General features: G+C 47.8%; 69 protein-coding genes, 1 pseudogene and 1 riboswitch (1 of these 71 running past the window's edge). Of the genes and pseudogenes, 51 read left to right on the top strand and 19 right to left on the bottom strand.

Annotated features, from left to right (window positions below):
- The 7 genes from nrdF to SB847_RS10900 all read left to right on the top strand — a co-directional run.
- Positions 1-766 carry the 3' portion of a class 1b ribonucleoside-diphosphate reductase subunit beta gene (gene nrdF, locus SB847_RS10930; RefSeq protein ID WP_410577771.1) on the top strand. Its footprint begins 218 nt before the window's first position, so 766 of the gene's 984 nt are visible here — the last part of the coding sequence; its start codon lies beyond the left edge, outside the window; the stop codon is at positions 764-766.
- 152 nt (positions 767-918) lie between these two features.
- Complete coding sequence (locus SB847_RS10925) at positions 919-1,077, top strand: hypothetical protein (protein ID WP_410577769.1); 159 nt, start codon at positions 919-921, stop codon at positions 1,075-1,077.
- Positions 1,074-1,580, top strand: a complete 507-nt coding sequence (locus SB847_RS10920) for a dUTP diphosphatase (RefSeq protein WP_410577767.1) — start codon at positions 1,074-1,076, stop codon at positions 1,578-1,580. The genes SB847_RS10925 and SB847_RS10920 overlap by 4 nt, the downstream gene beginning before the upstream one ends.
- 221 nt (positions 1,581-1,801) lie before the next feature.
- Positions 1,802-2,614, top strand: coding sequence for an FAD-dependent thymidylate synthase (gene thyX, locus SB847_RS10915; RefSeq protein WP_410577765.1), 813 nt, complete (start codon positions 1,802-1,804; stop codon positions 2,612-2,614).
- A gap of 137 nt (positions 2,615-2,751) precedes the next feature.
- Entirely contained in the window at positions 2,752-3,186 is a 435-nt protein-coding gene (locus tag SB847_RS10910; RefSeq protein WP_410577763.1) for a 3D domain-containing protein, read from the top strand.
- A 15-nt stretch (positions 3,187-3,201) separates the two neighbouring features.
- Entirely contained in the window at positions 3,202-3,984 is a 783-nt protein-coding gene (locus tag SB847_RS10905) for a hypothetical protein (protein WP_410577761.1), read from the top strand.
- Positions 3,981-4,556, top strand: coding sequence for a deoxynucleotide monophosphate kinase family protein (locus tag SB847_RS10900; protein ID WP_410577759.1), 576 nt, complete (start codon positions 3,981-3,983; stop codon positions 4,554-4,556). The genes SB847_RS10905 and SB847_RS10900 overlap by 4 nt, the downstream gene beginning before the upstream one ends.
- Here SB847_RS10900 and SB847_RS10895 read toward each other — a convergent pair.
- Positions 4,539-4,922 carry a hypothetical protein gene (locus SB847_RS10895; RefSeq protein ID WP_410577757.1) on the bottom strand — a complete coding sequence of 128 codons (384 nt, stop codon included), beginning with the start codon at positions 4,920-4,922 and terminating at the stop codon, positions 4,539-4,541. The two genes, SB847_RS10900 and SB847_RS10895, sit on opposite strands and share 18 nt — an antisense overlap.
- Before the next feature lie 163 nt (positions 4,923-5,085).
- Between SB847_RS10895 and SB847_RS10890 the strand changes: the two genes are divergently transcribed.
- The 3 genes from SB847_RS10890 to SB847_RS10880 all read left to right on the top strand — a co-directional run bounded on the left by SB847_RS10890 (position 5,086) and on the right by SB847_RS10880 (position 6,814).
- Positions 5,086-5,391 carry a sigma factor-like helix-turn-helix DNA-binding protein gene (locus SB847_RS10890; protein ID WP_410577755.1) on the top strand — a complete coding sequence of 102 codons (306 nt, stop codon included), beginning with the start codon at positions 5,086-5,088 and terminating at the stop codon, positions 5,389-5,391.
- Positions 5,384-5,926 carry a hypothetical protein gene (locus SB847_RS10885; RefSeq protein WP_410577753.1) on the top strand — a complete coding sequence of 181 codons (543 nt, stop codon included), beginning with the start codon at positions 5,384-5,386 and terminating at the stop codon, positions 5,924-5,926. The genes SB847_RS10890 and SB847_RS10885 overlap by 8 nt, the downstream gene beginning before the upstream one ends.
- A gap of 87 nt (positions 5,927-6,013) precedes the next feature.
- Positions 6,014-6,814 (top strand): hypothetical protein, encoded by an 801-nt coding sequence (locus tag SB847_RS10880; RefSeq protein WP_410577751.1) that lies wholly within the window; start codon positions 6,014-6,016, stop codon positions 6,812-6,814.
- A gap of 128 nt (positions 6,815-6,942) precedes the next feature.
- On the opposite strand, the gene SB847_RS10875 is transcribed toward SB847_RS10880, so the two are convergent.
- The 9 genes from SB847_RS10875 to SB847_RS10835 form a co-directional block, all read right to left on the bottom strand.
- Positions 6,943-7,104 (bottom strand): hypothetical protein, encoded by a 162-nt coding sequence (locus SB847_RS10875; RefSeq protein ID WP_163093851.1) that lies wholly within the window; start codon positions 7,102-7,104, stop codon positions 6,943-6,945.
- A 39-nt stretch (positions 7,105-7,143) separates the two neighbouring features.
- Positions 7,144-7,956: an ATP-dependent DNA ligase gene (locus SB847_RS10870; protein ID WP_410577749.1), complete on the bottom strand. Its 813-nt coding sequence runs from the start codon at positions 7,954-7,956 to the stop codon at positions 7,144-7,146.
- A 91-nt stretch (positions 7,957-8,047) separates the two neighbouring features.
- The gene (locus SB847_RS10865) at positions 8,048-8,395 is read right to left on the bottom strand and encodes a hypothetical protein (protein WP_232673918.1); all 348 of its coding nucleotides are present in this window, start codon (positions 8,393-8,395) and stop codon (positions 8,048-8,050) included.
- Positions 8,396-8,420: 25 nt separating this feature from the next.
- Positions 8,421-8,600 carry a DUF8096 family protein gene (locus SB847_RS10860; protein WP_410577747.1) on the bottom strand — a complete coding sequence of 60 codons (180 nt, stop codon included), beginning with the start codon at positions 8,598-8,600 and terminating at the stop codon, positions 8,421-8,423.
- A gap of 130 nt (positions 8,601-8,730) precedes the next feature.
- Complete coding sequence (locus SB847_RS10855; RefSeq protein ID WP_410577745.1) at positions 8,731-9,168, bottom strand: hypothetical protein; 438 nt, start codon at positions 9,166-9,168, stop codon at positions 8,731-8,733.
- Positions 9,165-9,362: a hypothetical protein gene (locus SB847_RS10850; RefSeq protein ID WP_104679179.1), complete on the bottom strand. Its 198-nt coding sequence runs from the start codon at positions 9,360-9,362 to the stop codon at positions 9,165-9,167. The genes SB847_RS10855 and SB847_RS10850 overlap by 4 nt, the downstream gene beginning before the upstream one ends.
- A gap of 105 nt (positions 9,363-9,467) precedes the next feature.
- A complete protein-coding gene (locus SB847_RS10845) occupies positions 9,468-9,671 on the bottom strand; it encodes a hypothetical protein (protein WP_101293950.1) in 204 nt (67 codons plus the stop codon).
- A 361-nt stretch (positions 9,672-10,032) separates the two neighbouring features.
- A complete protein-coding gene (locus tag SB847_RS10840; RefSeq protein ID WP_410577743.1) occupies positions 10,033-11,796 on the bottom strand; it encodes a right-handed parallel beta-helix repeat-containing protein in 1,764 nt (587 codons plus the stop codon).
- Positions 11,796-12,593: a poly-gamma-glutamate hydrolase family protein gene (locus tag SB847_RS10835; protein WP_410577741.1), complete on the bottom strand. Its 798-nt coding sequence runs from the start codon at positions 12,591-12,593 to the stop codon at positions 11,796-11,798. The genes SB847_RS10840 and SB847_RS10835 overlap by 1 nt, the downstream gene beginning before the upstream one ends.
- Before the next feature lie 130 nt (positions 12,594-12,723).
- Here SB847_RS10835 and SB847_RS10830 point away from each other — a divergent pair, with 130 nt between their 5' ends.
- The 6 genes from SB847_RS10830 (at position 12,724) to SB847_RS10805 (ending at position 16,960) form a co-directional block, all read left to right on the top strand.
- A complete protein-coding gene (locus SB847_RS10830) occupies positions 12,724-12,948 on the top strand; it encodes a helix-turn-helix domain-containing protein (protein ID WP_069013240.1) in 225 nt (74 codons plus the stop codon).
- Between the two features lie 99 nt (positions 12,949-13,047).
- Positions 13,048-14,070 (top strand): glycosyltransferase family 2 protein, encoded by a 1,023-nt coding sequence (locus SB847_RS10825; protein WP_410577739.1) that lies wholly within the window; start codon positions 13,048-13,050, stop codon positions 14,068-14,070.
- Positions 14,071-15,278: 1,208 nt separating this feature from the next.
- Entirely contained in the window at positions 15,279-15,560 is a 282-nt protein-coding gene (locus tag SB847_RS10820) for a hypothetical protein (RefSeq protein ID WP_410577737.1), read from the top strand.
- The gene (locus SB847_RS10815; RefSeq protein WP_410577735.1) at positions 15,547-15,708 is read left to right on the top strand and encodes a hypothetical protein; all 162 of its coding nucleotides are present in this window, start codon (positions 15,547-15,549) and stop codon (positions 15,706-15,708) included. Before SB847_RS10820 ends, SB847_RS10815 begins: the two co-directional genes overlap by 14 nt.
- A 479-nt stretch (positions 15,709-16,187) precedes the next feature.
- The gene (locus SB847_RS10810) at positions 16,188-16,322 is read left to right on the top strand and encodes a hypothetical protein (protein ID WP_264372512.1); all 135 of its coding nucleotides are present in this window, start codon (positions 16,188-16,190) and stop codon (positions 16,320-16,322) included.
- 20 nt (positions 16,323-16,342) lie between these two features.
- A complete protein-coding gene (locus tag SB847_RS10805) occupies positions 16,343-16,960 on the top strand; it encodes a hypothetical protein (RefSeq protein ID WP_410577733.1) in 618 nt (205 codons plus the stop codon).
- A 500-nt stretch (positions 16,961-17,460) separates the two neighbouring features.
- Here the strand turns inward: SB847_RS10805 and SB847_RS10800 are convergent, their stop codons facing one another.
- Complete coding sequence (locus SB847_RS10800; RefSeq protein ID WP_410577731.1) at positions 17,461-18,009, bottom strand: site-specific integrase; 549 nt, start codon at positions 18,007-18,009, stop codon at positions 17,461-17,463.
- Positions 18,010-18,091: 82 nt separating this feature from the next.
- Here SB847_RS10800 and terL point away from each other — a divergent pair, with 82 nt between their 5' ends.
- The 26 genes and pseudogenes from terL to SB847_RS10665 all read left to right on the top strand — a co-directional run bounded on the left by terL (position 18,092) and on the right by SB847_RS10665 (position 40,307).
- Complete coding sequence (gene terL / locus SB847_RS10795) at positions 18,092-19,846, top strand: phage terminase large subunit (RefSeq protein ID WP_029973274.1); 1,755 nt, start codon at positions 18,092-18,094, stop codon at positions 19,844-19,846.
- Between the two features lie 16 nt (positions 19,847-19,862).
- A complete protein-coding gene (locus tag SB847_RS10790) occupies positions 19,863-20,294 on the top strand; it encodes a phBC6A51 family helix-turn-helix protein (protein WP_046341194.1) in 432 nt (143 codons plus the stop codon).
- 2 nt (positions 20,295-20,296) lie between these two features.
- Positions 20,297-21,928, top strand: coding sequence for a phage portal protein (locus tag SB847_RS10785; RefSeq protein ID WP_410577729.1), 1,632 nt, complete (start codon positions 20,297-20,299; stop codon positions 21,926-21,928).
- Positions 21,928-22,752: a phage minor capsid protein gene (locus tag SB847_RS10780; protein ID WP_410577727.1), complete on the top strand. Its 825-nt coding sequence runs from the start codon at positions 21,928-21,930 to the stop codon at positions 22,750-22,752. Before SB847_RS10785 ends, SB847_RS10780 begins: the two co-directional genes overlap by 1 nt.
- 90 nt (positions 22,753-22,842) lie before the next feature.
- Positions 22,843-23,514 carry a phage scaffolding protein gene (locus SB847_RS10775; RefSeq protein WP_326253980.1) on the top strand — a complete coding sequence of 224 codons (672 nt, stop codon included), beginning with the start codon at positions 22,843-22,845 and terminating at the stop codon, positions 23,512-23,514.
- Between the two features lie 11 nt (positions 23,515-23,525).
- Positions 23,526-24,629 (top strand): SU10 major capsid protein, encoded by a 1,104-nt coding sequence (locus SB847_RS10770; RefSeq protein ID WP_410577725.1) that lies wholly within the window; start codon positions 23,526-23,528, stop codon positions 24,627-24,629.
- A 50-nt stretch (positions 24,630-24,679) separates the two neighbouring features.
- On the top strand, positions 24,680-24,916 hold the full coding sequence (locus SB847_RS10765; protein WP_410577723.1) for a hypothetical protein: 237 nt from the start codon (positions 24,680-24,682) through the stop codon (positions 24,914-24,916).
- A 2-nt stretch (positions 24,917-24,918) separates the two neighbouring features.
- Positions 24,919-25,137: a hypothetical protein gene (locus tag SB847_RS10760; protein WP_410577721.1), complete on the top strand. Its 219-nt coding sequence runs from the start codon at positions 24,919-24,921 to the stop codon at positions 25,135-25,137.
- Between the two features lie 13 nt (positions 25,138-25,150).
- Positions 25,151-25,537: a hypothetical protein gene (locus tag SB847_RS10755; RefSeq protein WP_014470943.1), complete on the top strand. Its 387-nt coding sequence runs from the start codon at positions 25,151-25,153 to the stop codon at positions 25,535-25,537.
- Positions 25,538-25,873 (top strand): hypothetical protein, encoded by a 336-nt coding sequence (locus tag SB847_RS10750; protein ID WP_164971744.1) that lies wholly within the window; start codon positions 25,538-25,540, stop codon positions 25,871-25,873. It begins immediately after the preceding gene.
- The gene (locus SB847_RS10745) at positions 25,870-26,277 is read left to right on the top strand and encodes a hypothetical protein (protein ID WP_410577718.1); all 408 of its coding nucleotides are present in this window, start codon (positions 25,870-25,872) and stop codon (positions 26,275-26,277) included. Before SB847_RS10750 ends, SB847_RS10745 begins: the two co-directional genes overlap by 4 nt.
- Positions 26,278-26,283: 6 nt before the next feature.
- Entirely contained in the window at positions 26,284-26,673 is a 390-nt protein-coding gene (locus SB847_RS10740) for a minor capsid protein (RefSeq protein ID WP_033575287.1), read from the top strand.
- A gap of 24 nt (positions 26,674-26,697) precedes the next feature.
- Complete coding sequence (locus tag SB847_RS10735; protein WP_029973260.1) at positions 26,698-27,252, top strand: hypothetical protein; 555 nt, start codon at positions 26,698-26,700, stop codon at positions 27,250-27,252.
- A gap of 58 nt (positions 27,253-27,310) precedes the next feature.
- Positions 27,311-27,682, top strand: a complete 372-nt coding sequence (locus SB847_RS10730; RefSeq protein WP_082998414.1) for a hypothetical protein — start codon at positions 27,311-27,313, stop codon at positions 27,680-27,682.
- A 95-nt stretch (positions 27,683-27,777) separates the two neighbouring features.
- Positions 27,778-28,014, top strand: coding sequence for a hypothetical protein (locus tag SB847_RS10725; protein WP_410577716.1), 237 nt, complete (start codon positions 27,778-27,780; stop codon positions 28,012-28,014).
- The gene (locus tag SB847_RS10720) at positions 28,015-30,816 is read left to right on the top strand and encodes a phage tail tape measure protein (protein WP_410577714.1); all 2,802 of its coding nucleotides are present in this window, start codon (positions 28,015-28,017) and stop codon (positions 30,814-30,816) included. It abuts the gene before it with no gap.
- A gap of 3 nt (positions 30,817-30,819) precedes the next feature.
- Positions 30,820-32,244 carry a glucosaminidase domain-containing protein gene (locus SB847_RS10715; protein WP_410577713.1) on the top strand — a complete coding sequence of 475 codons (1,425 nt, stop codon included), beginning with the start codon at positions 30,820-30,822 and terminating at the stop codon, positions 32,242-32,244.
- An 11-nt stretch (positions 32,245-32,255) separates the two neighbouring features.
- Entirely contained in the window at positions 32,256-33,656 is a 1,401-nt protein-coding gene (locus SB847_RS10710) for a phage tail protein (protein WP_410577711.1), read from the top strand.
- 14 nt (positions 33,657-33,670) lie between these two features.
- Positions 33,671-36,235, top strand: coding sequence for a peptidase G2 autoproteolytic cleavage domain-containing protein (locus tag SB847_RS10705; RefSeq protein ID WP_410577709.1), 2,565 nt, complete (start codon positions 33,671-33,673; stop codon positions 36,233-36,235).
- Positions 36,236-36,247: 12 nt separating this feature from the next.
- Positions 36,248-36,967 (top strand): annotated as a pseudogene (locus SB847_RS22560) (phage baseplate upper protein); the annotation flags it as partial.
- An 878-nt stretch (positions 36,968-37,845) separates the two neighbouring features.
- Positions 37,846-38,115, top strand: coding sequence for a hypothetical protein (locus SB847_RS10690; protein WP_014470931.1), 270 nt, complete (start codon positions 37,846-37,848; stop codon positions 38,113-38,115).
- Positions 38,116-38,304 carry an XkdX family protein gene (locus SB847_RS10685; RefSeq protein ID WP_014470930.1) on the top strand — a complete coding sequence of 63 codons (189 nt, stop codon included), beginning with the start codon at positions 38,116-38,118 and terminating at the stop codon, positions 38,302-38,304.
- Between the two features lie 3 nt (positions 38,305-38,307).
- Positions 38,308-38,517 (top strand): BhlA/UviB family holin-like peptide, encoded by a 210-nt coding sequence (locus SB847_RS10680; RefSeq protein WP_013351581.1) that lies wholly within the window; start codon positions 38,308-38,310, stop codon positions 38,515-38,517.
- A gap of 81 nt (positions 38,518-38,598) precedes the next feature.
- Positions 38,599-39,537 (top strand): N-acetylmuramoyl-L-alanine amidase, encoded by a 939-nt coding sequence (locus SB847_RS10675; protein ID WP_410577706.1) that lies wholly within the window; start codon positions 38,599-38,601, stop codon positions 39,535-39,537.
- Between the two features lie 20 nt (positions 39,538-39,557).
- Complete coding sequence (locus SB847_RS10670; protein WP_013351583.1) at positions 39,558-39,815, top strand: holin; 258 nt, start codon at positions 39,558-39,560, stop codon at positions 39,813-39,815.
- A 126-nt stretch (positions 39,816-39,941) separates the two neighbouring features.
- Entirely contained in the window at positions 39,942-40,307 is a 366-nt protein-coding gene (locus tag SB847_RS10665; RefSeq protein ID WP_285979728.1) for a hypothetical protein, read from the top strand.
- Positions 40,308-40,322: 15 nt separating this feature from the next.
- Here SB847_RS10665 and SB847_RS10660 read toward each other — a convergent pair whose 3' ends face one another.
- Both SB847_RS10660 and SB847_RS10655 read right to left on the bottom strand, forming a co-directional pair.
- On the bottom strand, positions 40,323-40,658 hold the full coding sequence (locus tag SB847_RS10660; protein WP_285979727.1) for a YolD-like family protein: 336 nt from the start codon (positions 40,656-40,658) through the stop codon (positions 40,323-40,325).
- A 45-nt stretch (positions 40,659-40,703) separates the two neighbouring features.
- Positions 40,704-40,916, bottom strand: coding sequence for a helix-turn-helix domain-containing protein (locus tag SB847_RS10655; protein ID WP_029973246.1), 213 nt, complete (start codon positions 40,914-40,916; stop codon positions 40,704-40,706).
- A 159-nt stretch (positions 40,917-41,075) separates the two neighbouring features.
- Between SB847_RS10655 and SB847_RS10650 the strand changes: the two genes are divergently transcribed.
- Both SB847_RS10650 and SB847_RS10645 read left to right on the top strand, forming a co-directional pair.
- Positions 41,076-41,867, top strand: coding sequence for a helix-turn-helix domain-containing protein (locus SB847_RS10650; protein ID WP_410577702.1), 792 nt, complete (start codon positions 41,076-41,078; stop codon positions 41,865-41,867).
- A gap of 296 nt (positions 41,868-42,163) precedes the next feature.
- Entirely contained in the window at positions 42,164-42,484 is a 321-nt protein-coding gene (locus SB847_RS10645; RefSeq protein ID WP_410577700.1) for a hypothetical protein, read from the top strand.
- Between the two features lie 66 nt (positions 42,485-42,550).
- Here the strand turns inward: SB847_RS10645 and SB847_RS10640 are convergent, their stop codons facing one another.
- Positions 42,551-43,192: a cupin domain-containing protein gene (locus tag SB847_RS10640; RefSeq protein WP_038464235.1), complete on the bottom strand. Its 642-nt coding sequence runs from the start codon at positions 43,190-43,192 to the stop codon at positions 42,551-42,553.
- Positions 43,193-43,410: 218 nt separating this feature from the next.
- On the opposite strand from SB847_RS10640, the gene hmpA reads away from it, so the two are divergent.
- Positions 43,411-44,586, top strand: coding sequence for an NO-inducible flavohemoprotein (gene hmpA, locus SB847_RS10635; protein WP_410577698.1), 1,176 nt, complete (start codon positions 43,411-43,413; stop codon positions 44,584-44,586).
- Between the two features lie 141 nt (positions 44,587-44,727).
- Positions 44,728-45,573 carry a glucosaminidase domain-containing protein gene (locus SB847_RS10630; RefSeq protein ID WP_007613332.1) on the top strand — a complete coding sequence of 282 codons (846 nt, stop codon included), beginning with the start codon at positions 44,728-44,730 and terminating at the stop codon, positions 45,571-45,573.
- A 33-nt stretch (positions 45,574-45,606) separates the two neighbouring features.
- On the opposite strand, the gene ktrA is transcribed toward SB847_RS10630, so the two are convergent.
- The 3 genes from ktrA to gbsR form a co-directional block, all read right to left on the bottom strand.
- Positions 45,607-46,275, bottom strand: a complete 669-nt coding sequence (gene ktrA, locus SB847_RS10625) for a potassium uptake protein KtrA (protein ID WP_007613331.1) — start codon at positions 46,273-46,275, stop codon at positions 45,607-45,609.
- A 163-nt stretch (positions 46,276-46,438) separates the two neighbouring features.
- Entirely contained in the window at positions 46,439-46,978 is a 540-nt protein-coding gene (gene bslA / locus SB847_RS10620; protein WP_015240450.1) for a biofilm surface layer hydrophobin BslA, read from the bottom strand.
- A 157-nt stretch (positions 46,979-47,135) separates the two neighbouring features.
- Positions 47,136-47,690, bottom strand: a complete 555-nt coding sequence (gbsR, locus tag SB847_RS10615) for a transcriptional regulator GbsR (protein ID WP_410577696.1) — start codon at positions 47,688-47,690, stop codon at positions 47,136-47,138.
- 200 nt (positions 47,691-47,890) lie between these two features.
- Here gbsR and betB point away from each other — a divergent pair, with 200 nt between their 5' ends.
- The 3 genes from betB (at position 47,891) to SB847_RS10600 (ending at position 51,242) form a co-directional block, all read left to right on the top strand.
- Complete coding sequence (betB, locus tag SB847_RS10610; protein ID WP_410577694.1) at positions 47,891-49,363, top strand: betaine-aldehyde dehydrogenase; 1,473 nt, start codon at positions 47,891-47,893, stop codon at positions 49,361-49,363.
- Positions 49,364-49,380: 17 nt separating this feature from the next.
- Positions 49,381-50,589: a choline dehydrogenase gene (gbsB, locus tag SB847_RS10605; protein ID WP_406528844.1), complete on the top strand. Its 1,209-nt coding sequence runs from the start codon at positions 49,381-49,383 to the stop codon at positions 50,587-50,589.
- A 71-nt stretch (positions 50,590-50,660) separates the two neighbouring features.
- Positions 50,661-51,242 (top strand): MOSC domain-containing protein, encoded by a 582-nt coding sequence (locus tag SB847_RS10600; RefSeq protein ID WP_003152182.1) that lies wholly within the window; start codon positions 50,661-50,663, stop codon positions 51,240-51,242.
- Between the two features lies 1 nt (position 51,243).
- Here the strand turns inward: SB847_RS10600 and SB847_RS10595 are convergent, their stop codons facing one another.
- The gene (locus SB847_RS10595; RefSeq protein ID WP_032876875.1) at positions 51,244-51,732 is read right to left on the bottom strand and encodes a DinB family protein; all 489 of its coding nucleotides are present in this window, start codon (positions 51,730-51,732) and stop codon (positions 51,244-51,246) included.
- 145 nt (positions 51,733-51,877) lie between these two features.
- On the opposite strand from SB847_RS10595, the gene SB847_RS10590 reads away from it, so the two are divergent.
- Positions 51,878-52,408, top strand: a complete 531-nt coding sequence (locus tag SB847_RS10590) for an NfeD family protein (protein WP_032876878.1) — start codon at positions 51,878-51,880, stop codon at positions 52,406-52,408.
- Between the two features lie 19 nt (positions 52,409-52,427).
- Complete coding sequence (floT, locus tag SB847_RS10585; protein ID WP_410563201.1) at positions 52,428-53,957, top strand: flotillin lipid rafts scaffold protein FloT; 1,530 nt, start codon at positions 52,428-52,430, stop codon at positions 53,955-53,957.
- Positions 53,958-53,987: 30 nt separating this feature from the next.
- On the opposite strand, the gene thiT is transcribed toward floT, so the two are convergent.
- On the bottom strand, positions 53,988-54,569 hold the full coding sequence (gene thiT, locus SB847_RS10580; RefSeq protein ID WP_007410163.1) for an energy-coupled thiamine transporter ThiT: 582 nt from the start codon (positions 54,567-54,569) through the stop codon (positions 53,988-53,990).
- Positions 54,570-54,669: 100 nt separating this feature from the next.
- Positions 54,670-54,770, bottom strand: a riboswitch (TPP riboswitch).
- Between the last annotated feature and the right edge of the window lie 354 nt (positions 54,771-55,124).

Raw genomic sequence — 55,124 nt, 5'->3', positions numbered from 1 at the left:
AAACACCGGAATGCCTGTTGTTGCGCAACATATCGCCGGCCACCAACGTAAAGCCGTCCTGAACTTTATGGCGATGATGGAGAACGCTGTCCACGCGAAGTCCTATTCGAATATATTCATGACGCTGGCACCTACCGAAACTATTAACGAAGTGTTCGAATGGGTTAAGACGAATCCGTATTTGCAACGGAAGGCGGCGCTGATAACCGGCCTATATCGCGACATAAAAGAGGGCGATGTCCTTTCGCTGTATAAGGCGCTTGTGGCTTCGGTTTACCTCGAAAGCTTCCTGTTTTATTCCGGCTTTTACTATCCGTTATATTTCGCGGGACAAGGCAAGCTGACGAGTAGTGGCGAGATCATTAACCTTATTATTCGCGATGAGGCGATCCACGGCGTGTACGTCGGCTTATTGGCGCAAGAAATCTACGGAAAGCGAGAGCCGGACGTCCAACTTGAGATGCGCGACTTTGCCGTCGAACTGCTGACGGAACTGTACGATAATGAGGTCGCATATACCGAGGACCTATATGATGTGGTCGGCTTAACACACGATGTAAAGCGATTCCTTCGGTACAACGCGAATAAGGCGCTACAAAACCTCGGCTTCGATCCGTATTTCGAAGAGGAAAGACCGAACCCTATCGTCATGAACGGCCTGAATACGAAGACGAAATCACACGACTTCTTTTCGCAAAAAGGAAACGGCTATAAGAAGGCGACGGTCGAGGCGTTAAAGGATTCGGATTTTTATTTCGGCGATTAAGCGTCCATTTTCCGGAGTAGATACGCATCTATTTATGAAGACGATGTGCCAAGCGAAAGGTAATGCGCAGTTGTATACGAAAGGAAATTATCCGGCGATGTCGCAAAACAGGCGATTACCTACCCGTTATATAAGTGAGGGGGTCATCGCCTATGAAACGATTTATCAGCGCCACGGCAACGATCATCGCCGGACTGCTTTTCGTTCTACCGTACATCCATACGATAGGATTCCGGTGGTTTTCGATAGTAGCCGCGTTCGCCTTGATTGCGATATTAACAAGCGAAAGCACGAAGGAGGAAACGAAATGAACGTAAATATTAAACGGTTATCACCGGACGCACAGATTCCGGCTTATGCACACGCAACAGACGCTGGATTCGATTTAGTGGCGTCAGAGGACGTTATTATCGAACCGGGCGAAACGGCGTGTGTGCCGACGGGCTTGGCGTTCGAGATTCCGGAAGGTTTTGAAATGCAGATCCGACCGCGATCCGGCATTACGCTGAATACGCCTTTGCGCGTTCAGTTAGGGACGGTTGACGCGGGCTATCGAGGAGAGGTCGGAGTGATCGTCGATAATATCGCATGTGATCCGTTCTGTCCATCTACGAGGTATCTACTATTTGTTGACGGGTCCCAAAAACGTAAGGATCACGAAATGCACGAGGACACTTATGCTATCCGCAAAGGTGATCGTATCGCACAAGCCGTAATCAAGCCGGTCGAACAGGCAGTGTTTGCGGAAGTTGATGCGCTCGGCGATAGCGATCGAGGTGCGGGCGGCTTCGGGAGTAGCGGGGTTACTAACTAATGCCGCAAATATATGCGTGCTTTCTAAACGGCAAGCTGTACGGATGTGGTGACATCGAGTATATGAACGATCTATTTAGAGATTACGTTGTTTATTGCGAGATGTACGGAAGAGATGACTGCACGTTCCGAATAACTACGAAAGAGAAAGCTCGCGGATTAGTGATTAACGAAACTAGTCACGAAAACGGCGAAGCATTAAAACGATTGGAGGACGAATAAATGACGGAAACCAAAATGAACGTACAGCTAATCGCACATACACAAATAAGCGAAAAATTTGCGCATGAAATTTTACGTAAACAAGACGTCAGCGGATATTACGACGATCCTCGATCATTGCTTCCAAGAGACGGCCAAGCGGTCGCCCTAACCGCAATCCGAACGTGTTATAGCGCCAACAAACCGACCGAAATCGTCGCAATGGAAGGCGCCAAGTATTTCGGCTCCAAAGCGTCAGACGGCGGCGCAGGCACGGACGCCGACCGGCTTTTCCGGCACATCTTCGCATCCAAACATACGTCGACGTTGGAGCATATCTCGTTTACCTTTGCGATTGAGGGCGTCAGCCGGGCGTTACTGGCGCAACTTACGCGGCATCGCGTCGGATTTAGCTTCAGCGTCCAGTCACAGCGTTACGTACGGATGGGAAGCGATGATAGATCGGGCGGATTCGACTACGTAACGCCTCCGACAGTGGCCGAGGATAAAAAGGTGGATCACAGTCCGTCATTGGATTTTACGCATTACATTAGCGCAGCCGACCACTTCAGCGACGCTATGGAAATGCTTCAAGATGTATATGACGAGTTGAGAAGTCTGGGAGTGCCCGCAGAAGATGCTCGCGCCGTCCTACCGAACGCAGCCGCAACCAATCTCGTAATGACTGCGAACCTAACCGCGTTGCTTTCGTTCTATTCCAAACGGAAGCCCGGAAAAGGAGCGCAAAAGGAAATTACCGAATTAGCCGAAGCGTTAAGGCGCGAAGTGGTCGACGTAGAGCCATGGACGGACCAGTTTTTCGAGGAGGTGTAAGCATCGGTATACTAACGAATCTAGCGATGTCAACGCAATTACTCACGAACCCGACCGCCAAGCCACCGGAGCCACCCCCGCCCGATCCGCCTCGCATCACCGAAGAGGAATCCGCGCTCCAAGAGGCGGACGCTGAATTGGCGTCCAAGGATGCGAAGATAAAGACGCTCCAATCCGAACTTGCTTCCGTAAAAGACGAAGTCAAGGCGCAGTCTAACGAAAAGCGCGAGAAGCCTTCGCATAAGCACGAAGAGCCTTCCGGCTGGCAAACGTTCGAGGCGACTGCGTATACGGCTTATTGCGCGGAAGGATGTACCGGAACCACGGCGACCGGCCTCGACGTCAGCCATACGATCTATCACGCAGGCAAGCGCATAATCGCGGTCGATCCGTCAGTGATTGCGTTAGGCTCGACGGTTGAGGTGAGGCAGGCAGACGGCACGACGTTCGAAGCAGTGGCGCAAGATGTTGGAGGCGCGATTAAGGGTGCCAAGATTGACGTATTAGTTGCGGATGAAGCCGACGCGGTTCAGTTCGGACGGCGGTCGGTGCAGGTTCGCGTAATAAATTAACGGGAGGGCGATCGGATGGAAGTCGAATTTAACGGTAAGAATCTCGACCATCTGTGCATCAAAACGATGAAAGGGGACGAAGGTATGACGGAAACTAACGCAAATATCCACGTACTGGCTGACGAAAAACTTGGCGGCACCAAGCGCGAATATGTAGAGGTCGATCGGAAGGCGGAGGTTGGCGAGAAGATCGTCATCGTAAACGCAGACGTTCAATGTGAAGAGCCGTATAATAACGGAGATATATTTGAGGTGGAAAGTTTACGCAGTAGGGGCATACAGACGCCGTGTCATCGAGATATCTTCGATTTTGAATACCGCGTACTCGAACCGACCGACATCGTGCACATTGACGGCGAGCGCTACGTTTTAACCGATCGCAAGGCGGAAGTGGGCGAGAAGATTATCATTGTTAGGCCTGACGGAGTAATAGGGGACGATTATGATACAGGGAGAGTTGGAACGGTAAAATCACGCCATTCTGCTGGAGACGTAAGCGTAGAAACTATTGGGTTGGTGTTTGGCGGTGAATACCGTGTCCTCGTCCCGGTCGAAGCCCCCGAAGACGAACCGAAGCCAGCCGACCCAATCGACGTTATCGCCAATTTAGCGCAAGAGGTAGCGTCTTTAAAACGGACAGTCGATCGCCATAGAGACGAAATTGACACGCTGTATAAAGACAAACGGACGCTTGGCGAAGAGTTAGCGCGATTGGCCGTAGAAGTCGGAAAGGAAACGGAATCAAGCGCGAAGGCAATGGCGGAAGCATTTGTGGCGCTAAGGAGAGCCGGCTTATGAAGCTCGCTCTGACCGCACCGTTACGCGCAGGCAAGACGCAGGCCGCCGGTTATCTATCGACGTATTACGATTTCCAAACGTTCGCCTTCAGTGACGAACTCAAAGCCGCCTTTCACCGCGCTTTCCTTTCCGTACCTGAAAAGCCGAAGCCGCGAGAGTATTATCAAGAATTCGGTCAGGCGGCGCGGAAGATACTCGGCGAAAACGTCTGGATAGACGCATGCATGGCGAAAGTTGACGCATATACGGCGCTCTTTTCTCGTAAATGTGATTGCGGCTTATCACCGTCCCTGAAGAATCGCGTACTGATCGAAGACGTTCGGCAACAGAACGAATATGACCGGCTGCGCGCCGAAGGATTTACGATCGTCCGCATTACGGCGCCGGAGGAATTACGGATCGAACGCGCACGGAAGGCCGGCGACGATTTCGATTTAGCAGCGCTCGATCATCCGACTGAAAAAGCGCTGCAAACTTTCGAAGTTGATTACGAAATCGTGAACGATGGGACGTACGAGCAGCTCTACGCGAAATTGGATGCGCTGGCTGCCGAGTTACTTGGCCGAGCTTAAATCGAAAGCATAAACGCCGGAAGGGTACGCCATATACGGCTGCTTCGCGGCTTCTCCTTCGCCAATCATCTGAAAACGTAGCGGAAGGTCCTCGTCTTTGAAGCCGGCCGCCTTAATTACTTTGCTTGCGGCTTTATTATACGAACGCTTATCGAATTTGAACGGAGTCGCATCGGCCTTTACGCTTTCAGGCTTTGCGCAAACAAGACGGTTCGCTTCGGCATCGTAGCCGATCGTCAGGTAAAACGGAGCTTTGTCGGGCAGGCCGATAATCTTACGCGCGCCGGACGAAACGTATATTCTTCGTTGTTTATCAAGCGTTATGTAAGCGTCATTACTCTGCGCTGAAATCCAATTAATAACCACGCAATTCACCTCGATTATACATTATACGGAAATTATATTCGCTTTCGGGGCGAAAGTCAAACGAAAAGGGGACGAGGGGATGGGTACAGTCAAAATCGATCTACACCGAAAGGATCGCGAGTTTAACGCCGCATACGCGCTCGACGACGCAGAGGGCGTCAAGTTGCTACTCGCCGATTATCAGAAGTTCGTCAGCCGGAAGCGCTGCGGCGACTATGCGGCAGTGGAAGTGCTGATCGACATTCACAAGGCTATTGAGCTCGCCGGCTTAACGGATCGGCAACGACAGGCGATCGAGCTCGTTTACTTCGGAGAATTAACGCAAACCGAGGCGGGCGAACGGATGGGTGTCGGGCAGGACGCCGTATCGAAACTAATTGACGGCGCAACCGAAAAACTTGCGGACATTTATTACTATTGGGCCGGTCACGGCGAAGGATACACGACAGGGGGACGGATTGATGGATAAAACGATTTTGCACGAAACGATTACGGAAATGTACGCACGAACTAAGGCCGGTAAGATGTCTCGGCGTGAACGTATTGAGGCAATCACGGCCTTAGCAGACGCTTACTACGACTCTACCGGTGAGCACCCGGAGCCGTCAGCGCTTGAACGAATGGCCAATCTTGTACTCTACGAAGAATTGTCTGACTCGCATCCGGACAAGGTGACGCGCGAAGAGTACCCGATCATGAGCGAAACCCAATTCGACGAGCGATATAAACGAGAGGCTTCGGATAAATTGGCGGAGGAGTACGACCAAACCGGCTCCTACAAAGGCCGGCCGATCCGGAGAACACGTTCTTCCTACGAAAATAAATTACTGGACAGACGCGCCAAGGCACGGAATGAAGAGCGCAGGAAAAACTACAATTCTTTTACGAAAGGGTATCTAGTCGCCGTCGGTAAAACGCCGAAAGGGGAGGTGATTACGGAGAGACGGTATACTCCCGGCCAATTCACCGTAAATATCGCAACCGGCGAAAAAGTTTATCACTAATACCCGTAATTTACCGCGTTAGTTGTCTATACGTAATGAGGGCGCCAATTCAGCGCTCTTTTATTTTTGCGAAAAGGAGACGGTATAATGAAGAGATTACGAGTTATTAATACGGAGACAGGCGAAGACTGGTCGGAAATGTACACGTTGCGGCACCGCAACCAAGACGCAGCCTTTCGTCAGCAGCAAGAAAAAACAGCCGATCGGCGCGATTTCTCAAACGCTAATATGTCTAATATTCACGAAGTCTATGACGCTCTTACGACGGCACAGTGCGGCTACCTGATGCTGATTCAATGCTACGTCGATTACAACGGTGTGCTAATCAAATCCAGCCGCAATAAAACGCCTATGACCACTACCGACATGATGGACGTTTTGCAGCTCGGTAAAAAACGGATGACCTTCTACGACTTCCTTTCCGCCTGTACCGAGCACGACATTATCCGGGAAGAGGCGGGCCGCTACGGCGTGAATGACCGCTACCACTTCAAAGGTAATTTCGGTAGTCAGCAAGTCGTTAAGCTATACAGCGCGAAGATTAAACGGGTGTACAGCGAAGTGAAGGCGACTGACATCGGTCTGATCTATCGTATGCTTCCGTTTATTCACTACGAAACAAACGCTCTGTGCGCAAATCCTTTCGAAAAGAATCCGAAGCGCATACGTTGGTTTAACAAGAAAGAGCTTGCGGGGGCGCTCGGTGTTACTTCGGATACGCTCGGCCGGCGCCTGAAGCAGATGAAATTCGACGGCGAATACGTTGTTGCGCGCATTAAGGTCGGAAGCGAGCCGGAGCGCTACACGTTTAATCCTAACGTATTCTATCGACAATCAAAGACGCCGGACAAAACGCTGATTGCGCTGTTCAACGTTAAGAAGGTATAATTTTACTATATCGGAGGTGAGACGAATGGGAGAGATTAAACCGGGAGCTAATCCGTTAGAAAGCATTATCAGAGGCGCAGGTCCAGCGGAAAGCGCATCACGCGGAGCATAAAACGAAAAAGGACGCCTTATGCGGGCGTCTTTTCTTCGTCATCTTCCGTTTGTAATTCAAGAACTTCGATCTGCGATTTTAAGATAGCTATGTCTCGGCTGTTTAGGTTCGTAGGTAATTCAAAGCGCGCAATCTGCCCGTTTGTAAGCGCAATGCGAGCGTATTGTTTTTCGCCCATCCGTATATCTCCTTCGGTGTTTATGCCTTAAATATATCATCAGCTCTTCCACGAATCAAACGAAGGTATCCGCAGCAGTCCTTTGCGCGTCTTAAATCGGTGCTTCACACGGCATTTTATCGGCTCTATATTCACGTATTTATCCGTTTCTCCTACGTCTACCCGCTCCGAATGAAATCTCCGCCGATCAGCGTGCGGCATAAACTCCATCATGCCCGCATAAGAACCGTCTTCATACGCCAGAACAAGCGCATTATCCTCTTTCCGATAACCCGTAATCCAAACGTCAGTGTATTCGTAATTAACGATCTTCAGCCAACGATCTGACCGCTTATTCTCCGCGTAGGATGAATCTGCGCGCTTCATAACGACGCCTTCAATGCCGGAGCTTTTCGCTAATTCGAAAACAGCGTGGCCATTACCGGTAACGCTATCGACAATCTTAACGTTTGGATGATCGAGGGCAAGGCCGCTTAATAATTCCTTCCGCTCATATAACGGCTTCGACGCAACCGATGCGCCGTCAAGACGCAATATATCAAACACGCAGAATACTATCGGATGATAACTTCTTCGTGATTGAAACCGCTCCATCATAGCCTCGAAGTCTCCGGCGCCTGTCGTTCCGGGCACGATAATCTCGCCGTCAAGTACGGTGCCGTCCGGAATCTGTAACGTGTGGAGTTCGGTGAATTTAGCGGTGACTTCGTTGTTGTGGCGCGTGTAGAGGCGTATTCGGCCGTCATCTTTGGACGCGAGCAGGCGGATACCGTCGAATTTAATTTCCGTAATGTAATCGTCAGAGTCAAACGGGTCTTTTGCGGACTCTAATAGCATTGGCGAAATAAACAAAAAATCACCTCGTTTCAGCTTCGTATTACTTTAATGATATAGTAATAGCCGGCTGGAGCGAAGTGATACGTATCCGGTAATTTATGGTCGTTTATTTTATTCCGTGTCTATCAAATGACGCTAGTACCTGTGATACTTCGCTAAGAGTACATCTCTGGCTGTTCAGGTATGATTCTACGTCCTTGTCAGACATTTCATAGGAATCTCTCACGCTTCTTTTTGTGCCTGATGCTCGTTCGATTTCTCGCGATCTTTCTTCGACAGTGAGCTTAATCCAATTATTATTTCTAACACAAAGTTCCACCGATTTTTCATACCAGTCGAGCCCGCCATTTATATCTCTTTCTTCCAAGAGGAGCGATGAAACAATAATACTAGAGTCGGGGTTTTCCTCTGATATCTTCTTCCTTAGTTCACCTAGTTGCGAGGATACTTGCATATGTATATCTCCTTATTGCGTTATTTTAAATGTTCTTCTTCATTCCACACCGCCTGCACTCCCGAAGAAACTTCCCGCTCTTCACCGAGCTTTTGAACAGCGTATAGTCACAGTTATCACATCGTCCTGCGCGCTTGTCCGGAAATTCCTTGTATTCGTAAGTGATCGACGTATCAATGCCGTTAGTCTCGTATTTTTCCCCCATTTTCGCTGTACCTCCGTGTCTTACATCGTTGTATAGAACGATTATACCACGAAATTACAACGAGAGAGCCGCTTCAGACGAGTTCAGGTACGATAGGTATCCGAAAGCTTGAAACGGCTCAGTTCGTTCATTATTTAACGTTGAATTTTGCTGACTCAAACGTACCGACATATTTGCGCTTGCCTGAATCCGAATAGCAGTCGATCTGAATAACGTATGTTCCTTTGCCGGTCTTGCTGCGGATCGACTTCGCACTAAACGATTTCAGCGGCGTTGATGTTTTGAAGTTGCCCCGCTGTACTAAATACGTATCAGTCAGCCCGCCACCACTACGCTTCTTGTATACGCCGGCCGTGTAGTACAGCGTTGATCCGCCTTTCTTCTCGGCTTTCCAGTCGACCGTGCTTGCGCTACTGCTGTACGTGGTTGCGTCCGTATATACCCGCGCTTTATGTCCGAACTTCTCCGTCTGCCAGCCCGACCATGCCGCGTCAGCTTGCGGAGCCAACGCAATAGTGCCTGTTAATAGGGTTGCGGTGATTACGAGCGATTTAACTAAACGTTTCATACGATTTCCTCCTCTGTGCATACAGGTACTATTTTATATCCGAAATCTATAAGACACATTTCGTAACCGACCCGGAATGCTTTTATATCCAAGTCCCGAACACCTTCTCTGTAATCGCTAATTATCCTTTCGGCGCGCGACTGTTCCATTTCTGGATAACCCTGATGTAGTGGCGTTAACTTAAAATCTTTCATACGATTTCCTCCTCGACTTCCAGCCGCGTACCACACGTAGGGCAGCACGCGTCCGGTTTGATTTCGATATCTAATTTTACGTAATTACATTCGTGACAAGCGTATTCAATCATCGTTAATGTCTTCCGTTTCCTTTTCGATACGATACCCGAAATATTGCATTAGCGTATTGATCCCGATTTGGTAAGCGCGCCCGCATCGACCGAAATTGGCGGCGGGGCGCACGTATAATTCGAGGATCTGCGCTTCCTGCTGCGGTGTTAATGCCGGCACATCCGGCCATACTTTACGAATCATAAGCTGTTCCATACCGTTATCGCCTCCGTTTTAGTGCTACGACAAGACCCGCGATTGCTACGATCAGGGCCGCCGCCGTAATGCCGATGGTTAATACCGTTAACATGGCGCGCTCGCCTCCTTGTGTTTGCGTTATGGTTACGGTACTATAAGAGACACGGGGCGGACTCTCCAATCAACCCCGTATCAATGTTCTGGCGCTAGTCGTTTTTGCGATTAGCGTTTTTTGCGTTAACGCAGGCGGTTGCCAGATTCGTTATCGCAATGACGAAATTTACTATCGCCGTTATGATTAGTACCGTTTCCGCGTTCAATCGTTTTTCCCTCCTTTCTATAATTCTATTATACGATATCGTATAACGTAAGTCAACGATTAAATCGGAATATTTTGATATTCTTTGTCGGTTTCGTTGAGCGATAGGGTTCCGGCTATCTTATTTCCGATGAGCCGCGAATTAATAGAATCGGAAGTCTTAATCGGATTGTACAACGCGAAAGAGTTGGCCGAATACACAACGTTTTCCTTTACTAAGGCACCGTCGGTGTTTTTCGTTTGAATTCCGTAACCGCCCGAAGCCTTCCGATTAAACGTTATGTCATTTCCGGATATTTCAGGGTTTTTACCACCGACGACGTAAATCGGTATCAGACATTTCGCGTCAGTGATGTCGTTGTTCTTAATGCGAACGGTTCGCCCTTCTGCGCTTTCTCCGTAAATAGCCATGTTTGCCGGTTTTGGTATGCGGCTGTATTCGATATCCACGTCGCTTCCCTTATCGAAAGATATAGCGTAGCCTGTTGCGCCAGAGTAGTCGGTAAGATCAATATCGTTATCTATCAGTTTCGCCGAAGACCGCGTAACTACGACGCCTTGCTTACTGCGCTTAATGTCGTTCGACTTCGCTTTAACGTTAACGGAGTCGGCAATCTCTATCGCAGTAATATCCGAATCGTGGAGATCGTTACCTTCGAACGTTATATCTTTTGAGTTACGCGCGCTACATAATTTACCCGGACAGTGATTTACGATGTTATCCGAAAACTTAACGTTCTTGGCTTCGAAGGTAGCCAATGCGGTGCCATCAGCGCTAAGCTCCGAAATTGTATTGCCGGATACTGAAACGTCTGCTCCGCGAACGTCAATACCACTACTGAAGCCTTTTATCGTATTTCCGGTGATTGTCGTATTATTTCCGCTAAAGCCAGCCGACACGCCAAGGCTCGTAATCGCGGTATATTTCTTGTCCGTACGTACAAACGTATTATTCGAGATAGTAGTGTCGGTTCCGAATCCGTAAGAGATCGAGTTATCCGAATAGTTGCCGGAGATAACGACCTCGTATCCGCTGAAATTACAAACGGACTGCAGCACATTTCCTTTGAAAGTATTGTTCGTTATCCTCACATTGCGAGGCTCTTCGTAGTCGATATCGCCTTCACCGTAACCTTCGATATCAATGCCGAACATAGGCTTACATCCATCGTTTATGCCGGCGTTGGTTATTACGTTTTTATCGATCTTTACATCTTCGCCGCCGGTGACCGATATATTGTTTCGACGAGCACCGTCCAATTTACAACGCTCAATCGTAATATTGCGGGCGGGTCGGTAAGTCGTCCAAGGAACGTTTAACATGCCTTGCGCGTTCACCATAATACAATCGCCCGTACATTCCGAAATATCCACGCCTTCAATCACGACATTCTTGGCGCCATGTACGTTTATGCCGTATCCCCATTCGTGCGTTTCTTTCTTTACGCGATCACCGTGCCCGGTAAAGTTGTGCTGATAACGGTCACCAAGTATCTTACCGCCTTTTATCGTCACGTTTTCGAATTCTCCAATGTAGATACAGGAATATCCGTAAGAACTATTTGGCTCTACAATAAGTTCTGCTTTTGGATGCAATATTAGGGTCATATGTGACGGTACACGTATCCCGGCACCTTCTTCCGGGTTAACTGCAATACGGTTTACTGCGTCGATAAGGTATTTTCCCTTAGGGATTTCTACCTCAGAATAACCAGCCTCAGCCGCCTCGTATATTGCGCAATTAATTCCTTGTGTAGTCATAGCCGCCTCAGTCCCGTCCCAACGCACATCGTACTTTTCAGCTTCCAACGTATATCGCATCATTATTCGTTACCTCCAACGTTATAGTTTTCGTTAATGAACTCCGACAGCAGCCCGGCAAACTTATAGAACGTCTCGGTTTCGGTTCCGGCGCGTCCGTTAAGCGAGAACTTACCGAACATGCTTTTACGCAATCCGGTACTGAGCTCGATCTGTAGGCTTTCGCCGGTTATGCACTTATTCGCTATGTTCGCGCTACTAGCGCCTGCGAATCGATGTCCGGCGCCCACAAGTTCGGCACTAAAGCCGGCCGCATTCAAGCGATCTACTAACGTCTGGCCACGAACAGGATCGGTGCCTCCTACGATAATATGCTCGGCGCTGTCACTGTAACCGTGGAGCGATATAGCGCGTTGGTGTCGCGAAACTAAGGCAAGTGCAGTCGGTTCATCGTAATGGGTACTCGTGATGTGGAGGTCGAAGCCGTTCGGCGTCTTAAGAGATTCGAATAGATACGTAGAATAGTCGTTACTGAGTTCGCGAGCTAACTCGCTAGTTCCGCCTTCAATACTGCCGCCATGCGGTGCGAGTATCAAAACGGGCGTGGTGCGGTCGATTGCGAAAATGTTGTAGTTCGTCTCGGGTTCGTTGGCTTCGAGTTCGGCAAAGTTGCGGTAAACATCGGTGGCTTGCGCGGTGACTGAAGTGGATGCGAATAACATTGCGCATAGAATAAACGCTGTGATATACTGGAAGTGCTTCGTTCGATTCGGACGGTGCAGCTTTGCTTTGGTCGGTGGGGCTGCGCCTCCGTTTCGTTCTTTAATCGCCTTATTCAGTTTTCGTGGATCATTAATCATTTCGTTACCCCTCTCGGATTTTATTAACGAGGGCCCTTCGTCGTCCTAAATATACGATATACGATAAAGTATGTCAATGGATTTGCAGAAATTTATACGATATCGTATAATAGTCGCAGAGGTGGTCGAAATGAAACTAAACGCAACGCCGCGTCTAAACGCCGTTATGAAGGCGAAAGGGTGGACGCAGGTAAGACTATCAGAAGCATCGGGCGTGCCGCAGGGTTCAATATCGCGATTTGATAAGAATAGCCGCCACGAAGATTGGCACGTTTTTTCAATAGCGAAGGCGCTCGGCGTAGAAGTCGATGAGCTATTCGAAATTGAAGAAGCCGCAGAAGAGGACGCTGAATAAATCGGCGTCTTTTTTTTGTCTTGAAATCCGAGCGCTCGTTGGTATAATTATCCTATCGAACAAAGTTCGGGAATTCCCGAACTGAAAGGGCGGTTATAAATGAATCCGAAAATGAGCGTTATTATACCGGTATACAATGGCGAAAAGTATCTTTGCGATTGTATCGACAGCGTGCTTGGGCAGACGCTTAAAAATATCGAGGTTTTGGTCGTAGATGACGGCTCAACTGATGCGACGCGCAATATTCTCCGATTCTATTCTACGATAGATGAACGGGTCAAACCGATCTATCAGACGAATCAAGGGCCGGGCACGGCGCGTAATACCGCACTGAAGCAGGCGAAAGGCGAATTTGTAGCGTTTATCGACTCGGACGACTGGATTGAGCCGGAAGCTTACGCAGTTATGTACGAAGCTGCACGCGAAAACAACGCAGATATTGTCTTTACGGACATGCGTTGGGATTACGAAGACGCGTCGAAAATCTATACGAAAAGTTATAGCGCAAAAGCGAATGAGCCGATCGGACGGGCCGAGATTAAGGCGACTATATTGACGGATTTCTTATACAACGGATCGTACGGCGGCGTCGGCAAGGTAATTCGCAGAAGCATGCTCGATACGTGTAACATAACGTTTCCTGACGGCAAGTACCTCGGCGAAGATTGGCTGTTCAACATGGACGCGTTTACGTATTGTCAGACGGCATACTATATCGATAAGCCGCTGTATCATTACCGGCAGATCAATGACGCCAGTTTGATGCGCGAATATAATCCGGAATTATTCGATTCGTACATCGATAGCGATACGCTCGAACAATATGCAAAACGATGGGGCTTGTATAGCGAGAAGGTTGCGGTAGATCTGGCGAGGCGTAAATGTTATATCGCGGTTAACGGCTGTATACAGAACGAATTCAAGCCGGGCTGTCGTAAAACAGTGCGCGAAAAGTTGACGCTGATTAAGCGCATAGTCGAACATCCGAACGTGGGGAAGTCGGTTTCGATAGCGTTGCAGCACGAGGAGAGTTGGGCAAGGCGGATATACTTGGCGATGCTAAAACGGAAGGCGGTCGTAGGGTTGTTTCTGGCGGGGAAAATACTTACGTTGAGGCGCTGACGGATAGTTGGCGTCTTTTTTTATGCATACGATTCTCAATTACGATAACCTAAATGATAATGAACACGACTTTATTCGTACAAATCGGGCAAAAACACGACTTTATTCGTACACCCGAAAAGTGGGTTCGCGCTTAGAGCCGCAAGGGATACAGCCGTTTTAGTCCGCCGATCACTTCTTAGTCTTGTGAGTCACAAGCCTCCGGAACTACGGCTGCGCCTTCGTCCGGTGTTAGCGCAATCAATATATCTATTAATATCTGCGCGTATGTAGGGAACGAAGTGACCGGAATTAGCGCTATGTTTAAATACAAGCGGAAGATATCCGTTAATATAGCGTTAAATTTACGAAAATAATTCCGTCCTAGCAACGATAAATACGCATATTTTAACGGCTTAGCTGTCTATACGTAATAGAAGGACGTAACATACCGTATAACCTAGCGATAGGCAGGCGGGGTACTGCCGGCATACATACGCTATATGTAACACCGTATAGGCATACGTATAGTTATATAGGAAGGAAGGCGTCGGGGAGGCGTCCGGTTGCGATGCGTGATGAGGCGAACAGCAACGAGCCACTGCCGGAGGGTGAGCCCTTCCGAAACTCATGGGGTCTAACCGAATGACCAACGCAATATACACGATCCTATACATAGCATACGGCACATGGCATACGGCAGGGTGCAGGTGTGGCGCGGGTTAGCGAATGCATAAACAACATACGATTAATTGCGATGAGTAAACGATGACGAACGTTATCATATCAACGTTTGTCTGTTGATTCGAATGTAACTCAATTTACTTCTGTTAAATTCGTTATTCATAAATATGTATTTAATATACGATGACCCAAACGAAGAATCGCGGAAACGCCGGGCCCCCAACCGCCCCCAAAAATACCGGCGCGACTGCTGTCCGGAACTTGCGCACAATTTTTCGAACTCGGGGCGTCAACTAAACGGAGGTGATCGCGATGGAAAATTTCGAAATCACATGTAAGTGTTGCGGATCAAAGAACGTTGTAGCTTTCGGAAACTTCGACATGGCTGCGCACTTTTATTGCGAGGATTGCAACGCAGACGAAATAGAATACAATTATTCCACGAAATAAACACGCAACAGCCGTTTTAATCCAGCCGGAGGGTATTCGTTAGGGTAAGCGTTAGATACGCTAATTTCGTGTGATTTCGAAGGGAGGACGAAAGAGTGGCGAAATATCGTAAAAAGCCGGTTGAAATAGAAGCGGTAAAATTCGAGGATACGACGGAATCTATATCGGCTATATCGGAGTTATCCCACGATAGGTTAATTCGGGTAGACTATCGACAAAAGCCGGTCGTAATGTATATACCGATGTTAGAAGGCGTAATGACTGCGCAAGTTGGCGATTACATTATTCGGGGCATTAAGGGCGAACTTTACCCGTGCAAGCCGGACATTTTCGAAAAGACTTACGAAAGGGTGAACGAATCGAATGGCGGAATTTAAAACGTTAAAAGAAATCGTCGAGCAACTCAAGGTTTGCAGATATGAATGCGAGGCAGGTCCGCTAGAGAATAACGTAGCTTTTCAAAAGCTTGCGGAATTGGCGGGGGTTGAGGATGAGTCTGGAGAGGAAATTTACTACGTCAGTTAATATACGAGCAAATCAAGGATGCGGTGGCGGAATAGGTAGACGCAATTTGCGGGCGCATCGAGAGAGTGAAAGACTCCTAACTTTGCTGGTATAGAAGCACACACGACCCGGGATAAACCAGTATGCGAGGTGCAAATCCTCGTCCGCATAATAAACGAATAGCCAAGGCGGCGTGTCAAGTTATCGCAACTTGCTAAAAGCCAACATACGCAATCAGAACGAGGCTTCCGCACCCTACGGCGGAGGTCTTTTTGTGCTTGCGTTTTACTGATCAGTCGGAATAGGCTTACGAGCCCTCCGGTAACGCTAGCGCACCCACCGACACGCCTCTTAACAATGCGGACATCGGTCGGTGTGGCAAATAGGGGCGCATGTTCCTTGGTGGCGAATTATTTGGGCAGGTTCGATTCCTGCCGCCCCTGTTTTAACAGAGATTCATCATGAAGCTCTGTCTAAGAAACGAAAAGGAGACGATGAAGATGACGAAGATAGCGGAATTGCTCGCGTATTTAGATCGTTTGATTGCGTTGCAGGCATCCGGACATGTAGTACGTAACGAGATTGCGGAAGCCCTTGACGCGATCAGATACGAATTGATCAGCGAAATCAACTAAACGAAAAGGAGACGGTGTGAATGGCGGATAAACGCGAATCAACAAGAAATTCAGTAATGGCGGGGGTAGCTCTAAACAAAACAGGCTACTCCTTATCAGACGGATATCAAGCTCCAAAATTCAGCCTGGAATCTCAAACCGGAAATATCTACGCAACAGGCGACATCAACGTAAAAGTAGCCGTAGAGGTATCCGAAGCTATTACCGGCCTCAAAGCGCTTCAGCGCGAAGCAAAGGCGGCGACGCAGGCGCTGGCTGAATTGCGGGAGGAGCAGGCGAAACGCAAGGGCGCTCCCTCAACTGTTTACGAGGAGTATATCGAAAATGTAAAACGCTTAGCTGGCGATTGGTACTCGGAGGAATTTCGATTAGCGAACGACATTATTTACGGCGCTTACTCTTCAGGCGCAGAAGGTGAAGTCTACATTGGTCGAGGGATGGGAACAAGCACGTCAATTCGGGCATTAGAAAATACGTTTAAAGATGTTGTTTATCTATCTGTAGAAACCCAAAGAAACGCGCCGAATTTAAACGGAAAAGTAGTTTTTGTAGATCCGGGTGTCAGTGTTCCGAGAGGACAGAGAATCAAGAGGTTATTAAAAATCTCTTGTGTAGATGGAAATGGAGTTCCGTGTTAATGGAGTTCGTAGTTATGATAGTCGATACACCGGAGCAAGCCAGATTTCTCGAAAATATTTTTAGAGATGTCGACAACAAGCGTATTTATTTCCGAGCTTTAGCTGTTGGTCAGGCAGCCGTCGGTTGGCAACATAAAGGAACGCGTCCAACTAAGGTTATAGTAGCGTACAGGGAACTTACAACCGATCGAGAGAAGCGGTGGGAGCGAGAGGTCGTCAGAAATATCGGGTATAAAGACACGCATCCGACGAAGAAGACACAGTGGATAAAGTTAAACGGAGGCGGTCGCCTATGACAAATAAGCAAATGGAATCCCACTGTGCCCCGTCCAATTGTTCACGCCATTTCGAAGTATGCGATTGCAAGTCGATGTGCCTGCTGCGGTATGGAGCAGAAATACGGAAGCGGCAGGAAGAAGTCGTAGCGTCGACCGGCTTATACGAAAAAAGACGAGCACACCTACGTTGGATGCGGCTCAAACGTTGGGGCGCCCGTCGTCTTATAGATTAACATTCGCGTATACTTCGTCGATCCGGTCCTGATTGATTCCGATATATCTCAACGTGACCGACTGCTTCGAGTGGTTGAAAATTGATTGAAGTAGCGTAAGATCTGTGCCGTTCTTGTACGCGTGGTAGCCGAAAGTCTTACGCAACGAGTGGCAGCCGATTGTGCCGAGCTTCTCCGAGAGGCCGGCGCGCTCAACAGCTTCGTTAAGGATGCCGTATGCACGAACGCGAGTAATAGCTTTCGAACCTTTCCGAGAGGGGAAAAGCCAGTCGTCGTCGTTTGCTTCGGTCGGAATCAGGTCGGCAACGGCTTTCTTGATAGCGGCATTGAAGAAGAAACGTTTTGACTTCTTCGTTTTCCCTTCCGTAATTGCAACGAAGTCCTTTCCGCGCACATCGCCGACTTTGAGCGCAAGTATATCGGAAATGCGTAGGCCGGAATTAATTCCGATCGTAAATAAAAGCAGATCACGCCCGCGAAGGGCTTTTTTTATTGTGTTTATTTGGCGTTTTTCTCTAATCGGTTGGACTTCGTTCATTCGAATTTCACTCCGTTCTCAATATGTTAAATTCATATTAACGAAAATAATAACGAAAGTCAAGCGAAAGGAGGGCGATAATTTGGCGTACATTAACGGAAAATGGTTGGATCGTGAAGAGCGGCAAGAACGTATCGACTTATTGATCGAGAGTGTGCGTCGATTAGCGGCCCTCATTAAAGCGAAAAAAGCCACCGATTACCATATCGATATGTTCCGGAAGAACAAGGCCGAATTAATTAAACTGAAGCGCGTTCATCGTGCCGAGGTGGATATCGCATATTTCACCTACGAGTATTTGAGCGACGGCCTAAATCCGGAAAACGAGGATAACGTCGTAAGGAACTCGGATGACGGGACGCCCCACGATGGCATTGAAGATATCGCGAAGATACACGAAGAGTTTTTTGAGCTTTGCGATTATGTCAACGAAGAAAAAAGGAACGCGCGTCTTGCAATCGCGGCAGCCCGGGGCCACTCAAAATCCGGAATGTTTTCGAACGCTTTGCCGTTACATCAGGCGGCTTATAGAAAGCGGAAATATATTCTCGTTATATCAGAGACGGATTCGCTCTCGAAAAAGCTCATCGGATGGGTTAACAAGCAAATGAAATTTAACGCCAAACTCCGGGAAGACTTTGGGCCTATGATGCACGAGTCGGCAAGCCGCAACGAAAAGGATAACGAAGAGGCGTTCATTACAACGACGAATATCCTTATCGAGTCGTCATCCTCCGGTAAGCAGCTTCGCGGTAAACGTCACGGAGCTGTCCGGCCTGACCTCGTAATAATTGACGACCCATCATCGACAAACAACGAAGGAACCAAGGAAGCGCGGGAAAAGCTCGTTCATTGGTTTAACTCGGTCGTTGTTCCGATCGGGTCCAAGGCGACTGCGATCGTGTTAGTCGGGACAATGGTTTCGGCGACCGGGCTTCTTAACCACGTTCTGAAGCGTAAGGATTTCAAGGCGAGCTTTCACGGAGCGATCATAAGCGAGCCAACACACCCGGAATTATGGGACAAATACTGCGAGGTCTATGCGAGAGCGGAAACGATCGAAGAGGCTGACGAATTTTACGAAGCGCATAAAGAGGCGTTGGAGGACGGCGTCGAACTGGCGTGGCCTTGGCGCTGGACCTATCGCGAGCTCATGCACGAGAAAGTAAACATGGGAACGCGTGCATATAACTCGGAATTCCGAAACTTGGCTTTCAGTGAAGACGAGCAGTTCTTCTTCCCGGATAACTACGCTTATTATCACTATTATTACGAGAACGGAACAGCATACGTCGTGTACAACGAATTGAAAATACCGGTCAGTGATCTTCTAATTGTCGGCGCGTGGGATATCGCGCAGGGTAAGAATGCGCGGTCTTGCTATAACTCGGTTATTACGCTCGGCAAACACGAGCCGACGGGATACATTTTCGTACTTGATGAATACGCGTCGAAGGAGCCGGCGCACGTATACATTGACGTCATTATTCGGAAGATCAAACAATACCGGCATCGTTCCTTCAACGTCGAAACGATTAACGCGCAACACGAATACTACCGTCAGCTTCAGGAGCGGGTCCGGCAGGAAGGTCTTTATACGTGCCGCGTGAACGATGTGAAATCGCATAAATCTTCGAAAGACGAGCGTATTCAGTCGATGGAGCCGATGCTGCATAACAAAACGTTGATTCTGAACGATAGGCACACGATGCTTCTCGATCAGATGGCGCAGTATCCTTTCGGCGATTACGTTGATTCACTCGACGCGCTTCAGCAGGCGCTCGAATCCGTATTCAGGCCGAAAACAAGGCTGGTGAAGAAGCCGGGATGGCTATAAGAAAGGAGGCGATAAAATGTCGCGGATGAAAGAGCTGGAAGCAAAACTAACGCTTCAGCAACGTAAGGCAGCGCAAGTCGTTGCGAGTAATGAAGTCACGCCCGAAGACGGGAACAAACGAAGTCAGGACGCGCTGGCCGAAGAAATCGGTGTAAGTCGTATGACGCTCTATCGATGGCGGTTTCAAAATCCGATATTCATCGAATACATGAACCTATTAGCGGACGACATGCTTTCCGGGCACCGGTCCGAAGTATACGGACAGCTCCTAAAGCTGATAAAAGGACCGCAGCCTTCAGTTAAAGCTATCGACTTGTTCATGCGTCGTCACGGATTGTTGACCGATCGTCAGATAACGACCAATGAAGCTGACGGAGGCGCCCGAAGCAACGAAGATATCGAGAAGGAACTCGAAGAACTGGCTGACATTATCGGAGAGGAGGAATAGCGTTGGGGTTTTTCAACTTACTAAAGAAACACGACCAGCCTTCGGATGAATACACAGTCAAAAAGACATACAGTATCATTCGGGAAGGCGCGCAATTTCCTCCGGATGATTCAATCGAGAGGTTGGCGAAGTATAAGCGTATGCGTAAGCTCTTCGAAGGAAAGCACCGAGACGTGTACGAAAGGGCTACGGACATATTAAAAGATTCGCCACAATCGAAACAGCTCGAAAAGCTCTACATTGCGGTTAATCTGGCGGACATACTCGTCACCAAGCCCGCGGATATGCTCGTCGGAGAGCCTGTTCATTTTGAGAGCGGGCTGGATGACACTAGCAAAGAGCAAACAGCGCTCAACAGATACGTAGAAGAAAACGACCTCAACCAACTGCTGCACGAGAGCGCCATGTCGAACGGATATCGCGGTGACGCGTGGATTAAAGTGCGGTTTGGTTATCAACAAGACTATTCCGAGCTCGTCGCGATGGGCTTAGAGGTTCCGGAAGACGCGAAAATGGAGGCCGTTGTTGAGCACGTTAATGCAAATTGCGTTTTCCCTGAGTTTTCGGCAGGAAACGTTAAGCAGATCAAAGCGGTCAATATAGCCCAAGTTGAATGGGTAGAGACGGAACAGACGGAAATTCCTTTCCTAAACGTAGAGCGCCATATACCGGGCCATATCTTCTATGCGCGATACAGACTATACCAGAACGGCGTCGATGTTTCCGGTGGCGCCCCAATCAGCGTTTTCAATGTAGGCGAAGAGGTGCCGACGGGTCGCGAAGAAGACCACGAAGAAACATTCCTCCCGCACATCCCAGTCTTTCACATCCCATACAAGTCTATCGATGACAGTTATTTCGGTATTGGCGGATTGGAGAAGATTGAAACGGTATTCGCAGCGATCAACGATCGGCTTGTTCAGATCGATTATATTCTTTGGAAACACAGTGATCCTACAGCGTATGGTCCGGATTTAGAGGCGACTAACGGAGCCGTCCAGTTTGGAGGCAAATACATCCCGGTAAATAAAGACGACCCAACGCCCGGATATATGGTGTGGCAGGCGCAGCTTGACGCCGCGTTCAAACAGCTCGACTTGCTATTGAGTATTGTCTTTCAGATGTCTGAAACTCCACAATGGCTTTTCGGAACAACAATGTCCGGAGATAATTCTGGTGGTACCGGGACTTCGCATACAGACGGCGCGGCGATAAAGGCTCGATTCATGCCTATACTTTCGAAAATAAAACGTATTCGCGCCCATTACGATAAAGCAATACGCGATGCCCTTTGGACGTGTATGCTGCTCGAAAAAGCAGTCGGGGTCATTGATGTTGAAAATGCGGTTTATCCGCGGGCTATTTGGAGCGACGGACTTCCGAAGAATGAAAAAGAGCTCGCTGAGATTATGCAAATCCGTACAGGCGGCAAGCCTACGATTGATGTTCGCGGAGCCATTAAACAGCAGGACGATGTGGACGACGAGAAAGCTGACGAAATCATTCGCCGCATTGAAGAAGACGAAAAAACGACGAGCGGTTTTGTTGACGGGGCGATTTTCAACAAGGAAGAACCGGAAAAGAACCCTTCGGACGAGGATAAAGAGGAAATCGCAGAGGAGGGCGATAGTTAATGCCTCGTTCTCCTGAGCCTCAATACGATTATCAGACGAATCGACTTGCCGGGTATTATCAGGAAGCGGTACGAGACATCTTGGCGGAGCTTGAACGAATTGACCTCGATAATTTTCGAAGGGCTAACGCGTTGGCGACCTTGAAATCTATTAGCGAGATCCTCAGCGATTTAGACGAAAAATCTTCCGCATGGGTCAAAAAGAATGTTCCGAAGGCGGCCACCGATGGTATTGCGCGTGCACTGGTCGCTCTGGACGTAGCAAAGACGGTGGCGGACGCGGAAAAGGTCGTTGCTTTTAACGAGGTAAACGAGTACATGGTTGCGGCTGCTGTAGCGGATACGCAGTCGGATTTACTAGCGATTACGCAAAACGTCGATAGGAAGACGCGAGCAGCCGTGAGGAAAGCCGTGTCGGATTCGATGCGTCTTAATATGACCAAAGGGACGAACGGACGGCGGAGCATAACGGATATGGTGCGCAAGTCTCTTTGGGCTTCGGTGAATACCGGCATTATTGACGCGAGGGGAAATCGATGGAAGCCGGAAGTGTATGCGGACATGGTCGTCCGTACAAAAATGATGGAAATCTACCGGGAAGCCCATACGAATGAGGCGGTAAGTCGTGGCGCATATTATGCGCAAATTTCGTCGCACGGAGCGAAGGATCTATGCCGTCTCCACGAGGGACAAATCATTAAGCTGACTGACGATGCTCCCGGCAATTATCCGACATATGACGAACTCAAAGCGACCGGGGAGATATTTCACCCGCGTTGTAAGCACGTAATTTCTACAATAAGAAACCCATCAAGCGCCGTGTAGCGCTTTTTTATTTTGTCCGAACGTTATGACGTTAAAAGAAACGGCTGCATCACTCAATAGCCGACGGGCTTTAAGCGGTGGAGGGACTGTATGAGCGAAGAACTTAAAGAAACGCAAACAAGCGAGGTTACCGATCAAACTACGGCTGAGGTGCCGGAAAATAAACCTGAAGTGCAGACGGTGACTATGACGCAAGAGGAATTTAACGCTGTAATTGCTCGCGAAAAGGGGCGCGTTAAGAACAAGTACGCTGACTATGACGAAGTGAAGGCGAAACTCAGCGACTACGAAAAAGCCCAGAAAGAACGCGAAGAGGCGGAAATGACCGAGCTGGAAAAGCTTACGAAACAGCTCGACGAAAAGGCCGAAGCTGAAGCCGCCTTCGTAAAGCAGATCGAAGATTTAAAAGCGGCTGCTGAACAGGAAAAAGTGGCGAACGAATTTATCAAGGTTGCTACGAGCAACGGCATCGCCTACATTGACGACGCTTTACGTCTGGCTGACCTATCCGCGGTAAAGGTTGAGGACGGAAAAGTAATCGGCATGGAGGACGTTGTAAAGGGGCTCGTTGACAATAAACCATACTTGGTTGCGAAACAGCAAACGCTGAAGCCGATCGGCCAACCCTCTAATAGCGGAGGAGACGGAGACGGCGGAGAAATCAAGACGTTAGAAGCGCAGCTAAGCGAAGCAAGGAAAGAAAAGAATTTTTCGAAGGTTATCGAGCTTTCAAACAAATTGAAATCACTTTTGAAGAAGTAGGGGGAAAATAAATGTTAACTAGTTACGATTTTAAAGATCAGGTACGGCAGCTTGATGCGGGGATTGAACTTATTATTCAGGATGAACCAACGTTGCTTGGTCTGATCGGCTTAAACGGAGAGGCACTTTATCAGACTAAATTCGAGTGGATGTCTGACCGACTGAACTCAAACCTCGCGACTGTTAAATCGGTAGCGGAAGACGGAAAAATTACTGTGGCGGAAGATGACGGGGAGAAGTTCCGTAAAGATGCCATCGTTGTTATTGGCGAAGAGTATCTGAAAGTCACAAACGTGTCCAACGATGTGCTGACGGTTGTTCGCGGATTTGACGGAACAGTTCAAGAGGAAATCAAGGCGGGCTCTGAGCTGCGCATCGTTTCCCGTCCGCAAAATGAAGGCGCTGGTGTCGGTATCGATGAAGGTCATGACCGTTATGTAGATTACAACTTCACGCAAATTATCGAAAGGTATGCTGCTGTATCAAAAACCCAACAAGCGGTCCGCACACACAATGTGACGAGTGAGCTTGACTACCAAGTAAAGCTACGTCTTAAAGAGATGGCGCGGGAATTTAACGACTGGTTGATCTATGGCCGCAGAATTGACGGTAAGCCTCGTACAACGGGTGGTCTTCTACACTTCGCTAGCTTGAAAAATGCTACTAGAGCTAACTTAAAAGGCGAAGAGGTTGGAGCTAAGGCAATTAACGATGTTATGGAACAAGTTTATTTAAGAGGCGGATCTGCTAACACGATTCTCACCAATACTGCGGGAGCTCGTCAAATTTCAAAATTGGCGAAAGATACTATCCGCACAGAGAGAACGGACACAGTTACAGGCCACAGAGTGAGCACCTTTGTTTCTGACATGGTAGGCGGAGGCGAGGCGACTGTAATCGTCGATCCAAACTTCCCTAAGAACAAAATCGCTTTGTTTGACCGTAACATTCTCTCTCTGCATCCATTGAGCGAGCGCTCTGTCTACGACGAGGATGCCACAGTTCCGGGAGCTGACTTTGTTGCGCGCCAGATCCGTGGCGAATACGGAATCAAGATCAAAAACGCGAACGAAAAAATCGCCATCCTCGAAAATATCTCGACAACTGTATCTTAAAGACAATCGACGGGCTTCGGCCCGTCTTTTAATTTGAAAGGAGGCCAACAATGGCAATTACAGATGATCAGAAACGGAGATTAAATGAATCTATGCCAGTCGCCAACGATCTAAAGCTCGGTGACATCATTCAGGAGTTACAAGAAAGCGGTGGGACTGCCGGACCAAAAGGCGATCCCGGTCCGAAAGGCGACCCAGGACCAAAAGGAGCGGACGGGTTCGGTACCAAGGCGCAGTATGACGACATCATCGCGCGGATTAAAGCGTTAGAGGGAGCTGGCTCGTAATAATGGCCGTCTATAAGGCTTCTCCGTTTTATTCCGTAGGCACCGACCAGACGATTGTTTTCGACCACAAAGGCGTTTATGAAACCGATGTGCCTGCCGAAATCAAGCAGTTGAATGCATTATGTCCGCGATGGATTAGCTGTATTTCGTCAGACGATGAGACGGAAAAGGCGGAGGCTAAGGCGCCGAAAAAGCCTGCACGTAAGTCCTCCGGAAAATAAGGGGGCTGTGCGTATGGCTTTAAGCGTAGAAGCTGCAAACGAATATATTAACCGAATGACAATCGATAACGAGGATTGGAACGACTATGACGACGCAAAGCAGCAGCGTGTACTAAACGTAGCTGAGGACGTCTTGGCTCGAAAATTTCGTAAGTACGTCATTCCTGACGACGCAGTTTACGAGTTTACGAATGTGCTTGCGACTGCTTATAACGATACGAACCGCCTGAATAAGCATGGCATCGCGTCTTACTCAATCACCGGCGTCGGGTCGTTTACGTATAAGGAAACGCTTCGAGCTGACGATGAGTCTCTCATACCGAAAAAGACAATCGACTTGATCGAAGAAGCGAACGACGTAAAACTTAGCGGCCGGACCGTAAAAGCGACGGTGATGTAATTGGCGATCATACCGATGCGTCAGACCGTGACCGTTACTCGTGCTTCAGATGATATAGACGTGTGGGGAAACCCTGTGAGCGTCAAGCCGTTCGAAATTAAGTGCCGAATCGACGAAGGATCTACTATTGCGAATTCACGTTCCTCCGGCGTTGTGAAGAGCGAGGAAGTCGTAGCTACGGCGCGCATCTTGGTCGATAAATTAGCCGACATCAGGTATACGGATACACTCGCATTCACGAACGAGCTAGGCGAAACCATTGAGCGTAAGCCGAAGGAAATAAACGTGAAGCGGCAAGTCAGTGGTAAGCCGATTCTGACCGAGGTAATCGTATGAGTTTTACGTTGGATGCTGGCGATTTTCTATCGTTGTTGGATAGCCGAGAGGCAGCCGTTGAGCAGGCATCAAAGACAGCGATGCATGACAACACGGATGACCTCGCTAGACTTGCGCAAAATATCGCCCCGATTGACAAAGCTACGCTCCGTCGCGGCATGAAGAAGAAGGTTACGTTAAAGCGCGATAGTCTGATTGGTGAAGTATCGTTCCGGGCCGTCGACAAGGGCTTTAACTATGCGTTATGGACTCACGAAGCGGAATACAATCTCGGACCGAATTCGGCAAGTGCCGGCGGCATGAGCGGCTATCCGGTCGGTAACAAATATCTGGAACGTCCGCTGAAAGGTGAATCGCAGAAATACATTAATCACGTAGCAGACGCGGTGAGAAGGGAGTTGTGATAATCGTTGAAGATAACCGAATTAATCTCGTTTATACAGTCGCGGGTTGACGGCGTTTATTACGCGAACGGATTCCCGCGGAATGCGGCAGATGAATGTACTTATGTACGATTTACAGGCGGATTTCCTCCGTCTCAATGGACCGGAAAGAGTCAGCCGTCGTTTCAAATAATCGTACGAGGAAAGGCGCGGGGCGACGCGGACTGCGAAGAGAAAGCGTATCAGCTTCAGGAAGCGTTAACGAATCTCCGTGAAGTGTTTATCGGTAATAGCTCAATCGTTGTTATCCGCGCGGCCAATTCGGTGCCGTTATTTATCGGATACGACGATAATGATCGTCCTCAATACTCGTTAAATTTCGATTGTGTAGTGCGCCCCGACCGGGCGCTTTTTTAATGCAAAAATAAAGGAGGAAAACGGATGGCTGGAATTAAAACGATTCAAGTTCCTATCGGCCCCGCAATCGTCGAATACGGCGAGGGTAAGGATATGGTGACGTTTGACATCACGAAGGGCGGCATCGTTTTTAAGGCGCAGATGTCTAAGCAGGATACAACGGTCGACCAATACGGTGACTCGATCGTAGGCTCACGGACAAAGGGTGGAACTTGCGAATGTACCGTACCGTTTGCGATCTATGATTTAGAAAAGATTCATAAGGCGGTGCCGAACAGTAAGTACGTGTCTGACGGAGACAAAAAGAAGCTAGTAGTCAGCGGTAAAGCCGGATATGACTTACTGAAGGATGCGAAGCCTTTACGAATTAAGCCGACAGATCCGGAAGCGACGGCCAACGACTGGCTCACGATTCCATTAGCTGGTGCGTCGACTGACATCGAATATACGTATGATTCCGATAATGAGAGGATCGCTAACCTAACGTTTACCGGTTATCCGGACACGATGGGAGACGGCGATCTTTTTATTATGGGCGACGAAACGGCAGGGACCTCTTCCGGAACCGGTAGCGAATAACAAACGAAAGGCATCGTCGAGGGGCGGTGTCTTTTTTAATTAACGAAAGGAGAGTCGCATGAACATTTTCAAAAAGAAACAGGAGACTGATTCGATCCAGCTCGGTAAGTATCCGGTCGAGGTTGCGAAACTTACTCCGGCCAAATGGAAACAGCTTTTCGCGGCACTCGATAAAATTCCATTTCTCGTTCTGGAAGTCTTTAGCGCGCCTAAAACGGATTTCTACTCGTATTTAGTAAGCGCGATTGAGGTCGGTATGGATGAGATCGTCGAGATTACAGCATTATTGAGCGGCGTAGATGCCGAGTACATTCGAGAAGAAGTCGGTACGGACGAAATCATCGAGTACATCACGCTCACTGTTAAAAAGAACCGTCTCGACTCGCAAGCAAAAAACGTGAAGAGCCTTCTTCCGAAACTCGAAAAGTAGACGAAGAGGGCGATCCATATACGATTGACGATTATCTAATCGAAGCGGCTATCAGTTTAGGTGTCACGCAGCATCAGATAGAAAACGAGTTTTATATGGTAGACATACCGAAATTTGTACGCGCCAAGACGAAGCAAGGCGCGGTAAGGCGGATAGAAGACATTCGCGTACTTCTTGCGACGAATAACCGGGCGAGTGAGGACGATGAGTATAAACAGCTCATGAATACGTTGATTCGGGCGGCAGGACTTCACCCTGAAGTGAAATTCGACCGTGAGAAATTCGAACAACTACGGGCTTTACAGGGGAATTTTCGGAAAGGAGGTAAATAGATGGCCGGAACAACAGTCGGAGAAATCCGGGCGCGTCTCGTATTAGACATGGCGGACTGGTCCCGTCGATCTCAGCAAGCTCGAAACGATATGGATCAAATGGGCCGTTCATCTGCGAATCTCTCGAAACAAATGGGCCTCATCCAAAAGGCTTCGCTTGCGGTCGGAGGCGCAGTCGTAGCCGGCATCGGCGTTTCCGTTAAGAAAGCGGCTGACTTCGAAGAGGCCATGTCGCGAGTTAAAGCGATCAGCGGCGCGACCGGTCAGGACTTCGAAGATCTGAAGAATATTGCGGCTAAGATGGGCGCCGAAACAAAATATACCGCAGTCGAGGCGGCCGAGGGTCTTCAATACCTTGCGATGGCGGGCTTCAGCGTAAAAGCGCAAGTCGGATCGTTGCCGGCCGTGCTTAACTTGGCTGCGGCTTCAGGCGAAGGACTCGGCCGTTCAGCGGATATCGTTTCGAATATCATGACCGGCTTCGGTATTAAAGCGGAAGACTCCGGACATGCCGTTGACGTACTCGTAAAAGCGATGACGACGGCCAATACGGATCTGCCGCAATTAGGCGATGCAATGAAATTCGTCGCCCCTGTCGCGCACTCTCTCGGATACTCCATCGAAGATACTGCGACAGCCGTTGCGAAGATGTCAGACGCCGGTATTCAGGGATCGATGGCGGGTACGGCGCTTCGTGCGTCACTCTTGCACCTTACGAATCCGGTAGGCCAGTCGGCAAAGGCGATGAAAAAGTACGGCATCGAAGTAAAGGACGCGCACGGAAACCTAAAGCCGATACCGGAACTCGTCGGCCATATTTCGAAGCAGTTCGAAGGGATGACGTCAGCGCAGAAAACGGCAGCGGCGGCACAGCTCGTCGGAGTAGAAGCGGCTTCCGGATTCGTTACGCTTTTAGGCGTCGGAGAAAAGGGACTGCGCAATTATTCAAAGACGCTGAAGGAAGCCGGCGGGACTGCGGACAAAGTAGCGAAAACGCAGATGGATAACCTCAAAGGGTCATTCGAACAGTTTACGTCTGCGCTTGACGGCCTCGGAATTGCGATCGGTAACGAGTTTTTACCTACTTTCCGAAAAATTGTCGAAACTGGTACGAAAGTAGTCGAGTTCCTTAGCGAACTGAATCCGGGAATCATTACGACGGGCCTCGAAATGGCGGGCGCGGCGGCAGCGGTGGCGCTAGTTGCGTCTTCTATGATGAAACTCGGAATCGCAGTGCGCGGTTTGTTCGTTGCGATGGGACCGGCCGGATGGGTGATCACCGGGCTCTCTTTATTAGCGGGAGCACTTGTCGGGGTGAAAGCGGGATACGATCAGATGAACACCGTTAGTTTAGAGGCAGCCGAGTCGAAGCAGAAGGAAATAGACTCTATCAGCAGCTTAACGAAAGAGTTCGATAAACTTCAAAATAAAACGAAGCTGACTGCCGATGAATTCGTTTACTATCTCGATTTGAATGATCGAATTAAAACGGAGACGGATGCCAATTCCATTAAACGGATGAAGGAAGAACAGGAAGAACTGCGAAAAAAATCAGGTCTTACAAATGAGGAATTTAATCGCTACTTAGATTTAAACGATAAGGTTATCGCAAAAGCTCCGGACACTGCGGCCGCAATCAGCGAGCAAGGCAATGCCGCAGCAAAGAACACGGACGCATTAAAGCGTCTTAACAAAGAAAAAGCCGAGGAACTCCGGCTGGAACTGGAAACCCAAAGGGCTAAAGCTGAGGCCAATATGTCTAAATATATAGCCGAAGAAGCACGACTAAAAGAAAAAGTTAATGCGTTGACGAGAGAGCGATCCGATTTAGAGCAACAGGTATCTGATCAATTACAAGTTGTGGCAGCTAAAGAGAGCGAATTGGCGGCAGCTAAAGAGGCTAAAGATACAGCACGGGTGGCAATAGCTGAAAATGAGCTCAACTTAGAGCAAACAAAGTTGCAGAGATTACGAGAACAGTTTTCTACAAATATGGAAAACCTGAGCTCTAAGAATCAAGAGCTCCAAAAGACCCGTGAGAATATCAATCAGCTAGATGTCGTTAATCAGAAAATGATCGACCTTGAGCTCCGTCAAGTTGGATTAAACGCCAAAAAGGGCGAAGGCGTGAGAGTGATCGATAAGGAGATTGGACGCTTACAAGATGCGAAGGCGAACCTTAAAAATGTTACGAATGTTGCCGATCGTAAAACGGATGAGTACCGGAAGTCTGTTAAAGCGATTGACGACGAGATCGCAAACCTTCGTACTGCAAGAGGTCGGGTCGCGGATATTACGTCAGAAGCCCAAAGAATGAACGCTGCTCTAAGTAAGGACATCACGAAACGCATCACGACAATTACATCGGATGTTTCTATGAAGACGGAGCGTGCCGTAAGTCGTGGAAAAGGGAACGAAGGTACTTACCACACTGGCGGCGTCATCGGCCTCGGTCAGATCAACAAACTTCACATCGGCGGTCTAGCGTCTCAATTCGCTAATCCGATGAGTCACGAAGTCGATATCCGGGCCCTGCGTAACGAAATGGTGCTTACTGAAGCGCAACAGGCGAATCTTATGCGAATAATAGACGCAGGGCATACGTCAGGGCTCGGAGGAGAATCCGGCTTATCATCGGATATGCTGCGCGCGCTCAGTTCGATTGAGCAGGCGATTAAGACGAAGGGCGGCGCTCCCATCGTGATGGATAGTGAAGTTGTTGGCCGTATTGTAGAGCCGCACATCAGTCGCATTCAGCAGGACGGATATGATTTAGAACGGATGAGAGACGGGAGGTGGTAGCGTTTGAGTAATACAGATTTTATAAAGAAAATTGCCCCGGATGCGCAGAAGATATTTGTAAATTATAAAATCCTCGCAAGCCTTGTAATCGCGCAGGGATGCCTCGAAAGTGCGTACGGAACCAGCGGTCTCGCCGTTAACGGAAAGAACCTTTTCGGAGTGAAGGGCGAATATAACGGAAAATACGTCATCATGAAAACGTGGGAAGTAATCAACGGAAGGAACGTTCAGGTTGACGCCAAGTTCCGAAAGTACCCGACGTGGTATGAGTCGATGCAAGACCTTGCGAAGCTTTACGTAAACGGCGTCAGTTGGGACCCAAACCATTATAAGGCGGTCGTAGGTGAGAAGAATTACAAAAAAGCGACTGCTGCGCTGGTAGACGCCGGTTATGCAACGGACCCGTCTTACGCGTCAAAGCTTAACAGAATTATTGAAACGTATAGTCTAACGAAGTACGACACCGCCCCGTCTCCGTCGAATCCGTCCACTCCTTCTACGCCGGACACAAACAACCCGGCTCCGGTTGTCGTTGAAGAGCCGGAGGTATCTATCGACGTTTTTTCAAGCGTTTATACAACACCTCCATCCGGTGTCCCTATTACGGATAGCAACTTCCGGATACTTTACAAGGACGGCCGCATAATCGATATGGCTCGCGATTTATCGGTCCTTGTAAGGAGCTTCAAAATTGCTTCGCCCACTCCCGATATCGATTACGAAACGATTCCGGGAAGGGACGGCTTAGTTCGAGTAGGAAAAAATTTCGGAGCCCGAACGCTGACTGCCGAATGTCTTTTGCTCGGAGCAGATGACGTTGATTTTCATTTATTACAAGCGGAACTCTTTCACGCACTTCATCGCGAGGAGGAGTTCTTTTTAGTTTCGGAAGCGACGCCGAAAAAGCGATGGCGAGTCGAGCTGAGCGCATCATTCACGCCTGACAGAATCGGCAGCTTCGGCGACTTTACGCTAACTTTCCAAAGCGCCTCGACTTATTGCGAATCAGTCGGCACCACACTGGATGCGTTTACGTTTGATGCGAACAAATGGCAGATAGGCGAAGGGTTGACGGACGATATTCCTTCGTACAAACACAAGACGAAGACTTTTCGTATTTTCAATGCGGGAGCCGTCCGACTAGATCCGCGATACATGTCTTTAAAAATTACGTATAAAGGCGCGTCTGACAAATTGTCGATCAAAAATAGAACGACGGGCGATCTATGGACGTTTTCGGGCAAATCTACCGCGAAGGAAGCGATTCAAATTTCCGGGGTTACCGCGAAAAAGGGGAACGTTAGCATTTTCGGGCAGACAAATTTCGGGCTTATCACGCTTGAGCCCGGATGGAATGAATTCGAATTAAGCGGAGCGAGCGGGGATTTTGAGATTGCGTTTGATTTCAGATTCCACTATTACGCGTAGGGAGGTGCGCCATGTCGAGTCTGCTTGTAAAAAATCTCGCTAATCAAGTCGAAGCATTAACGGACTTCAACGTAACGAAGAAAGATGAAATTGAGAACGGTAGGTCTATTGACGTAACGGTTTGGGAGACGGACAGAAACGCGCACTCTTTCCCGTTAATTCAAAATGAAGGTTCCCTTTTTTATGAAGACGAGGAATTCGTCATTAGGAAAACGCGGTATGTTCCTATTAGCGGCAAGAGACTGAAGGTCGATGTCACGGCCTTGCAACGTTCCTTTTCGGATCTCGGTGAGAATTACGTATACGAAACATCCGGGAAAAAGAAAAAACTTTACATCGAGGATATGCTGGACATCGCATTAAAGGGTTCCGGGTATTCTTACGAGGTTTTACCGGAAGGGCTAGGTGATTCGTTTGAAGTGGAGGATTTTGGAAACGGATACTCCCTCGGATTACTAAGCGATATAAAGGAAAAGTATTCGGCTGAATATGAGTGCATTGGGAAGAAAGTCTATTTCGCGAAGGAGATAGCGCGAGACACAGACTACATCATCCGTGACCGTGTAAATGTAAAAGACTCTTCTCAGGAAATAGACACCTCTTCTATAAAAACGTACATTAAAGGATTCGGAAAGAAGGACGAAAAGACAGGAAAATACGCGGTGGAAGCTGAGTACACAAGTCCATTAGCTTCAGTCTATGGGATCAAACATGCAAATCCCGTATTTGATGACTCGTACACAGCAAAGGATGAGGGAAAGCTCGAAAAACGGTTAGAAAAAGAACTGACCGATAAAATTGAAATCTCTATCAGCCTTACGTATATAGAGGTTAAACAATTAAACATGCAGGATATTCGCAAAGGCGATTATGTATGGTGCGTATTAGAGCCCTTTGATTTGAAGACGAAGCTGCGTGTAGTCAGTGTGGAGACTTATTCAGATCCTAAAAAGTCTCCGGTTTTTACTTTCGGTAAGGTTCGGGCAAATATCAAAAAAACAACTGCTAAATTAGGGCGGGGACAAAGCTCCGTATCCAAGCTTATCGACACGTCGACCGGAAAGGTGAAAGGCAGCGCCATAAGCGGAAACATAACCATCGGAAAAGACGCGATTTACGAAGATGGCTACGATCCGACAAAGCTGACGATTCCTACGTACGGCCGGGCAAACGCAACCACTGACGGTCTTATGAGTTCGTCGGACTACGTGAAGCTGGCGAGTATCGTATTAGGGCCCGACGGTCAAGTTTCTGTCTCGCTGGCTACCGAAACGACTGACGGCTTAATGAGCGCAGCCGACTTCGCAAAGCTGAAGCGCATCAAGGTCGGTACGGCTACGGTGGATATATCAACACTTTCGCAACAGCTCGAATCTATAAACAAGCGCCTGACCGCGCTGGAGAATAAATAACGAGGAGGAATACAATGCCGAAATTTCCGTACAGAAAGGCCGGGGCAGCGTGGGACCGTGTTTTTCGTAACGACCACAACCAAAACCTCGATGATATTGCGGACGATATTAAAGGATCATATACGGAACTGGCCGCACATAAGAACGCGAAAACCGCCCACACGTCGGAGCAAATCGACCATGGCGGTTTTTCTTTGCGCACATATATCGACGGCCTGTATAACCGTATTAGGAATCTGATCCTTAACGCGGATGGTACAAATGTAAAAGAGGTCGTTGACGCTCGTGTAGACGCGGAAGGAAACATCGCGCCTTTATTGAAAGAGCGACTCGACAAAGAGTATAACAAGCTTTTACGCAAAATTGAGCGCGATGTAAACGTTGATGACTACGGAGCCGATCCGACTGGTGTTAACGATAGTACAGAAGCGTTTAAAAAGGCGATCGGGAACGGTAAGGTGCGGCTAAATCTATCGGCCGGGACGTATATCGTTAAAGGCGTCAAACTGCCGTCATGGACGTATTTGATCGGCCAAGGTATGGGCGTTACTACGCTGAAGCTGCACGAGGACACGCCGGCGAGCGAATGGGTCATCATTAACGCGGACCCGGCGTCCGGCAACCGGAATATCGTAGTCCAAGGAATGTCCCTCGACTGGAATCCGGATCGTCAAGGCGGCGTGAGTTCAACCGGGGGCATTCATTCAAGCTGCTTAACTTTTGCGCAAGTGAAGTTCGGTATCATCCGGGAGGTCGAAGGTATTAATCCGGGGCTCCATTGTTTCGACATATCGGCGCCTACCTACGATATTACTGCGAAGGATTATACCGCAACAGGTAGTAAGTACGTCTGGATCGATCGGTGCGTCGGCTATGGATACGGTGACGACGGAATCACTACGCACTACAGCGAATATATCTTCATCACCAATAACGTAATGACAAACCCGCGTGGCACAGCCCATCGTAAGGGTGGAGCTAATTCGAACGGTATCGAGGTCGATGACGGATCTAAACACGTATGGCTTCTTGATAACTATACCGAAGGAAATGTCCGCGGCGTAGAGGTGAAGGCACATACGGAGTGGCCGGCGCCGTGTAATGTCCACATTCGCGGACACGAATCTTTTCGGGACGTGCGTTCATTCGACTTGCGGCATATCGGACACCATTTAGCGACTGATCCGTGGAGTGAGACGGCGAGGGACGTAACGCTGATCGACTGTACTGCGCGAGAGCCGATATTCAATTCGCTGTATGACGGACTGGAACCGAAAGCTTTAGTGGTCTCGGCGTACCAACGCGTTAAGATAATCGGTTTTACTGCAATCGGTGATCCGACGTATGACTACAAAGGAAAGTCGATGATTGCCTTTCAATATAAGAGCCGGAAGATAACTGTTACTGGTCTGCAAATTTCCGGTTTTAAAAAGGCCGGCTATGATGTCAATATTACCGGAGGCGATCAGCGCACAGATGACGTCCTCATTTCTGATTTCGTTATCCATGATTCAGCGCAAAATGGTATCGGGATCGGGGGCGGTGTCTATAACGTAAACTTGGAAAACGGAATTCTTCACGTAGCAAGCGGTACGGCCGGCATCACATCGCCGAATACGCAAACAAATATCTTAATGGTTCGGGCGTATGGTTACGAAAGTGCGGCAGTGCTCGGGGGTCAGAAACATTCGGTTGTCCCTAACAACGTGAAAGGCGGTTTCCGTGCTGCTTCTACGTCGGGTCACGTTTTAGACAAAACAAGTGCGGTGATTGCGACCACGGGTGGATGTACAACGAAAGGTCCTAGAAACGTTGTTTTAGGCGCCAGCGGGGGTTCATCCACAACAGCTTCGCGTCAAGCGGTTATAGCGTCAAACAATTCACATACAAAAGGCGACGGGCCATCGAGGGTCGTACTCGCTGCCAACGGGGTTATCAACGATAACGGATACAGCGTCAGAGGGGGCTACGGAAGCGGAAGCGCCTCGACCGGAAATACGAAATGGGAACTCGATTCAACTGGCGGTCATATTCGCGGTACAGGGCGAGTGGAGAGCGTCTCAGATTTCAAAGACTTCGCGGAGTATTTCGAATCTGCTGACGGTCAGAAAATTGATTCTAGCTATCTCGTTGCGCTAGAAGGCGATAAAATACGAAAAGCAGGCGAAGGAGATAAGATACTCGGAGTTGTTTCGGAAACGGCCGGCTTGGTACTCGGAGGCGCAGCGTTCTATTGGAACGATCAGTTCGAAAGGAACGAATTTGGCGGCTTGGTTTACGAAACGGTTATCGATGGCGGCGAAGAGTTAAGCGTTCCAAAATTAAACCCCGACTATGATCCGACTCTTGAATACGTGCCGCGCGACTCTCGGGACGAATGGCATGTCATAGGCCTGATCGGTCAAGTCTTTGTCAGAATTGACGAAACAGTGTCCGTAGGAGATAGCGTATCAGCAATCGAAGGCATCGCAACCAAGGCGGAAAGCGACGGCTATGGGACTGTTATGAGAATCAAATCCCCGTATGATGCGGAAAAAGGCTACGGTGTAGCGCAAATGATCGTTACGCCACAGCACTAAGGAGGTTTTGTAGTGATATACAATAACGCATCACTTGCGTTTGAGGTGACGAGTCGGACAAAAACGAATATAAAAACCGCAATACAGTTCAGCACGCAAGACATCGATACGGCGCGTTTGGTCTTCTCGTTAACAAAGGACGGCGTCCCATTGCCGTTGTCTGCTGTTACCGGGAAGCTCGTTATGTTTATGGCGGACGGAAGCCGGTTCGTAAGAAGCGTAGAGATCACAGATAAAGTCGAAGGGGTTGCGCATTACGTTCTGTCAGCCGAAGAGATCCGACACAGTGGCGATGTGCAGGCGGAACTTTATCTGTATTACGCGAATAAGCAGGCGCTTTCCATCCATAAATTTTCGTTTACCGTCGACAAGGCGCTGATTGATACGGATATCGTACCATTGGCGGAATACTACGTTGATGACTTCGAAGCGTTGCGCCAACAAATCAACGATTTATACGACGAAGTGGTCGAAACAGTCGAAGAGCTGCGCAAGAAGTTCGAAGACCTCGAAAATATTGAAACGAAAGAAGGGGCGCAAGCAAAAGCGGACGCTGCGGAAAAGAATGCGAAGTCCTATACGGACACTCATACGAAAAGGACTGACAATCCGCATAGCGTAACGAAATCGCAAATCGGTCTGGGAAACGTTGAGAATGTGAAGCAGGAGACGCCGGACGGTGCTCAGGCAAAAGCCGACAAGGCCTTAACGGACAGCAAAGCGTACACGGACGAACATACTGCCCGGGCTGACAACCCACACTCAGTAACGAAAGATCAGATCGGGCTTAGTAACGTTGAAAATGTTAGACAGGCCGACTATTATGCGTTTCGCCAACACGACAACAACGGAGAACGTCACACATCAAAAGTTGAGAAGGACAAGTGGAACGGATCGCAGTTGTTTAAATTGACGCAGGATACCGGCGCGGCAAAGTACATGACGGACACCGATTTTAATACGGTGACAGATACCGGCTTCTATTATATGAGCGGCGCAACGACGGCATTGAATGCGCCGGTGAATAACAACGGATATCTTATCGTTAATAATTACAGCACGTACGCGTATCAGGAATACACGTCCTATAGCAGTAACGACTACACGTCTTCGGGCCGGCGGAAATTCATGCGCAATAAGGTCGCGAGTTCGGATTCTTGGACGTCGTGGCGCGAGCTTGAATCGGTAGAAGGGGCACAATCAAAGGTAGATGCCCACGCAAATAGAACGGACATTCACGTCGTACAGGCGGATAAAGATAAGTGGAATAGTCCGTGGATCGCGACGTGGAATAACGTTACTTTAATTAACGGCGCGCAACAAAACGCCAGCTATCCGTTTAAGTTTTCCGTAGCGAATAACGAAATTAAACTGAGAGGCACGTTCGGCTCGCTGCCGGCCGCCGGTACGACGGTAGCGAAATTCACGTATAAGCCGACGCAGCTCGTAGATTTCGTCGTTCCTACGATTGGCTCTTACGGGACGGCCCGATTCGCATTTACGACGGACGGCGAATTACGGTTCGATGGGCTTTCCGCAACCGACTCGGCGAGCGTTACGCGTGTGTCCTTTAATATCGGTATCCCATTATGGTAAAGGAGGAAATCAGAATGCACGTTTTATACTACGACAAAAATTTCGACTATGCTGGCGAAGAAGATATCGATGTAGAAGTGCTGCCGCCAAACAGTACGGACGTATTGCCCGATCCGTCGATCATCTCGCCGCGATTCGATAAGAAGAAAAACGTATGGGTCGAAGCGGCGACGGAGGAATACAAAGAGAGCATTAAGCCCGATCCGCCGGCTCCGAATGAAATCGAGAATCTTCAGAAGCAAATAGCAGATTTATATTATCTTATCGCGACAGGAGGAAACTAAATGACTTGGTATCTCCGTATCAAAAATCTTTATGACGCCGGCCTCTGGACGAAAAAGCAAGTTCACGATACTGTCGGAGCTGGCCGGATAACGCCGGAAGAATACGAGAAAATCACCGGGGATGTTTACGATCCAAACAAGCCTCCTATCGAAGAACCTTCGGAAGAAACAGGCGGACAGGAGGCGTAGTTATTGAACGGCGGCGAATTAGACGTACTCAAATATTTTTTAACGCAGGGACCGTTCGCGGTCCTTTTTACGTGGCTGCTGATTTACGTAATGAAATCGAACAGGGAGCGCGAGTCACGGCTACAGGACTTACTCGATAAGTTTAGCGATAAGTACGACGTCATCATCGACAAGATTGATAGACTCGAAGAGAAATTCCGCGGAAGAGAATAACCGAATAAACGCAACACGCCCGTCAGGTGAGAGTCCCGGCGGGCTTTTTTAATGCGAAAAATACGAAAAGGGGACGATTTAATGGCGATTTCAGTACGTAAGAACCTAGTGTCTGCGAGTAAGTATTCGATTAAGTGTCCGTATTCAATGGATGCGAAGTACATCACGTTCCACAATACGGCCAACGATGCTTCAGCAGACGCAGAGATCCGATATATGATCGGAAACAGCAACGAAGTGTCTTACCATTTCGCAGTAGACGATAAGGAAGTCGTTCAAGGTATTCCAACGGACCGTAACGCATTTCACTGCGGAGATGGTAGCAGCGGAAATTCCGGAAACCGGACGTCTATTGGCGTCGAGGTGTGCTACTCGAAATCCGGCGGTTCTAAGTATGAAGCGGCCGAAAAACTGGCGATCAAATTTATCGCGCAATTACTGAAGGAACGCGGATGGGGCATCGATCGTCTGCGTAAACACCAAGACTGGTCCGGTAAATACTGTCCACATCGTGTGTTAGCGGAAGGCCGTTGGGAATCCGTAAAAGCGGCAATCGCAGCGGAACTCAAAGCACTCGGCGGCAAGTCTTCCGCAAGTAAGCCGGCCAAAAAATCCGGATCGACATACACCGTTAAGAAAGGCGACACTTTGTCCGAAATTTCGGTGAAAACTGGCGTCAGTATGGCGAAGTTACAAGCATATAATGGCATTAAGAATGCGAATAAAATTGCGGTCGGTCAAGTGTTAAAACTGACGGGGGCGTCCGGCTCTTCTAAACCGTCATCCAGCGGCAAAAAATACGTTTACCTTCCGTCGTCTGCCGATTCATGGCGCATCTATCCGACCAACAAAGCACCCGTCAAAGGGAACGAGTGCGGCTTATTGCGTCCTAAGAAATTCGGCGGCCTGAAGTACGAGGTTCTTGGAAATCCGCAAACCGACGTGTACACGATCAAGACGGACCAGTTCGGAAAGGTAAACATCTACGCTGCGAAGTCCACCGGCGCAACAGTAAAGTAAACGATAAGGGAGACGATAATATGGAAGAAGTATTAATTTTCGCGACTATCCTCGCGCCTATCTTAACGGCGCTCGTTCAGCTCGTTAAGAAAACGGTTAAGCTGCCGACGAATATTGTGCCGGCTCTCAGTTTCGTCATCGGCATCGGATTGGGCGCGATTGCCTATCCGTTTACTGACCTCGACTTGGTGCTACGTTTGTGGGCCGGCGGCTTTGCGGGTCTGGCAGCGACGGGTCTTTTTGAAATCGGAACAAAACGAGAGGGAACTACGAAATAGAATAACGGAACTTTTTGCGGGCGCTTGCGTATGAATGCGTAGGTGTCCGTTTACATAACGAACAGGTATTGCGGAAAAAGATGGTCGGATAGTATAATTTAACTACGAATAGGGGAGGCGTGGAATTTGGAGAAGATTACTGTTAAGGCGCTTATGTATTTGAGCGTCATTTGTGTAGTAGCCGGGATTATTGCGGGGTTTGTAGTATACGATAAGGACGTAGCAGAAGATGCAAAAACGAGTAAAAAGGTAAGCGAAGAACTATACGATAATTCTGTCGCTCAAGCGCAATATAAAACGGACAAAGCACTTGCGAACAGTATGCAGTCTTCCGTATTCTTTAGCGTCTTGGCCGGCGTAGTATCCGGCGCTGTGCTTTTCGGACTCGCGATTATTATTCGAATCTTAGATGAAGCGAATAGTAGAGCGCATGAATCAGCGAGTGATCTACGATTAATAAAAAACGATATTCGCGAGCAAACTGCGAAATAATAAACAGCCCCGTCCTTAACCGGATGGGGCATTTTTTACGTTTATGATATCCGCAAACCTCACGAAATTGGTATCGCCCTTGGCGCCCTTCACACGAAATTCCTTCCGTATATGATCCACGTAATGTACTGCGCCGTTAACCTCGCGTATGTATCCGTCGTCATAAATCTCAAACGACAAACCTGCGCCTACCTCCATCGATTGCGCGACCGTCACTTCCATATCCTCGATCTGCTGCGCGTCCAGTTGCGGCTTCTCTACTTTAAGTTTCGCCTCAGCCAATCGCTGAAAGCCTTCGCGTAATTCCGGCAATATAAAACTCGAAGCCCACAGTTTGTTATCGCTAGTCATGCCGAACACCTCCGGCTTTATTATATGCGAATGTGTGTTCGGATATCAATCGGAAATAATTTCTATGATCTCGCTGATGTCGTCGATTTCAAACGTATTCACGATTCGATCCAAGTGTTCGATTGAAATTCGGACCACATGATTACGTGATAATTGAGAGATGGCTGCGGGACGTATTCCGACCTTTTCCGAAAATTCGCCTTGGTTTAGTCCGTGCTTCTCCATTAACTTATCGATACGTAAAACCACTCGTCTCATACGCAACCTCCGTCCATTTTTATTTTATTATAATGCGCAAAACGCTTTTCGTAAATACGTAAAAAAGAAATTTACGCAAAAACGTAATTTAATATTGACTCCCTTATACGTATATGCGTAAAATACGTATTAATAAATATACGTAAAGGCGGAAACGTTATGCATTACTTAGCGGAGCATCAAACGTTCGACTCGACGGCTCAACTTAACGAAACTGTTTACGAACATATCAAGCGCAATACATACGAGCTTAACGATACGGATCGCCAGGCGCTTAAGATGATCGCACGTTACGCGGTTAAGTTTAGCGGGGCAGCGCATCTTAAAGCGGAAACGCTCGCAGGCCTAATCGATAAATCCGTTAAGACGGCGCGGCGGGCGCTGAATAAATTGGCGGGGCTCGGCATCGTAAAGAAGGTCGCTACGACACGGAAGATTAACGGAGGCAAGGGCGCTAATATTATCGTGATTCTACCGGTCGATGACCAGTCGACAATGACCATTCGCGAACAAGCCGAAAAGCCTACGGAATCAACGGCTGAAGCGCCGAAAACGAAAAACGAACCATCGGATTTAATTAAGCGTTCTAAAAACCAAAATAACGTATTAGATACGGCGACTGTGCCGGCTGAAGCGTTAAAAGGCGCGCTGCCTAACGAAATCTATAACGCAATGGCTCGCTACTTTGACGCCGAAGAGATTTATAAATACTACGGAATTCTTTTGCGAGCTAAGGTAAGCGTAGACAGAACGATCAGACTCGAAGATCATGCGGCGCCTTTCGTAGAAGCGTGGCACGCAACGATTATGAAAGCGAAATCGCACGAAATTAGACGTTTCGACGATTACCTATACGCAGGGTTCAGGAAGGCGGCTTGGACGGTTAAGGCGCGGTTAAATCGTGGCGGATCGCTTATGGACCGTTTCAGGCAGGCTTTTGAAACAGCGTAACCCAGTTCGGACTTGCGGCGTAGTGCGTCCGCATCGTATAATTGAATAAGAGACGATTGACTAAACGGTGACTAAACGTTGATACGCTTGACTTTCCGTAATGACTAAACGGTTGACTTATCGGAAAATTAATTACGTAAAGCTGGCAGCGTAGAGGTCAGGGGTTCGAGCCCCCTTGGCTCCATACCTTTAAACCCTTATTCTATAAATAAGGGTTTTTTTGTTTTTTCATCTTCTGAAGCAGCCTCTATGTTCTGCTTCATTTCTAACAACTCAAAATAAAGAAAAGAGAGAAAATGAAAAAGAAAATCTATCTTATATTATCTCTGTCAGCTGCACTGGCGCTTTTTTTGACAGCGCTTCCGCCTCTTTCTCCTGTCATCTTCACGTCTGCTTCAGAAAAAGGAGCCATCAGGCATGACATTTATAAAAAAGGATATCCGTATCAAAGCTACTTTGCGATTCTTCAAAAAGAAGAAGGCGGCGGAGAGGCCGGGAACCTTTATTATGTAAATTGGTTCAATTGGAAAGATGAAACCGGACAGACGCCGCACGTATGTGATTCAAAAAAATCGTCCGAAGGCGAGTACAAAGTAAGCTGCGGAACCGGACCGTAATGATCAAGAGCCCCTCTCCAATGAGGGGCTCTTTCTGTCGAGCTGAATGCCGCTCTGGCTCTTCGTTTAATATCCCCAATATAACGGTGTATCATAATGCCGATACGGATCATTCGGATAATGCGTATTTGGCTGATAAGGCTTATTCATATCATGAATACCCGTGTTTTCAGTCTGTCCGCAGTATTTATCGGGACCTATCACAGTTGATTGCCGGATCGGTGAAACGGCTTTTTCCCACTCATGCTCATTCAGACAGTACGTATGCGCCATGATCTCAGGCGGCGTCAGACGGAGAATATCCGAGCCGTATATCACTTCAGGCGAAGGGGCGTCAAATATGGCCAAAAGGTGGGTTTTGTCTGAAGTGGCAACTTCATAATGCCACCACCCTTGCGGAACATTCGCCACTTGTCCTGAAGAGATCGGATAATTCCGTATTTTCTGGGTGAACGGATTCAGCATCGACACCACCGCGGAACCCGAAATACAGTACACCAATTCAGCGGCGTTTTGATGGGTATGCGGTTCAATCACATTTGTATTGCTCAGAAAGATATCTAATAATGAAATATTTTCAAGCGTGTTTAACTGTTTAATCCCCAATACATTGATAAAGTTCCGAGCATCTTTCGTAAAAAAACGGCTCTCATTCACATTATAAGTGAACTGTGTATTCGGAGACGTGTAATCGATATCGGAAACCATGCACTCCCCCGCTTTCATCTTTAAACGTATATTCCCAAATATATGTGTCCCTGTTTCACCGGGTGATAAAAAAAGGAGGTGAAATCCATAAATTCCAAATCCAATACAATATTGTGACGACTTTTTTAAAGATTCATTTTCAATATATCTTTTATTCGAAATATCTCTTACTATAAAGATATATTGAAAATACATCTTTAGAAGGGTTGAGGATTAACATGCTGGATGAGAGAACAATAGACATCATCAAAAGCACAGTACCCGTATTGAAAACACATGGAGAAAACATCACCGGACGCTTTTATAACCTGATGTTTCAAGATCATCCCGAACTGTTAAATATGTTTAACCAAACGAACCAAAAGAAACAGACTCAGCGCGCAGCATTGGCAAATGCAGTCATTGCGGCTGCGGCGAATATTGATCAATTAGAACAAATCATTCCGGCGGTCAGACAGATCGGCCATAAACACACAAGCATCGGTGTAAAACCGGAACATTATCCGATTGTCGGAAAGTATCTGCTTCTGGCAATTAAGGATGTGCTGCAGGATGCCGCAACTCCTGAGATTATGCAGGCATGGGAAAAAGCTTACGGTGTTATCGCGGAGGCTTTCATCGGCATTGAAAAAGACATGTACAATGAAGCCGGATGGCAGGGGTATAAAGAATTTACGGTTATACAGAAAACGAAAGAAAGCAAAGATATCACATCATTTTATATCAAACCGAGTGACGGCTCTTCGCTTCCTGGATTTGAAGCGGGACAATATATCAGCATTAAAGTGCGGATTGCGGATTCTCCTTATACGCACATTCGCCAATACAGCCTGTCTGATGCTTCTCAAAAAGGGGCATATCGGATTTCCGTGAAAAAGGACGGAGCGGTTTCTTCTCATCTCCACAATGAAGTTCAAGAGGGAGATAAACTTGAAGTCAGCGCACCCGCCGGGGATTTCAAGCTGTCTTCTGCCGAAAAACCGGTTGTTCTTATCAGTGCCGGTTCCGGAATCACGCCGATGATGAGTATGCTGAAAACAGCCGCCGAAAAACAGCCGGAGCGTTCCGTTACTTTTATTCATGCCGCGAAAAACGGAGAGTACGCCGCGTTCCGCAAAGAGGCTGAACAAGCTGCGGAGAATCATCCGAATATTAACGTCATTTACGTATACAGTGAACCGGCAGAACAAGACCGCTCAGGAGACAAGCCTTTTTACAGCGGCCGGATTGATCAAACCTTCCTGGAGCAGCTTCATCTGAATCAAAATGCTGAATTTTACTTGTGCGGATCAGCGCAGTTTATGACGCAAATGAAAGACATGATTCTTGCACTCGGGTTTGACTCTGATTCCGTTCAATATGAATTGTTTGGCCCTCAGCTGAGCATGGCATAACAAAAAAGACTCCTCAAAGAGGAGTCTTTTTTATTTGCGCAATGTGTTCTTTCTCCGTCTTTTTCCCTATTTTATTGAAATTTTCATCAATGACCAGTAAAATTATAAATCTAGTGATTCCGGAATTAAAGGAAGGTTGATATGAAAAAGAAAGCAAAGACCAAAAGGGTGCTTGGGTGCCTTTTTGCTGTATCTCTTATATTCGGATTATTTCTGGTATCAATGGTGTTTTCGAAATTCATAGTGACGGAAGAAAAACCGCCTGAAGAGGTGGACGAGCAGCAGGTCTTTATTGACAGCCTTTCCGGGCATGCTCAAATTTTATATGAGAAATATCATGTCCTTCCGAGCATCACCCTCGCACAGGCCATTCTCGAATCGGACTGGGGGAACAGTGAGCTTGCGGGGAAAGCGCGCAATCTGTTCGGTGTAAAAGGTGATTATAAAGGAAAACACGTCACGATGAAAACGGATGAATTTGAAAAAGGAAAACGAAAAACGATTCGGGCAAAATTCCGTAAATACAGCACGTTTTTTGAATCAATGGATGATCATGCCAAATTATTTGTCAACGGAACGTCTTGGAATAAAAAGAAGTACAAGCCCGTCATTGAAGCGGACAATTATAAAACTGCGGCGGCTGCCCTTCAAAAATCCGGCTACGCCACAGACCCCGGCTATGCTGAAAAAATTAAAGATGTCATAGAAACCTATAACCTGAATGAATATGACAAAATCAATGCCTCTCTTAAAGCAGTTGATATGAAAGGCGCCATCAAAGACCACGCCATTGAAGACGTGTGGTCCAAGCCGTCAAAAGAGCGGCATTCTATTAAACTGGCATCGGCGCAAAAGTTTACCGGCGAGCATATTAAAGTCGTATCTGAAAAGCAAAACGGAGAATCCGTCTGGTACCAAATCCAAGTGAAAGATGAGCTGATCGGCTGGGTTGACCAAACAGCCGTCCAGTTAAGTGAAGAAACATAAGCATCAAAAAAAGCCGGCAGCCCGCCGGCTTTTTTACATTCCTTCAGTTTCAAACCTTTTAATATCACGTTTATGCCCCATCAGCACAAGACAGTCACATTCATGAATGACAGTCTCCGGAGAAGGGGACAGCTGAATGTCTCCATTATGTTTCAAGGCGAGAATGGTGCAGCCGAATCTGGCCCGGACGCCGAGATCAAGAATGGATTTTAAATGCAGCTTTTTCGTGGCTGAAAGCTCCACAATGCTGTATTCATCTGACAAATCAATGTAATTTAAGACATTTTCATCTGAAAGGCTTTGTGCAATCCGCACGCCCATATCTTTTTCGGGATGGATAATACGATCAGCACCGATCTTTTCAAGCACTTTGTGATGATAATAGTTTTGCGCTTTCACCCAGATATTAGGGATGTTCAGCTCCTTCAATAACAGCGTCGTCAGCGTGCTTGCCTGAATGTTGGCGCCGATTGCTACGATGACATATTCAAAATTTCTGATGCCGAGCGACTGAAGCTCGCTTTCTTCCGTTGAATTTGCCCGCACAGCATGCGTGGCATAAGAGGAGTATGCGTTGACCCGCTCTTCGCTGATATCGACCGCAAGCACCTCATGCCCCATTTTAAAAAGCTCTTTACAGATGCTTCCGCCGAAACGGCCGAGTCCGATGACGGCAAATTGTTTATTTTTGATTTTTCCCAATCCTCATAACTCCTTAAGAAACTGTTTTCGTCACTCCAAATACAACAAACAAGAATGTACTCCTGTTTCAAGGGTTTGTCAATGCGAGGGTCGGAAGAAAGAAAACAGCACAAAAAAAGACCGGCTGACAAGCGATGGGCCTGTGCCGGTCTTTTTTTCGCAATTATTTGCAGTTGCAAGGCTGTGTCGGCGGTGTGCTGCGTTTTTGAACAACAATTGTGTCCTCAGCATAGAATTTAGAGCCGATGCTTAATGATTTATTTTCTGCACGGAACTTATATGTACCTGCAGCAGGCAACGTTTTATTATTAAGAGAAAGCTTAAATTCCGCTGCGCCGAGCAAATCAATGTTTAACGGAAGTCTGACTGTTTTGCCGTTATTCAGAATCTGTCTTTCGCGTAAAGCGTGTCCGTTGACTGTATCTTTTGTAGTAGCCGCAAATCCGCTAGGAAGGGTAAATTCCATAACGCCTAAGCTCAGGATCGTGTTCGGACGGTACGTCAATTCGATATCAGAAAATGACCATTCCTGCTGGCTGGCACCTGTATATTTTGCAAATAAGGTAGCAGTCGCTTTCGTGGACATTTCCGGCTCGTGAACGGTTGAGCCTGACTCAGCGGCGAATGACGCTGTCGGCAGAGAAAGAAGCAAAACCAGGCCGAATAAACTTGCCATGACAGTTGAGAAAAATTTCTGTTTCATTTTAAATCCCCCTAAAAAAAATTTGCTGATTGTTCTTAAAAAAGAACGACCATACCTATAAAAATTTACCATCAATTTTAATGGAAGTAAATGGGGTTATGTTCCTATATTTTCTCAAAAATAATCAAATCACGACAAAAAAACGCCTGATTTTGATTCAGGTGTTTTTTTCGTCCGTTTCTATCGGAATAAATTTAAAAATCTCCCCGCTCTGAACCGAGTCGGCGAGCCGCTTCAGCCAATGATAATAAGCTTTCGAGCTTTCAAGCTGATCATGTAACTGCCGCGCTTCTTCCTGTAATTCCGCGTTGCCTTCCTCGGCCAGCAAAACGGACTGCAAATCCGTCTGGGCCTGTTCAATGGCGGACAAATTCACCTGAACTTCACGATCCCATTTCGGCGGGAAGAAATTCGTGAAAAACGTAAAGAAATCTTTTTCCGCTACAAACGTATGCTTCCGTGTGCCGCGGTGAAAGGTTTTTTTGACAACATTTAAATCCTGCAGCTTTTTGACGCCTGTGCTCATACTCGGTTTGCTCATCTGCAGTTCCTCACGCATTTCGTCAAGCGTCATTTCATCCCTCATATACATTGTTCCGTATAAAATCCCGACACTCCGTGTGATTCCGTAAAGATCCATCGTCTCTGCAATGGAATCAATGACAAGATCCCTGGCTTGTTCTATAGCTGCGAATTCTGGATTCTCATCCATACTGTCCCTCTTTTCCTCTTGAAGTTTAAATTTGTTAAGTCATTTCTTTATGTTCTTAATCTTAACGAATCATGACGAAATGTCAAAATCTAAACGGACTGACCGGGTTTTGACAGGCAAAAAAACATGTGTTAAATTAATATTGTTAAAAACATTAAATTTTTATTTAACAAACTTACTTTTCGGTAAGGAGGACTTTTATGAGCAAAACGCTTTATATCGGCGGCGAATGGATCAGTGCAGAAAAAAAACAGACCCGCCGTATCATTAATCCATTTAATCAAGAAGAAATTGCAACGGTATGCGAAGGAGACCGGGACGATGCGGTGAAAGCCATCGCCGCAGCTAGAAAAGCATTTGATGAAGGGGAGTGGCCGGTGCTTTCCGGGCTCGAGCGCGGACAATTTGTTCTGAAAATTGCGGAATTAATCAGACGCGATCTGAACGAATTAGCTGAGCTGGAATCGCTCGATACAGGAAAAACGATTGAAGAAAGTAAAGCCGATATGGATGATATCGCAAATGTATTTCAATATTATGCCGGTTTGGCGGATAAAGACGGAGGCGAGGTTATTTCATCTCCGATTCCCGATTCCGTAAGTAAAATCGTCAGAGAGCCCATTGGTGTATGCGGACAAATTACGCCGTGGAACTATCCGCTCCTTCAGGCGAGCTGGAAAATCGCTCCCGCTCTTGCGGCCGGAAACACGATCGTTTTAAAGCCGAGCGAGATTACTCCGCTGACAACCATTAAAGTCTTTCAATTAATAGAAGAAGCCGGTATTCCGAAAGGGGTCGCCAATCTCGTGCTGGGGCCGGGCGCCTCTGTCGGCGATGAGCTGGCGAGAAACTTCGACGTCGATTTGGTCTCTTTTACGGGCGGAATTGAAACAGGCAAAAAAATCATGCAGGCGGCAAGCGGCAATGTGAAAAAGATTGCCCTGGAGCTTGGCGGCAAAAATCCGAATATCGTATTTCAAGATGCAGATCTCGAAACAGCTGCAGATCAAGCGCTGAACGCCGTGTTTTTCCATGCCGGCCAAGTTTGTTCGGCGGGGTCCCGTCTTTTGGTGGACGAAGCCATTCATGATGAATTTTTAGCCGAGCTGATCAAGCGCACGAAACGCATCAAATTAGGAAACGGTTTTCATGAAGATACGGAAAGCGGTCCGCTGATTTCCGCCGAGCATCGGGCCAAAGTCGAAAAATACGTAGAAATCGGTATCGAAGAAGGGGCAAAACTGGAAACAGGCGGCAAACGTCCTGATGATCCCGCCCTTCAAAATGGTTTCTTCTATGAACCTACTATTTTCTCAAACTGCAAGTCTGATATGCGGATAGTCCAAGAGGAGATCTTCGGCCCCGTTTTAACAGTTGAATCATTTTCTTCTGAAGAAGAAGTGATCAGACTTGCCAACGATACCATTTACGGGCTGGCCGGAGCGGTATGGTCAAAGGATATTGAAAAATGCGAACGCGTAGCCGCCAAACTGCGGATGGGAACGGTATGGATCAATGATTTCCACCCGTATTTCGCGCAAGCGCCATGGGGCGGGTACAAACAATCGGGCTTCGGCCGCGAACTCGGCAAAATCGGTCTGGAAGAATACACGGAGATCAAACATATTTACCGCAACACGAAACCTGCGGCTGTGAACTGGTTTCAAGCATAACGAGGAGGAGATACAATATGACATTAAATATGAAAGTAGAAAGCATGCATAAATTCCATACATTCGAAATCCCGACAGTCATTAAACACGGAATCGGTGCGATTCAGCACGCGGGAAGTGAAGTCAGAGCGCTTGGCGTCACAAAAGCGCTGCTCGTAACAGACCCGGGAATTTATAATGCGGGAGTGGCAAACCCGGTCATTGAATCTTTACAGGAAGCGGGCATCGAAGTCGTCCTGTTTAACAAAGTGGAGCCGAACCCGCCTGTACGTCTTGTAAACGAAGGATCAGAACTGTATAAAAAAGAAAACTGCAACGGCCTTGTGGCTGTCGGCGGCGGAAGCTCCATGGATACAGCGAAAGCGATCGGAGTAGAAGCGACACACGAAGGAAGCGTGCTTGATTATGAAGCCGCGGAAGGCAAAAAGCCGCTGGAAAACCGTATTCCTCCGCTGACAACGATCCCGACGACTGCGGGAACAGGTTCAGAGGTCACACAATGGGCGGTCATTACAGATGAAAAAAGAGAATTTAAATTCAATACGGGCGGACCGCTTATCGCCGCGCATTTAACGGTCATTGACCCTGAGCTGCACACGTCCATGCCTCCGCATGTGACGGCTATGACAGGTATTGACGCACTTGCGCACGCCATCGAGTGCTATACGATGAAATTCGCGCAGCCGATCACTGATGCCGTCGCTTTAATGGCCATTGAATATGCGGCGCATTATATTAAGCGCGCGTTTGCGGACGGAGAGGATTTGGAAGCAAGATACGGCATGGCGCAGGCGGCGATGCTTGCCGGCCTTTCATACGGCAGTGAATCAGCAGGCGCGGCGCATGCGATGAGCCAGACGCTCGGCGGTATCATCCCTGTCGCTCACGGACAATGCGTCGCAGCTATGATGGGGCCGGTAATGGAATACAACTGGAAAGGCTATCCGGAAAAATTCGCCCGCATCGCCAAAGCATTCGGAATCGATACAAGCAACATGACAACCGAAGAAGCGGCAAAAGCGTCCGTCAACTGGATGTATGATCTTGTAAAAGATTTAGAGGTGCCGAGTTTAGAAGAACAAGGTGTGTCTCCGGACATGATTGAACGTTTATCAAAAGAAGCCATGAAAGATCCGCAAACATTCGGAAACCCAAGAGATTTGAATGAGAAAGCATACAACTGGATTTACAAACGCTGCTTTGACTTAACGCCGAAAACGGTATAATAAATGAACCCCGCTCCTTTACAGAGCGGGGTTTTTTAAGGATAATGTCAAGAAAAAGGCGGTGGTGGCTGATGTGGAAACGCATAACAGCAAAGACGGAAGGCGTATATATAGCGGATACCGAACAATTTGTTACCAAAAAGATGGACAAGCTTCGTGCGGAATACGGCGGGTTCCCCGGTGACCTGCATTTCGGACTGACAAAAAAGGCCGGCGCGCGTGAGCCGATGTATGAAAGAGGAACAGAAATTTTTAACCGGAGACAAATTTCAATCGTGTCCATGGAGGAATGTGATGACATTGCGGAGAAAATGGGGATTTCTCATATCTTTCCCGAATGGCTCGGCGCTAATATCGCAATCAGCGGTTTTTCTGCACTGACGCCGCTTAAAGAAGGAAGCAGAATGATATTTCCAAGCGGTGCGTCTCTGTTGTGCGAGGGAGAAAATGATCCATGCATTCAGCCGGGAGAAGTCATTCAATCCTTTTATCCGGATCAGCCAAAACTCGCCGCGGCGTTTGTGAGGCACGCGATGGGCAGAAGGGGAATTGTCTGTATTGTTGAACGCCCGGGTGACATATGCACGGGCGATGCGGTCACCATCCATTCTTATGAACCGAAACGCGCCAAGAAAAAAATCGAGAAGGTCTGACTCAGACCTTCTCGATTTTTTGTTTGATTTCTTTTATTTGATTAATGTGACGCTTTTCATGATGGCCGATAAAATCAATCCACTGGCGGATCGTCAGTTCTTGAAAAACAGGATGCGGAAGCACACGTTCTAAGTCTTCCTCGTTTAATGATGAAATGACGGCGGTCAGCTGCTGTCTTGCCGTATCTAATTCCTGTTTTGCTTCAATGACTGATATTCGGTTTTGCTCAGGTTCGAGGTGTGACGGAGCCGGCCGTTTATTTGTTCTGTCCTCTATAAACTCCATCGGTTGTTCTTCTATTTCTTTTAACGGTGCGTCTTTTGCCTGCTTTGATAAAAGGGTCTGCGCTGTTTCGTCAATTTTCTTTAAATGGTCAAGGACTTCCCGCACGCTCCACTCATCAGCCGCGGGCTTTCGGTTGAATTCCTCATCAGAGAGTCCTTTCAGTTCTTCCCAGGTCTGCTGTCTTGCTTCATTAAAAATGCTCATCCTATCTCCTCCTTTAGAGTAAACATATCATATCCGGATTGGATAATCATGTAATCAGCCTTCCTTGTCAGAAAATTGAAACCATTTACCTTCACATCCGTATATAAAGTAACACTCCACACCTCAGCCGAAAGGAGGATAGAAGATGGACATATTTCATCTGCCGCTTGAAACGGTCTATCTTTACACATTGATTATTTCGGGAAGTCTCACGCTTTTGATTCTGTTTTTTCAAGATGTGTTTCACGGCCTCTCGGAAGCCATTCCTGTTTCATTTTTAAACCCTGCATTGATTCTGTCTTTTTTAACAATCTTTTCAGCCTCAGGTTATATCGGCGAAATCGCCGCTCCGCTATCAAGTCCTGTCATTGCGTTGCTTTCATTTGTTCTTTCGGTTCTTTTGGTCAGCCTGCTTCACTTCTTCGTCCTTGTCCCGCTCTCATCAGCGGAAGAATCGCTCGCATATCGGGAGACAGATTTAAAGGGCAGAGTCGGCAGGGTCATTACTTCCGTCCCGAAAGACGGCTATGGGGAAGTGATCATAGAGGGAATAGGGGGCGCCATTTCTAAATCAGCCGTCAGCTTTGATCAAGAACAGATCAAGTACGGAACGGCCGTATTAGTGATTGATGTAAAAGACGGAGTGCTTTTTGTGACGCCGCATGAACCAATCTGATATCTAAGGGGGAACTGTTATGACTATGCCGATTATTATCGTTATCGGAATCGTATTCTTTTTACTCATCGCACTTATTGCTGTATTTATTACGAAGTACCGGACGGCGGGGCCGGACGAAGCCCTTATCGTGACCGGAAGTTATTTGGGAAATAAGAACGTCCACATTGATGAAGGCGGAAATCGTCTGAAAATCGTCCGGGGCGGGGGAACGTTCGTGCTCCCGGTATTCCAGCAGGCAGAACCTCTCAGTTTACTGTCAAGCAAACTTGATGTCTCTACACCTGAAGTCTATACAGAACAAGGCGTGCCGGTAATGGCCGACGGAACCGCCATTATTAAAATCGGAGGCTCCATCGGTGAAATCGCAACAGCAGCTGAACAATTTTTGGGGAAATCTAAGGAAGACCGTGAGCAGGAGGCGCGGGAGGTGCTGGAAGGTCATCTGCGCTCCATCCTCGGCTCCATGACCGTTGAAGAGATTTATAAAAACAGGGAAAAGTTTTCTCAGGAAGTCCAGCGGGTCGCGTCTCAGGATCTTGCTAAAATGGGGCTGATGATCGTATCTTTTACGATTAAAGACGTCCGCGATAAAAACGGCTATCTTGAATCATTAGGTAAGCCGAGAATCGCCCAAGTCAAGCGGGATGCGGACATTGCCACGGCAGAAGCGGATAAAGAGACGAGGATTAAACGCGCGGCCGCTGATAAAGACGCAAAAAAATCAGAGCTGGAGCGGGCGACGGAAATAGCTGAAGCGGAAAAAATCAATCAGCTGAAAATGGCGGAATACAGAAGAGAGCAGGATACAGCAAAAGCCAATGCCGACCAGGCATATGATCTGGAAACAGCAAAAGCCCGCCAGCAGGTGACAGAGCAGGAAATGCAAATTAAAATTATTGAGCGGCAAAAGCAGATTGAATTGGAAGAAAAAGAAATTCTGCGCCGTGAGCGCCAATATGACTCTGAAGTGAAGAAAAAAGCCGATGCTGACCGTTACTCGGTGGAACAAGCGGCCGCAGCCGCAAAAGCGAAGCAGCTCGCAGAAGCGGATGCCGAGCAGTACAGTATCGAAGCGATGGCCAAGGCGGAAGCGGAACGCGTGAGAATTGACGGTCTTGCTAAAGCGGAGGCTGAAAAGGCGAGAGGAGAAACCGATGCGGAAGTCATCCGCCTGAAAGGACTCGCAGAAGCGGAAGCTAAAGAAAAAATCGCCGAAGCATTCGAAAAATACGGGCAGGCTGCAATCCTTGATATGATTGTGAAAATGCTGCCTGAATATGCGAAGCAAGTCTCAGCGCCTCTTTCCAACATTGATAAAATAACCGTCGTTGATACGGGAGGAAGCGGTGAAAACGGCGGGGCCAATAAAGTCACAGGCTACGCAACCAATTTAATGGCCGGTCTTCAGGAAAGCTTAAAAGCATCTTCCGGAATCAATGTAAAAGAGCTTATTGAGAATTTTTCAGGCAAAGGAAACATAAAACAAAGTATAAATGAACTTACAAAAGAACTGAGTGATTCAAACGAACGGCACAGCCCGGAATAAAAAAACAGCAGGCGTAAACCGCCTGCTGTTTCAGTTCGTCCGCTTAGCTTCAAGAAGCCGCGGCGCAGTCATGAATAATAAGATAAGGACAATGGCCGAAAGGATAAAAGAAGGAATCATATAAGTCGCGTTATAGACGGACGAATAAATCCAGACCGGCGTGCCTTTCGGAGCATAGCTTCCGAAAAAGACAGCTCCGGAGACCACATGTGCCGCATAGCGCAGCACACTGCCGATGAAAACACCGCCTATAACATACATCGTTAAAGCGCCTCTTTTTTTATTCAATGCCGATTCCCGTACACCGGAAGCAAACAAGCCGCTGAAACCGAGGACTGCAAATGCCGCGATGTAATCAAGAAATAGCTGCACCGGGTGCTGCAAAAACAAATTGCCGATGGCGATCTGGACAATCCCTGTTAAAAAGCCTGTCGTAAGCCCGGCCTTCACTCCCCAGCGGAATGAAATCAAAAAAATCGGAATCATCATAATAGAGACCGAACCGCCTTGGGGCATCCGGAGAAACATGCCTGAGACAATGTCCAGAATGACGGCCGCCCCGGTCATAATCGCTATTTCAATTAAGCGCACAAGCTGTGTTGAATGATTCATAGTTTTCCCCCTGGTCAGACAACCGTATCAAGGATAAACAAAAAAGCAGCGCGGGGAAGGATGGGAAAAGGTCCGCGCGCTGCTTACATAAACTGCAAATCATTTGGCTTTGCCACATCCCTACGCCAGCGTTAACTAACAGGTTCAAAGGGTCAGAACAAAACGTTCACTCTCAGCTTTAATGCTCCCCTTGTGGTCATCAAGTATTTAGTTCAATCTTACTATACAAGAAAATATGCCAAACCACAAGCCAGCTTGTCTTTCTATAGAAGAGAAACTGAAATAAGTATGAAAGAAAATAATCAATGATTTTTTTGAAAAAACTATTGTCATATTTTCAAAAGGGTGTTATATTATTAAACGTCGCTGATGAACAGCAGACAACAACGAAAAGCTTCGGAAACAACTTGAAAAAAGTTGTTGACATAAAAGAAGCTGAGTGGTAAGATAATAAAGCTGCTTCAACAAGCGGTAATGATCTTTGAAAACTAAACAAGACAAAACGTACCTGTTAATTCAAAGTTTTAAATAAATCGCACAGCGATGTGCGTAGTC

This window comes from Bacillus sp. SIMBA_026, from assembly GCF_046535335.1.
Classification (GTDB): Bacteria; Bacillota; Bacilli; order Bacillales; family Bacillaceae; genus Bacillus; species Bacillus velezensis.
Note: the sequence above shows the minus strand (reverse complement) of the source record. Positions and strands in the feature narration are given on the sequence as shown.

What these genes read in the sequence shown, in the direction of transcription:
- bslA (WP_015240450.1), bottom strand. Translation starts at nt 46,978, where the DNA reads ATGAAACAGAAATTTTTCTCAACTGTCATGGCAAGTTTATTCGGCCTG.
- SB847_RS10790 (WP_046341194.1), top strand. Translation starts at nt 19,863, where the DNA reads ATGTCGCGGATGAAAGAGCTGGAAGCAAAACTAACGCTTCAGCAACGT.
- SB847_RS10845 (WP_101293950.1), bottom strand. Translation starts at nt 9,671, where the DNA reads ATGGAACAGCTTATGATTCGTAAAGTATGGCCGGATGTGCCGGCATTA.
- SB847_RS10770 (WP_410577725.1), top strand. Translation starts at nt 23,526, where the DNA reads ATGTTAACTAGTTACGATTTTAAAGATCAGGTACGGCAGCTTGATGCG.
- SB847_RS10880 (WP_410577751.1), top strand. Translation starts at nt 6,014, where the DNA reads ATGAAGAGATTACGAGTTATTAATACGGAGACAGGCGAAGACTGGTCG.
- SB847_RS10660 (WP_285979727.1), bottom strand. Translation starts at nt 40,658, where the DNA reads ATGACTAGCGATAACAAACTGTGGGCTTCGAGTTTTATATTGCCGGAA.
- SB847_RS10815 (WP_410577735.1), top strand. Translation starts at nt 15,547, where the DNA reads ATGGCGGAATTTAAAACGTTAAAAGAAATCGTCGAGCAACTCAAGGTT.
- SB847_RS10920 (WP_410577767.1), top strand. Translation starts at nt 1,074, where the DNA reads ATGAACGTAAATATTAAACGGTTATCACCGGACGCACAGATTCCGGCT.
- SB847_RS10805 (WP_410577733.1), top strand. Translation starts at nt 16,343, where the DNA reads ATGGCGGATAAACGCGAATCAACAAGAAATTCAGTAATGGCGGGGGTA.
- SB847_RS10885 (WP_410577753.1), top strand. Translation starts at nt 5,384, where the DNA reads ATGGATAAAACGATTTTGCACGAAACGATTACGGAAATGTACGCACGA.
- SB847_RS10720 (WP_410577714.1), top strand. Translation starts at nt 28,015, where the DNA reads ATGGCCGGAACAACAGTCGGAGAAATCCGGGCGCGTCTCGTATTAGAC.
- SB847_RS10640 (WP_038464235.1), bottom strand. Translation starts at nt 43,192, where the DNA reads ATGGTTTCCGATATCGATTACACGTCTCCGAATACACAGTTCACTTAT.
- SB847_RS10595 (WP_032876875.1), bottom strand. Translation starts at nt 51,732, where the DNA reads ATGAGCATTTTTAATGAAGCAAGACAGCAGACCTGGGAAGAACTGAAA.
- SB847_RS10730 (WP_082998414.1), top strand. Translation starts at nt 27,311, where the DNA reads ATGAACATTTTCAAAAAGAAACAGGAGACTGATTCGATCCAGCTCGGT.
- gbsB (WP_406528844.1), top strand. Translation starts at nt 49,381, where the DNA reads ATGACATTAAATATGAAAGTAGAAAGCATGCATAAATTCCATACATTC.
- SB847_RS10860 (WP_410577747.1), bottom strand. Translation starts at nt 8,600, where the DNA reads ATGGGGGAAAAATACGAGACTAACGGCATTGATACGTCGATCACTTAC.
- SB847_RS10830 (WP_069013240.1), top strand. Translation starts at nt 12,724, where the DNA reads ATGAAACTAAACGCAACGCCGCGTCTAAACGCCGTTATGAAGGCGAAA.
- SB847_RS10725 (WP_410577716.1), top strand. Translation starts at nt 27,778, where the DNA reads ATGGTAGACATACCGAAATTTGTACGCGCCAAGACGAAGCAAGGCGCG.
- SB847_RS10710 (WP_410577711.1), top strand. Translation starts at nt 32,256, where the DNA reads ATGTCGAGTCTGCTTGTAAAAAATCTCGCTAATCAAGTCGAAGCATTA.
- SB847_RS10755 (WP_014470943.1), top strand. Translation starts at nt 25,151, where the DNA reads ATGGCTTTAAGCGTAGAAGCTGCAAACGAATATATTAACCGAATGACA.
- betB (WP_410577694.1), top strand. Translation starts at nt 47,891, where the DNA reads ATGAGCAAAACGCTTTATATCGGCGGCGAATGGATCAGTGCAGAAAAA.
- gbsR (WP_410577696.1), bottom strand. Translation starts at nt 47,690, where the DNA reads ATGGATGAGAATCCAGAATTCGCAGCTATAGAACAAGCCAGGGATCTT.
- thiT (WP_007410163.1), bottom strand. Translation starts at nt 54,569, where the DNA reads ATGAATCATTCAACACAGCTTGTGCGCTTAATTGAAATAGCGATTATG.
- SB847_RS10600 (WP_003152182.1), top strand. Translation starts at nt 50,661, where the DNA reads ATGTGGAAACGCATAACAGCAAAGACGGAAGGCGTATATATAGCGGAT.
- SB847_RS10645 (WP_410577700.1), top strand. Translation starts at nt 42,164, where the DNA reads ATGAAAAAGAAAATCTATCTTATATTATCTCTGTCAGCTGCACTGGCG.
- SB847_RS10745 (WP_410577718.1), top strand. Translation starts at nt 25,870, where the DNA reads ATGAGTTTTACGTTGGATGCTGGCGATTTTCTATCGTTGTTGGATAGC.
- hmpA (WP_410577698.1), top strand. Translation starts at nt 43,411, where the DNA reads ATGCTGGATGAGAGAACAATAGACATCATCAAAAGCACAGTACCCGTA.
- thyX (WP_410577765.1), top strand. Translation starts at nt 1,802, where the DNA reads ATGACGGAAACCAAAATGAACGTACAGCTAATCGCACATACACAAATA.
- SB847_RS10925 (WP_410577769.1), top strand. Translation starts at nt 919, where the DNA reads ATGAAACGATTTATCAGCGCCACGGCAACGATCATCGCCGGACTGCTT.
- SB847_RS10655 (WP_029973246.1), bottom strand. Translation starts at nt 40,916, where the DNA reads ATGAGACGAGTGGTTTTACGTATCGATAAGTTAATGGAGAAGCACGGA.
- SB847_RS10855 (WP_410577745.1), bottom strand. Translation starts at nt 9,168, where the DNA reads ATGAAACGTTTAGTTAAATCGCTCGTAATCACCGCAACCCTATTAACA.
- floT (WP_410563201.1), top strand. Translation starts at nt 52,428, where the DNA reads ATGACTATGCCGATTATTATCGTTATCGGAATCGTATTCTTTTTACTC.
- SB847_RS10690 (WP_014470931.1), top strand. Translation starts at nt 37,846, where the DNA reads ATGCACGTTTTATACTACGACAAAAATTTCGACTATGCTGGCGAAGAA.
- SB847_RS10775 (WP_326253980.1), top strand. Translation starts at nt 22,843, where the DNA reads ATGAGCGAAGAACTTAAAGAAACGCAAACAAGCGAGGTTACCGATCAA.
- SB847_RS10810 (WP_264372512.1), top strand. Translation starts at nt 16,188, where the DNA reads ATGACGAAGATAGCGGAATTGCTCGCGTATTTAGATCGTTTGATTGCG.
- SB847_RS10800 (WP_410577731.1), bottom strand. Translation starts at nt 18,009, where the DNA reads ATGAACGAAGTCCAACCGATTAGAGAAAAACGCCAAATAAACACAATA.
- SB847_RS10685 (WP_014470930.1), top strand. Translation starts at nt 38,116, where the DNA reads ATGACTTGGTATCTCCGTATCAAAAATCTTTATGACGCCGGCCTCTGG.
- SB847_RS10875 (WP_163093851.1), bottom strand. Translation starts at nt 7,104, where the DNA reads ATGGGCGAAAAACAATACGCTCGCATTGCGCTTACAAACGGGCAGATT.
- SB847_RS10735 (WP_029973260.1), top strand. Translation starts at nt 26,698, where the DNA reads ATGGCTGGAATTAAAACGATTCAAGTTCCTATCGGCCCCGCAATCGTC.
- SB847_RS10650 (WP_410577702.1), top strand. Translation starts at nt 41,076, where the DNA reads ATGCATTACTTAGCGGAGCATCAAACGTTCGACTCGACGGCTCAACTT.
- SB847_RS10760 (WP_410577721.1), top strand. Translation starts at nt 24,919, where the DNA reads ATGGCCGTCTATAAGGCTTCTCCGTTTTATTCCGTAGGCACCGACCAG.
- SB847_RS10865 (WP_232673918.1), bottom strand. Translation starts at nt 8,395, where the DNA reads ATGCAAGTATCCTCGCAACTAGGTGAACTAAGGAAGAAGATATCAGAG.
- SB847_RS10900 (WP_410577759.1), top strand. Translation starts at nt 3,981, where the DNA reads ATGAAGCTCGCTCTGACCGCACCGTTACGCGCAGGCAAGACGCAGGCC.
- SB847_RS10780 (WP_410577727.1), top strand. Translation starts at nt 21,928, where the DNA reads ATGCCTCGTTCTCCTGAGCCTCAATACGATTATCAGACGAATCGACTT.
- SB847_RS10630 (WP_007613332.1), top strand. Translation starts at nt 44,728, where the DNA reads ATGAAAAAGAAAGCAAAGACCAAAAGGGTGCTTGGGTGCCTTTTTGCT.
- SB847_RS10835 (WP_410577741.1), bottom strand. Translation starts at nt 12,593, where the DNA reads ATGATTAATGATCCACGAAAACTGAATAAGGCGATTAAAGAACGAAAC.
- SB847_RS10840 (WP_410577743.1), bottom strand. Translation starts at nt 11,796, where the DNA reads ATGATGCGATATACGTTGGAAGCTGAAAAGTACGATGTGCGTTGGGAC.
- SB847_RS10905 (WP_410577761.1), top strand. Translation starts at nt 3,202, where the DNA reads ATGGAAGTCGAATTTAACGGTAAGAATCTCGACCATCTGTGCATCAAA.
- SB847_RS10705 (WP_410577709.1), top strand. Translation starts at nt 33,671, where the DNA reads ATGCCGAAATTTCCGTACAGAAAGGCCGGGGCAGCGTGGGACCGTGTT.
- SB847_RS10765 (WP_410577723.1), top strand. Translation starts at nt 24,680, where the DNA reads ATGGCAATTACAGATGATCAGAAACGGAGATTAAATGAATCTATGCCA.
- SB847_RS10675 (WP_410577706.1), top strand. Translation starts at nt 38,599, where the DNA reads ATGGCGATTTCAGTACGTAAGAACCTAGTGTCTGCGAGTAAGTATTCG.
- SB847_RS10850 (WP_104679179.1), bottom strand. Translation starts at nt 9,362, where the DNA reads ATGAAAGATTTTAAGTTAACGCCACTACATCAGGGTTATCCAGAAATG.
- SB847_RS10670 (WP_013351583.1), top strand. Translation starts at nt 39,558, where the DNA reads ATGGAAGAAGTATTAATTTTCGCGACTATCCTCGCGCCTATCTTAACG.
- SB847_RS10825 (WP_410577739.1), top strand. Translation starts at nt 13,048, where the DNA reads ATGAATCCGAAAATGAGCGTTATTATACCGGTATACAATGGCGAAAAG.
- SB847_RS10590 (WP_032876878.1), top strand. Translation starts at nt 51,878, where the DNA reads ATGGACATATTTCATCTGCCGCTTGAAACGGTCTATCTTTACACATTG.